We start from the raw sequence: 56766 nt of genomic DNA, 5'->3' as shown, positions 1-56766 counted from the left end.
GGAGCGTCAGGTCGGCGGCGTCGACGCCGAAGAATCGCTGGGCGGCGGCCTGCACCCCGAACGCGCCGGCGCCGAAATAGGCGATGTTGAGGTATCGCTCCAGGATCTCGTCTTTGGTGTACTTCTGCTCCAGCGCCAGCGCGTAGCGCAACTCGGTGATCTTGCGGTGGATGTTCCGTACCCGGGCCAGGGCGCGCTCGTGGGGGGTCTCCGCCTGGGTGACCATGATGTTCTTCACGAGCTGCTGGGTGATCGACGAGCCGCCCTGTCGGATGCCGCCCGCCCTGGTGTTGGCGATGAGCGCCCGCAGCGTGCCCTTGACGTCCAGCCCGCCGTGCTCGTAGAACCGGGAGTCCTCGATGGCCACGATCGCCTGCCGCATGGCCGGAGCGACCCGGTCGAGCGGCACGGACTGCCGGTTCTGGTAGTAGAACTGCGCGATCTGCCTGCCGTTCCGGTCCAGCAGCCGGGTCATCTCGGGCAGACGGTCCTCGCTGGGCGGCGGCGGCAGGCGCGTGAACATGGACGTGGCGTTCCTGGCGGCCAGGCCGGCCCCGCTCACCAGCGGCATGGCCAGACCGGCGACCAGGATTCCCCCGGCCGCGCCTGCCAAGCCCAACGCGGCGACAGCGCCGAGTAGACGAGAGGTCACGGAAATATCAGTGCGACCTCGGGATCAGGTCCAAACGCGATCCGGCGAAAGCTTTACATCGGCCTGCTGATCTTCAACCCGAGTGAGGTGAACTGCTCGAAAGGCCGGTGGTATCCCCGTTCGATGTGGTTCACACCGCGCAAAGTGGAGGTCCCCTCCGCCACCGCCGCGGCCAGCACCGCCGAGAAGCCGGCCCGGATGTCCGGCAGCGTGACGTCGGCCCCGCGCAGCTTCGACACCCCGTGCACCACAGCCGAGTGCTTGGCGTTGGTGTCGTGGTAACGGCAGGCCGGGCCGCCCAGGCACTGTGCGAACACCTCGATCTCGCAGCCCAGCTTCTGCAGGGCCGGCACGTACACGAGCCGGTTCTCGAAGACCGTCTCATGCAGCACCGACATGCCGTCGGCCCGGGTGAACAGCACCATCAGCGGCGTCTGCCAGTCCGTCATGAACCCGGGATGGGTGTCGGTCTGCACGGCGGCCGCACGCAGTCCGTCGGCGGCCGAGGCGCACAGCCACTCGTCGGTGATCTCGAACCGCGCGCCCATCCTGGCGAGTGTGGTGATGGCGGTGACCAGGCGGTCCTGCGGGCAGCCGTGCACCCGCACCTCGCCCCCGGTGACGAGCCCCGCCACCAGGTAAGAGAACGCCTCGATGCGGTCGCCGGCCAACCAGGTGGAGGCCCCGTGCAGCCGCTCCACGCCCTCGATGACGATGCGCCGGTCCGGGCTGAGCTCGATCATCGCGCCCATCCGCTGCAGGAACAGCGCGAGCTCCACCACCTCCGGCTCCATCGCGGCGCCCTTGATGACCGTTTTTCCCTCGGCGAGCACGGCCGACATCAGGATCGTCTCGGTGGCGCCGACGCTGGGATAGGGCAGCGTGATGCGGCTGCCGCGCAGCCGGGTCGCCTTGGCGGCGATCCCGTTGTCGCCGACCTCGATCTCCGCGCCCAGCGACCGCAGCGCCTCGACGTGATAGTTGACCGGCCGCCGCCCGATCGGGTCGCCGCCCACGAGGGGGACGAACGCCTCACCGGCCAGGTGCAGCAGCGGGCCGAGCATCAGGATCGGGATGCGGTTGAGGCCCGTGTACTCCTCCGGGACGCGGGGCCTGATGTCGGTGCCCCGCTCGATGGTGATCTCGCCCGGGGTGATCTCCACGTGGATGCCGAGGGCCTCCAGCATCGCCGCCGTCAGCCCCACCTCGCCGACCTCGGGGGCGTTGTGCAGGGTGCTCGGGCCGGTGCCCAGCATGGCCGCGACCATGTGCTTGGACACCGCGTTCTTCGAGCCGCGGACCTCGACGTCCCCCCGTAGCGGGCCCGACGGGTCGATCTGCCACACCTCTTCCCTGCTGTGCCTGTTGACTCGCTCGCTCTGCTCGCTCACGTTGTCTCCTCGAGTGCGCAGGTGAACCAAGAGTAACCGGCTGGATCGGATCAACAGGTATCAGGTGGGACCTAGGTACTATCTGGACGGTGCGGTATCTGAGGGGCAATTTTCAGGTGGCGGCGCTTACCGTCCTCGTCCTGGCACCGCTCGGCGTGGTGGCCGGATTCATATGGTCGGCGGTGGCGCCGGCCTCACGGTTCGTTGTGACCGACGTGGGCCCGATGCTCGCCGATCCCGTGGCGCAGACGCTGATAGAGGCCGACGGCTGGTTCGCCGTCGTCACCGGCGGGTTCGGCCTGCTCTGCGGCATCGCGGGGTACGTCCTGGCCCGTCGGCGGCCCATCCAGGCCCTGGTGGGCCTCGCGGGCGGCGGCCTGCTCGCCGGTTACCTCGCGCTCCTGGTCGGCGGAACGGCGAAGGGAACGATCCATGCGGCCGCCCCCGGCGGCTTCACCACGACCGCCTCACTCGGCGTGACCGCGCACGGCGTGCTGTTCGCCTGGCCGATCCTGGCCACCGCCGCCTTCTGGATCATCGAGTTCGTGGTCTTCTCGCAGGAGCGCCGCGAGGTACGCGGTAGCTGATCCGGCTCAGGAGCGGGCGGGATGCCTGCGCCAGTGTTCGGTCGCCCGCTCGAAGGCATGCCCGAGCCGCAGCACCTCCACGTCCGCCCACGGCCTGCCGACGATCTGCACGCCGACCGGCAGGCCACCCGAGGTGAACCCGCACGGCACCGACATCGCGGGCGCGTGCAGCACGCTGATCCAGTAGCAGGAGCGCATCCACGCCAGATAGTCGGGCATCGGCTGCCCGGCGACCTCCGTGACGTACGGATCGTCCACCGGGAACGGCGGCACCTGGCTGACCGGCGCCACCAGGAAGTCGTAGTCGTCGAAGAACGCGCGCATCCGGTGGAACAGCCCGGTGCGCAGCCGCTCGGCCCGGGCGAGGTCGGCCCCGATGATCTCACGCCCCCGCTCGACGTTCCACGCCACGTTGGGGCCCACGCCCGGGATTCCGTCGAAGTTGAGCGCGTAGTACCACGCCCGGTAGATCCGGAAGGCGTCCTCGGCGTCCGACAGGTCGAGATCCACCTGCTCGACCTTGGCCCCGAGGCCGGTCAGCACCGCCGCCGCCTCCGCCGTCGCCCTCGCCGTCTCCGGGTCCACCGGCAGCCCGCCGAGGTCCGGGCTGAACGCGATCCGGACCCCTGCGACGTCGCTCCCCAGTGGGGGCGCGAAGGCCGAGCCGTCTTCCCTGATCGAGTACGGCGAAGCCGGGTCGAAACCGGCGATCGCCGACATGAACAGCGCGAGGTCGCCCACCGTCCGGGCCATCGGCCCGGAGACCGGCAGCGTCAACCACGCGGCGGTGGCCGATCTGGACGGCACCCGCCCCGGCGTCGGCCGCAGTCCGGCCACGTTGCAGAACGACGCGGGGTTGCGCAGCGAGCCGCCCATGTCCGAGCCGTCGGCCAGCGGCACCATCCGGGTCGCGAGCGCGGCAGCCGCGCCGCCGCTGCTGCCGCCGGCGCTCCTGGACAGGTCATAGGGGTTGCGGGTCGCGCCGAACACCTCGTTGACCGTGTGCGATCCGGTGCCGAACTCCGGGGTGTTGGTCTTGCCGATCATGATGCCGCCGGCGTCGCGGATCCGCCGTACGAGCGGGTCGTCCTCGGTGGGGACGTGGTCGGCGAACGCCCGCGAGCCGTACGTCGTGCGGACCCCGGCCGTGTCGGCGAGGTCCTTGTGGGCGACGGGCAGCCCGTGCAGCGGGCCGCGCCAGTGGCCGCGTGCCAGGTCGGCGTCGGCCTGCCGGGCCCGGTCGAGCGCCCGGTCGGCCACCAGCGTCACGATGGCGTTGACCTCGCCGTTCACCTCGTCGATCCGCCGCAGGCACGCCTCGGTCAACTCCACCGCGCCCACCTTCCGGGTGCGCAGCAGTTCGGACATCTCGATCGCGGTGAGGTCGTGCAACTCGGTCATCGACAATCCCCCAAGAGAGTGCATCCGGCCTCGGCTCAGGCCAGATCAGGCAGTGCGCGGGCCCTACGGCTGTCACCTTCGAGTCTCCCCGAGCGCTCGCCCGCCCCGCGATGGCAACACTCGCCGATCAACCCCGGCCGGTTTTGCCGATCAACCCTACGCATGCAATCTGCATGCTAATATGCAGGCATGGGAACAATTCAGATTCGCGATGTCCCCGATGTGACTGAGCGGACACTCAAGGCGCGGGCCGAGCGAGAGGGTAAGTCACTGACGGCCTACGTGCGCGACCTGCTGAACGAGGAGGCGGCCACTCCTGCGCTGGACGAGGTGATGGCCAAGATCGCTACTGATGAGCCGGTGCCGTACGACCCCGACTTCGTGCGCGAGACGATGCGTGAGGGCCGCCGGTGACCATGGTCGTCGACGCCTCGATCGTTTTCCGCCTGCTGGCCAACGTGAAAGGCGACGATCTCCTTCGGCGACGGTTGACCCGGAAGCTGCACGCACCGGCGCTGATCGACGTGGAGATCGCGTCCGTGGTGCGTGGGCATGTGATCACCAGTAAACCGGAGGTGCGCATCTCAACGGATCGGGCCACCATCATGCTGGAACGCTACGCGCAGCTTAAGATCGTCCGGCATTCCATGCTGCCCTTGCAGCCACGAGTGCTGGAGCTTCGGAACAATCTCACCGCCTATGACGGCATGTATGTCGCCCTCGCGGAACTACTCGGGGTGCCGCTGCTCACCGACGACGCGAAGTTCGCAGGTTCGACCGGACACCGCGCGGAGATTCACCGCTATCCGCCGCCATGGCAGGCCGATCAGCCGCCCGAGGGCGGTTAGACCGTTCGGCTCGGCAGGCGGCGGACGCCGACGGCTACTCCGGGGCGTAGGCGAGGTTGGGGCGCAGCCAGTGTTCGATCTCGGCCAGGGGGAGGCCGCGCCGTACGGCGTAGTCCTCGGCCTGGTCCCGGTTGATCCGTCCCACCGTGAAGTAGCGCGACGACGGGTGAGCGAAGATCAGTCCGCTGACGGCGGATCCCGGGGTCATCGCGCCGGACTCGGTCAGGCCCATGCCGACCCGCTCGGCGTCGAGCAGGTCGAACAGGATCCGCTTCTCGCTGTGGTCGGGACAGGCGGGGTAGCCGAGCGCCGGGCGGATGCCGCGGTAACGCTCGGCGTGCAGGTCCTCGATGAGCGGGTCGGCGTCGGGCTCGAACCAGGCCCGCCGCGCCTGCAGATGAACGTGCTCGGCGAACGCCTCGGCCAGCCGGTCGGCCAGCGCCTTCACCATGATCGCCCGATAGTCGTCGTGCTCGGCCTCGAACTCGGCGGCGAACTCGTCGGCGCCGTGAATGGCGACGGCGAACCCGCCGAGGTGGTCCCCGGCCGGCGCCAGGTAGTCCGCGAGGCACCGGTTGGGCCGTCCCTCCGGCTTGACGGTCTGCTGCCGCAGCATCGGCAGGCGTACGGCATCGCCCGCGCCGGTCTCGATCACGATGTCGTCACCGTCCGAGCAGGCGGGCCAGAAGCCGTACGCGCCGTGCGCCCGCAGCCGGCCGCCCGCGATGATCTGGTCGAGCAGGGCGTTGGCATCGTCGTAGAGTTCGCGGGCCACCGGCTGGTCGAGAATGGCGGGGAACTTGCCCTTCAGCTCCCAGGCGAGGAACAGGAACTGCCAGTCGATCATCGCGCGCAGCTCCGCGACGTCGGGCTGGACGATGCGGACACCGGTGGAGTCCGGCACGGGCAGGTTCTCGAACTCGACCCGCTCGGGGTTGGCGCGGGCCTGGGCGAGGCTCAGCATGGGCTGGTGCCGCCGGTTCTCGTGCTGCTCACGCAGCCGCTCCTGCTCGGCCAGGTTGCGCGTGACCAGTTCTTCGGCGCGTTCCGGGTCGAGCAGGTCCGACACGACGCCGACCACGCGGGAGGCGTCGAGCACGTGGACCGTCGGGCCGTCGTAGGCAGGGGCGATCCGGACGGCGGTGTGCTGGCGTGAGGTCGTGGCGCCGCCGATCAGCAGCGGCAGTTTCAGCCCGCGGCGGCGCATCTCCTCGGCGACGGTGACCATCTCGTCCAGCGATGGGGTGATCAGCCCCGACAGGCCGACGGCGTCGGCGCCCTCGGCGACCGCGGTGTCGAGGATGACGCTCGCCGGGACCATGACGCCGAGGTCGACGACCTCGTAGTTGTTGCAGCCGAGGACGACGCCCACGATGTTCTTGCCGATGTCGTGCACGTCGCCCTTGACGGTGGCGAGCACGATCTTTCCGCTGCCGCTGCCGCTGCCGCTGCCGCTGTCGGCGCTGACGCCGAGCTTGAGCTGGGCCTGCTCTTTCTCGGCCTCCATGTACGGCTCCAGATAGGCGACCGAGCGCTTCATCACCCGGGCGCTCTTGACCACCTGCGGCAGGAACATCTTCCCGGAGCCGAACAGATCGCCCACGATCTTCATGCCGTCCATGAGCGAGCCCTCGATCACGTCGAGAGGGCGGGCCGCCCGCTGCCGGGCCTCCTCCGTGTCGGCCTCGATGAAGTCGACGATGCCGTGCACGAGCGCGTGCGCCAGTCGCTTCTCCACGGGCGCGTCCCGCCAGGCCAGGTCGACCGTACGGCGGGACGCGGTCCCGCTCACCGTCTCGGCGAACGTGACGAGCCGGTCGGTGGCGTCGGACCGCCGGTCGAAGAGCACGTCCTCGACGAGTTCCAGCAGGTCGGCGGGGATGTCCTGGTAGACGGCGAGCTGCCCGGCGTTGACGATGCCCATGTCCAGGCCGGCCCGCACGGCGTGGAGGAGGAACGCGGAGTGCATCGCCTCCCGCACGGTCTCGTTGCCCCGGAAGGAGAACGACAGGTTGGAGATGCCGCCGCTGGTCCGCGCCCCGGGGCAGCGCTCCTTGATGAGCGGCAGGGCGTCGATGAACGCCTTGGCGTAGCCGTTGTGCTCGGCGATGCCGGTGGCGACCGCGAGCACGTTCGGGTCGAACACGATGTCCTCGGCGGGGAAGTGCGCCTCCCGCGTGAGCAGGTCGTAGGCGCGGCCGCAGATCTCCACCTTGCGTTCGACGGTGTCGGCCTGGCCGCGCTCGTCGAAGGCCATGACCACCACGCCGGCGCCGTAGTCCCGGATCACCCGCGCCTGCTCCAGGAACGGGCCCTCACCCTCCTTGAGGCTGATCGAGTTGACGATGCCCTTGCCCTGCACGCACTTGAGCCCGGCCTCCAGCACGCTCCACCGCGAGCTGTCGATCATGATCGGGATGCGGGCGGCCTCGGGCTCGGTGGCGATCAGGTTCAGGAACGTGGTCATCGCCTGCTCGCTGTCGAGCAGGTCGGCGTCCATGTTGACGTCGAGCACGTTGGCCCCGCCGCGCACCTGGTCCAGTGCGACCTCGACGGCGGCCTGATAGTCGTCTGCCTCGATCAGGCGGCGAAAACGCTTCGACCCGGTGACGTTGGTGCGCTCCCCGATCATCACGAACCCGGTGTCCGCGCCGATCTCGAACGGCTCCAGGCCGCTGAAGCGGGTGGTGGCCGACGGGGCGGGGACCTGACGCGGCGGCAGGCCGGACACCGCGGCCGCGATCCGCTCGATGTGCTCGGGGGTCGTGCCGCAGCAGCCGCCGACGAGGTTGACCATCCCCGCCGCGGCGAACTCGCCGAGCAGCCCGGCCGTCTCGTTCGGCGTCTGGTCGTACCCGCCGAACGCGTTCGGCAGGCCGGCGTTGGGGTGGCAGGCCGTGTAGGTGCCGGCCAGCCGGGACAGCTCCGCGACGTGCGGGCGCATCTCCTCGGCGCCAAGCGAGCAGTTGACCCCGACGACCAGCGGATCGGCGTGCTCGATCGAACGCCAGAACGCCTCGACGGTCTGCCCCGACAACGTGCGCCCGCTCAGGTCGACGATCGTCACCGAGATCCACAGCGGCAGCTGCGGAGCGACGTCGCGCGCCGCCGCGATCGCGGCCTTGGCGTTGAGCGTGTCGAAGATCGTCTCAATCAGCAGCAGGTCGACGCCGCCCTCGGCCAGCGCCTGGATCTGCTCCGCGTACGTCTCACGGACCTGGTCGAAGGTCACCGCCCGGTAGGCGGGGTCCTCCACACGGGGGGAGAGCGAGAGCGTGACGTTGAGCGGCCCGACCGACCCGGCGACGAACCGCCCGCCGGCCTCGTCCGCCGCCTGCCGCGCCAGCTGGGCGCCCCGGAGGTTCATCTCCCGCACCAGCGACTGCAGCCCGTAATCGGCCTGCCCGATGCTGGTCGCGGTGAACGTGTTCGTCGTGGTGATGTCCGCGCCCGCCGCCAGATATCGCCGGTGGACGTCGAGGATGAGGTCCGGCCGCGTCAGGTTCAACAGGTCGGGGTCGCCGGTGACGTCACGCGGGTGGTCTCCGAGCAGCTCCCCGCGGTAGTCGGCCGGGGTGAGCCCGGCGCCTTGGAGCATCGTCCCCCAGGCCCCGTCGAGCACCGCGATCCGCCGATCCAGCAGCTCCCGCAGGGCCCGCGTACGGATGTCGGCTCGGTCGTCGTGCTTGGAACGTGTGTTCACCGGTCGCCTCCCGGTTCTCGGGAGGCGCCCTTGACGAAACGTCGCCCGGCCGAGCGTGGCGGGCGTCAACCCGTTGCAGCGCCTCTCGACCGGGACCTCAACCGTACCGAAAGGTGACCGGAAAAATCTACTCCTTGAATGGGGAATCCGGAACGCGGGGCAGCGGTGCCCTACGCTTCGAAACGTGGGCAAGAACAACAAGAGCAAGGGTGGCCAGGGCACTCCGGCGACGGTGGCGCTGACCAAGGCGGGGGCCGACTTCACCCTCCACCCCTATGAGCACGATCCGAACGCGCAGGCGTACGGCGAGGAGGCCGCCGACGCACTCGGCCTGCCGTACGAGCGAATCTTCAAGACTCTCGTGGCCGAGACCGAGCGCGGGATGGCCGTCGCGGTCGTCCCGGTGGCGGGCAAGCTGGACCTGAAGGCGTTCGCCTCCGCCCTGCACGGCAAGCGCGCGACGATGGCCGAGGCCGGCAAGGTGGAGCGGGTCACCGGCTACGTCGTCGGTGGCATCAGCCCGCTCGGCCAGCGCAAGCAGCTGCCCACGGTCGTCGACGAGTCGGCGCTCGGCTTCGAGACCATCTACTTCTCGGCCGGACGGCGTGGCCTGCAGATCGAGACGGCTCCCGCCACCCTCGTCGACCTCACCGGCGCCTTCGTCGCCTCGATCTCCAGAACCGACTGAGATCCGGATCGACGTCCTCGACACCTTTCCCAAAGGCTGAGCATGAGTTGTTTGATCACGTAGTACGCCCTAGCTCAGGCTCTCCTGGACTCCGAACCAGCGGTCGGCCAAATCGTCGAAGGTAGTGACGTCCGAAGCAGGGATGACGAGGTGCCGATGGAGGAGGTGAGTGAAGTCCCGAAGTTCCCGCGAAAGCAGTCCCTACGCGAGGTCCGCTGGAATGAGCCGGAAGCTGGGAATCTGGCCGTGCAGCGGGCGAATAACCCGAAAGTGACGATGGTCGAGGGTGAGGATGGAATCGGTTCGATAGCGGTCCGCGAGGATGACGTTGATCGCGTCGGTGAGGCCGATGTTGAGGTCGGCGTACTTGGCCAGCAGGGGCCGGGCTGCGAGTAGATCTTCTTCACCGATGGTGGGGATTTCGAAGCCACCGTTGGTGAGGGCGTCGATCGCTTGGAGTGAGCCGGCGGCCCCCAGGCGGCTGGCCAGCATGTAGTCGACCTCGGCCAGGACCAGGGGAGAGACGACGGGTGGCTCGTCGGCTTCAGCCAGTGCGCTGCGCACCTTGTGATGTGCGGGATGCTTGGCGGCCATTCCGGCGAGTAGTCCGGAGGTGTCAGCGATCAGACGTGGCATCGCTGTCCTCTAGATCGCTCCATGAGAAGCCGTCGGCACCGAACCCCGCGGCGAGTTCCTCCTCCACGCGATCAGGCAGTGAGGCGTCCAGGGCGTCGAAGACGGGCAAGGTGGCCGTGGGCCTGGCGGGCTCGTCTGCGAGCAGGCGGTCGATTGCTTCTCGGATCAACTCTGCCTCACTACGGTGGCGACGGCGAGCCGCCTGAGACAGGCGATGCTTCGCGTCAGCGGACAGATAGACGGTAGTGCGCATCATACTCATGACATATATGGTACCAGCGAACTTCAGGCTGAAAAGGTCAGACCAGCGGGAGAAATCCTCTTCCCATCGTTTGACGCTGGGGCGGGGAGACTCGGATACGACAGCGTCTGTTTGGTGGGACCCCCCGACCGGGACCAGGCCGAGGACTATGCCGTACGCCGTCAGGGATCAGGGGGAGAGCACCCGGATGCGGAGGATCTTGGCGAGGAACATGACGCCGGTGACGAACAGTACGGGTCCGATGAGCTGCCCGACCAGGTAGAGGCCTTCGGGCGGAATCGGCGCCACATGGAGTTGCGCCACCCCGATCTGCTTCAGCGTGTTCATACTGATGGAGGCCAGGTTCATGGCGTAAGCGGCTTCCAGGCCCCCGGTTCGCACAGCCAGCCACGCGCCCATGAGGGCGAAGATCGTGACCGACAGCAGATCGACGGCGGCGAAGCCGGGCGTGACCGCCCCCTGTATCAGAACGGAAGCCACGGTGGCGGCCGCGATCCCAGCCCAGGGGGTGGCGGTTCGGATGCCCGGAGCCTGCAGGATGAACCCCATCACGCACGGCCACCAGGCCGCGGCGGGCACGAGCAGGATCATGATGATGATGATCGGATACAGGCTGGCCATGGAAAGGCCGTCGACCCAGTAGTAGAGGGGTCGCACCGTCGAGCCGTCCAACCGGCCCAGAGCGAAAGCGAAGCCGTAGCTGACGATCTCTACTATGACGGCGAGGCCGAGGCACGAGATCAGCAAATCGGCCCGCGGCTTTCCCTCGACGGAGATGAGGCTGCCGAGAGGCCGGCCCTGCACAAGCCGTGGAACGACCAAGAGATACGCGAGGACGAGGGACAGCGCGACGGATGAAGAGATCAGTTCCCATTGGGAGTCGGACACCGTCCGCTGCACGTGCGTCTCGCCATAACCGGCGATGACGGCGACAGCCCCTGCCAGGGCAGCTCCGATCAACCCCACCACGGTGCCGCCCACGAGGCCGGCGACGAGTGCGCCGATCGTGCGGGAGGGACTGTTGAGCGGAGTGCGGGCGAGGAGATGGAACCGCAGGCCGCTCGGGATGGCCGATGTGCTCGGCTTCCATGTCACGCTGCGGGCATAGGAGGCCGGGTCACGGCCGTAGGAGACGGCGCCCGACTGGTACGGCACATGCTGCTGAGTCGTGTGAGTTGGTGCGGGGCTCGGGGCCGCTGCGGCGGCGCCGGGCCGCACCCACCAGGACCAGTACGACGGAGGAGCAGGCCAGGACGGGTCGGGGCCGGCCCAGCCTTCGTTCGGCTCCCAGCCCTCCGGTGTGGGCGGCCATCCCGGTGGGGAATTGAACTTCCAGCCCGGACCCGGGGACGGGGGGATTTTCATCGAAGCTGCCCTTATCTGATGAAGGGGATGGAAATCGGATACCTGTACCAGTCACCCCTGTTGGCGGCCGTCGCGGCCATGGCCCGGAAAATGATCGCCACGATGAAGATGGGAAGCGCGACGAGCAGGACGAGCACTCCGACCACCATCATCGGCACGAGCAGGAGGAGCGACACGACCAGTTCGGTCAGCGCGAAGTTCAGCGCCTCTTTCGCGTGCTGTCGTACGAACGGGTCGCGGCCGCGTTCGGAGTTGTAGATGACCAGGGGCGGAAGCCAGAGCAGCAGCGATGAGATGCCGCAGGTGACGAGCCCGCCGATGTTCAGGAGCAGCGCCCCCAGATGCGCCCACATGGCGGAGTTGCGGGCCTGGGCCGGATCCGGCGGAAAGCCCCCACCCGGGCCCTGGGGGAACGCTGGGCTGTTCCATGCGGAAGGGGCTTGGGGCGGCGGTCCATACGCCTGAGGCGGACTCCATGCGGGCGCGGAAGGGGTCGCTTTCGGGCCCGGCTCCGATGAGGCCTTGATCCACCAACTCCAGTAGGGAGGGACGGGCGGCCAGTGCGACTCGGGGCCCGCCCACGAGTCGTTGGGGACCCAGCCGTCCGGAGGCGTTGGCCACCCAGGAGGTGGATTGAAGACCCACTCACCCTCCGGCCGAGGGGGGATGCGCAAGAGATGTCCCGTCGTTCGGGTTATGTCGGGTTGATTAGCCACATTATGCACAGACCGATATCGGATGTCATGGGTGGAGAATTGGCGTTATCAACCTTTATCTGGCTAATAGTCCGTTTTATGAGGTAACGATCTCATGTCACCACACTGCTCGGGTACAGGACAAGGTGCAGGATGCGAGCGCGTAGGCGGCGGACTGTACGGACGGCTTTGACGGACGGGGGCAGGGTGGGAGCGGAGGAACGGCTCGAACGGGCCAGGGAGCTCTATGAACAGGCCGTTTTCGGTGGTGATGTCGACGCGACCGCGGCGGCCGATCGGGAACTGGACGCGATCGAGGCCGATCTCGCGCTGGCCCGCGGCCGGATCGTCCATGCGCGGTTCCTCCACGAGAGAACCGAGGACCCCCGCGAGTCGGCGCTGTTCCAGCGTGCCGCCGAGCTCTATCAGAGGCTCGGGGACGTGCGCGGCGAAGCCGAGGCACTGTTCTGGATCGGCACCTTCCACCAAGTCGTACGGCACGACAACGAAACGGCGGTTCCCGCCTTTGTGCGGTCGTACGAGCTCGCCACGCAGGCCGGCGACAAGCTGACCATGTCGTACGCGATCCGGCACCTGGGCATCGCCGAGCACGTCGCCGGTCGGCTGGACACGGCACGTGAGCGGCTGGAGGAGTCGGTACAGCTGCGCCGAGAGCTCGGCTTCTCGGCCGGTGTCGCAATGAATCTGATCGGGCTGGCCCATATCGCCGTCGCCGACGGCCGTGCCGACGAGGTGCCGGAGCTGCTGCGGGAGGCGGAGTCGCTCGCGGAGGCGAGCGATGCCCCGGGCGTCCTGCGCTGGGTCGGGGAGGCGCGAGCACGGCTCACACGTTGACCCCTGAAGAGTCATCCTCACCTGAGGCCATGTGCGGCGCGGCTGTCGTGCCAAGCGCCGGCCATCCGGTGGGCGAGACCGGGTGCCCCCGTGGTGGACGGGAAGAAGAACGGGCTGCCGGTTCTCCGTAGACGGTCGAGGTCGCGCAACGATAGTAAAACTGTGTTTTATTCGTCACCCACAGTGATGACTATGCTATAGTTGCATAGTACTATTCATCTATGCGGGAGCCGTCACCCATGCTGCTACCCCTGCTTCGCTCCAGAGCGGTGGGCGAGTTGCTCGCTTGGCTCTATCTCCATCCGGAGAGCGAGTACTCAACCACCGATCTTGCCGCGCGAACGGGGACGTCGCAGTCGACAGTGAGCCGTGAGGTAGACCGGTTCACCGGTGCTGGGCTGACGGTCGAAAGACGGCTTGGCAACCTCCGTCTTATCCGCGCCAACAACGACACGATCGTCGCGAAACCGCTCACGGATCTGTTGGCGGTGACCTTCGGGCCTGCCGCGGTCCTGCCGCCCCTCCTCCAACCGCTCTCGGGCATCGACGAGGCGTACATCTATGGTTCTTGGGCGGCCCGCTACGCGAACCAAGCCGGGCCTCCACCGCGGGACGTCGACGTCCTCATCGTCGGCACCGCGGACGACGACGAGCTTTACGGCGCGGCACGAATAGCCGAGGGCATCCTCGGTCGTGAAGTGAACATCAGCAGAATCTCGCGGGCATCATGGATCGAAGACGTCGACAACCCGTTCGGGAAGTCCCTGCGGAGCAGACCTCTCTATCCCCTCCAGCTTGGGCACCACCGCTCCGGTGGCGGCGGCACGGGATAGGTCCTGTCTCAACGGACCCCGATCAGCCAAGTACGAGTCATCCGGTGGGCGAGACCCGGTGCCCGCATGGTGGACGGGAAGAAGGAGTGGCTGCCGGTTCTCCGTAGACTGTTACGGTGATTTCCCGTATCGACCTGCGCGGCTCCCTTCCCGGGGACCTGCGCGCCGTGCTGCCCCGCGCCGAGCTCGACGTCGAGGCCGCCCTGGAGAAGGTGCGGCCCATCTGCGAGGAGGTGCGCCATCGCGGTGCGGCAGCCGTACGGGAGCTGACCGCGAAATTCGACGGCGTCGAGCTGGAGCGCGCCCGCGTGCCCGCCGCCGAGCTCGACCGGGCACTGACCGCCCTGGACCCGAAGGTGCGCGCCGCGCTGGAGGAGTCGATCAGGCGGGCCCGCCTGGTCCACCGCGACCAGCGCCGCACCGACACCACCACGAACGTCGTGCCCGGCGGCACCGTCACCGAGCGGTGGGTGCCGGTCGGCCGGGTCGGGCTGTACGTGCCGGGCGGCCGGGCCGTCTACCCCTCCAGCGTGGTCATGAACGTGGTCCCCGCCCAGGAGGCGGGGGTGCCTTCGCTCGCCGTCACCTCCCCGGCCCAGGCGGACTTCGGCGGCCTGCCGCACCCCGCGATCCTCGCCGCGTGCGCGCTGCTCGGGGTCGACGAGGTGTACGCCGTGGGCGGCGCGCAGGCCGTGGCGATGTTCGCGTACGGCACCGAGGAGTGCCCGCGCGCCGACATGGTGACCGGGCCGGGCAACATCTGGGTGGCCGCGGCCAAGCGGCTACTCAAGGGTCGTATCGGCATCGACTCCGAGGCCGGGCCCACCGAGATCGCGATCCTCGCCGACGAGACCGCCGACCCCGTGCACGTGGCGGCCGACCTGATCAGCCAGGCCGAGCACGACGTGATCGCCGCCTCCGTGCTGGTCACCACCAGCACCGCGCTGGCCGACGCGATGGAGAAGGAACTGCCCGGCCAGGTGGCCGCGACCCGCCACTCCGAGCGGATCACGCAGGCGCTCGCCGGCCGGCAGTCCGGCATCGTGCTGGTGTCGGACATCGAGGACGGGCTGGAGGTCGTCGACGCCTACGCCGCCGAGCACCTGGAGATCCAGACCGCCGACGCCGCCGCGGTCGCCGCCCGGGTGCGCAACGCCGGGGCGATCTTCGTCGGGCCGTACGCCCCGGTCTCCCTGGGGGACTACATGGCCGGGTCCAACCACGTGCTGCCGACCGGCGGCTGCGCCTGCCACTCCTCGGGGTTGTCGGTGCAGACGTTCCTGCGCGGCATCCACGTCGTCGACTACACCCGCGAAGCGCTCGCCGAGGCCGCGCCGTACGTCTGCGCGCTCGCCGACGCCGAGGACCTGCCCGCACACGGCGCCGCCATCCGCGCCCGGTTCGACTGGAACATCCCCTCATGACCCTTGACGATCTGCCGCTCCGCGACGACCTGCGCGGCAAGCAGCCGTACGGCGCGCCGCAGCTCGACGTGCCCGTCCAGCTCAACACCAACGAGAACCCCTACCCGCCGTCGGCGGCGCTGATCGACGATCTCGCCCGGGCCGTACGGCTCGGCGCCGCCACGCTCAACCGCTATCCCGACCGGGACGCGGTCGAGCTGCGCAAGGACCTCGCCGACTACCTCGGCCACGGCCTGACGGCCCGGCAGGTGTGGGCCGCCAACGGATCGAACGAGATCATCCAGCAGATCCTGCAGGCGTTCGGCGGCCCTGGGCGGTCGGCCATCGGCTTCGAGCCGTCCTACTCCATGCATCCGATCATCGCGGGCGCCACCGGCACCCGCTGGATCGAGGCCGCCCGCGACGAGGGCTTCGCGATCGACCCCGAGGCCGCCGTCGCCGACATCCATCGCCACCGCCCCGACGTGGTCTTCCTGACCTCCCCGAACAACCCGACCGGTACGGCGCTGCCGCTCGACGTGATCGAGCATGTCCTGCGGGCGGCCCCCGGCATGGTGGTGGTCGACGAGGCCTACGCGGAGTTCGCCAGGGAGGGCACGCCGTCGGCGCTCGCCCTGCTGGCGGACCATCCCCGGCTGATCGTCACGCGGACCATGTCGAAGGCGTTCGCCATGGCCGGGACCCGCCTGGGCTACCTGGCCGCCGACCCGGCCGTCATCGAAGGGCTGTTGCTGGTCCGCCTGCCGTACCATCTGTCGACCCTGACGCAGGCGGCCGCGCGGGTCGCGCTCGCGCACCGCGCCGAACTGCTCGGCACGGTCGACGCGCTGCGCGCCGAGCGCGACGCCACGGTGGACTGGCTGCGCGGGCTCGGCCTGACCGTCGCCGACTCGGACGCGAACTTCGTGCTGTTCGGGCGGTTCCCCGACCGGCACGCCGTCTGGGAGGCGCTGCTGGAACGCGGGGTGCTGATCAGGGAGACCGGCCCGCAGGGCTGGCTCAGGGTGTCGATCGGCACACCGGAGGAGATGGCGGCCTTCCGCGCCGCCCTGGAAGGGGTCATCAAATGAGTGTCGAGCGTCGGGGCCGGGTCGAGCGCAGCACCAAGGAGACGTCCGTGCTGGTCGAGGTGGGGCTCGACGGCACCGGCATCGTCGACGTCTCCACCGGCGTGGGGTTCTTCGACCACATGCTGGCCCAGATCGGCAAGCACGGGCTGTTCGACCTGACCGTGAAGACCGAGGGTGACCTCCACATCGACTCACACCACACGATCGAGGACACCGCCCTCGCGCTGGGCGCCGCGTTCCGCGAGGCCCTGGGCGACAAGTCGGGCATCCGGCGGTTCGGCACCGCGTCCTGCCCGCTGGACGAGGCGCTCGCCCAGGTCACCGTGGACCTGTCCGGCCGGCCGTACCTGGTGCACACCGAGCCCGAGGGCATGGCCCCAATGATCGGGCCGGACTACGACACGACGATGACGCGGCACATCCTGGAGTCGTTCACGGCCCAGGCGGCCGTCTGCCTGCACGTGCACGTGCCGTACGGGCGCAACGCCCACCACATCGTGGAGGCGCAGTTCAAGGCCCTGGCGCGGGCCCTGCGCGAGGCCTCGGAGCGGGATCCGCGGGCGAGCGGCGTCCCCAGCACCAAGGGCGTGCTCTGATGACCTTCGCCTCGGTCGGAATGATCTTCGTCGGCCTCTTCCTGGTCGGCGGGGTCATCTCCGGGCTGCGGCAGGGAATCAAGCCGCTGGCGGTGCTGTCCGGTGTGGGAGCCGTGCTGGCGATCACCGCGGGGGTGATGTGGTGGGAGTGAGAAAGCGCGTGGTCGTGCTCGACTACGGCTCGGGCAACCTCCGCTCGGCCGAGCGGGCGCTGGCGCGGGCGGGCGCCGACGTGACGGTGACCGCCGACTTCGACGCGGCGCTCGACGCCGACGGCCTCGTGGTCCCCGGCGTCGGCGCGTTCTCCGCGTGCATGGAGGGGCTGCGGCGGGTGCGCGGCGAGCAGATCATCGGGCGTCGCCTGGCCGGCGGACGTCCCGTGCTCGGCATCTGCGTCGGCATGCAGATCCTGTTCGAGAAGGGCGTCGAGCACGGCGTCCACACTCCCGGCTGCGGCGAGTGGCCCGGGGTCGTCGAGCGGCTCGACGCCCCCGTGCTCCCCCACATGGGCTGGAACACGGTGGCGGCTCCCGCCGGATGCACGCTGTTCCGCGGCCTGGACGCCGGTACCCGGTTCTACTTCGTGCACTCCTATGGGGTGCGGGAGTGGCGCCTGGAGGCGGGCCCCGGCTTCGCCGAGCCCCTCGTCGCCTGGACCGAGCACGGGGGGCCGTTCGTGGCCGCCGTCGAGAACGGGCCGCTCACGGCGACCCAGTTCCACCCGGAGAAGTCCGGCGACGCGGGAGCCGTACTTCTGTCCAACTGGCTCGGCAAGCTGTGACCCCTGTTTCCTGAACCCGTGCTGTGAACCTGTACCTGGCGGAGCCCGTCCTAATCGTAGGGTCCGCTCGTCTCTGACCGGAGGTCGTGTTCCAATGTCGCTCGTATTGCTCCCAGCCGTGGACGTCGCGGACGGCCAGGCCGTCCGCCTGGTGCAGGGGGAGGCGGGGACGGAGACCTCGTACGGGGATCCGCTGGTCGCCGCGCTCGCCTGGCAGGAGGCCGGCGCGGAGTGGATCCATCTGGTCGACCTGGACGCGGCGTTCGGCCGGGGCGGCAACCGTGAGCTGCTCGCCTCGGTGGTCGGGCGGCTGGACGTGGACGTCGAGCTGTCCGGCGGCATCCGCGACGACGAGTCGCTGGCCGCCGCGCTGGCCACCGGCTGCCGCCGGGTCAACATCGGCACCGCCGCGCTGGAGGATCCGGCCTGGTGCGCCAAGATCATCGCGGAGTACGGCGACCGCGTCGCGGTGGGGCTGGACGTCCGGGGGACCACCCTGGCCGCCCGCGGCTGGACGCAGGAGGGCGGCGACCTGTGGGAGGTGCTCGACCGGCTGGAGTCCGAGGGCTGCCCGCGCTACGTGGTCACCGACGTCACCAAGGACGGTACGCTTCGCGGCCCGAACATCGACCTGCTCCGGCAGGTCTGCGCCAGGACCGAGCGGCCGGTGATCGCGAGTGGCGGCGTGTCGTCGCTGGACGACCTGCGCGCGCTCGCGACGCTCGTACCGGAGGGCATCGAGGGCGCGATCGTCGGCAAGGCGCTGTACGCCCAGGCGTTCACGATGGAAGAGGCGCTGGCGGCGGTGAGCGCCCGATGAGCGGTGAAACCGATGCGCACGGCCGCATCTTCTCGGGAGGCCCCTGGGAGGACCGGTACGGCTACGCCCGCGCCGTCGTCGCCGGGCCGTACGTGATGGTGTCGGGCTGCACGGCCACCGTCGGAGGCGAGGTCCAGCACGTGGGCGACGCCTTCAACCAGACCCTCACCGCCATCTCCATCGCGCTCGACGCGGTCGAGAAGGCGGGCGTCTCGATCGACGACGTCGTCCGCACCCGGATGTTCGTGGTGAACGCCGCCGACTTCGACGAGGTCGGGCGGGCGCACGGCCAGGTGTTCGGCGCCGTACGGCCCGCCTGCACGAGCGTGCAGGTCGCCGGGCTGGTCGACCCCCGGATGCTGGTCGAGGTGGAGGTCGAGGCATATCGGGTCGATCGAGGAGAGGAAACGCGATGACGGTCGCCGTTCGGGTCATTCCCTGTCTCGACGTCGACGGAGGCCGGGTCGTCAAAGGGGTCAACTTCGAGAACCTCCGCGACGCCGGTGACCCGGTCGAACTCGCCCGGCGCTACGACGCCGAGGGGGCCGACGAGCTGACGTTCCTGGACATCACCGCTTCGTCCGGGGAACGGGAGACCATGCTGGAGGCGGTCCGCCGTACCGCCGAGCAGGTCTTCATCCCGCTGACGGTCGGCGGGGGCGTGCGCACGGTCGAGGACGTGGACCGGCTGCTGCGCGCCGGGGCCGACAAGGTCGGGATCAACACGGCCGCCATCGTCCGGCCCGAGCTGCTGACCGAGGCGTCCCGCCGGTTCGGGGCCCAGTGCATCGTGCTGTCCGTGGACGCCCGCAGGGTCGTCGACGGGCCGCCCACCCCGTCGGGGTTCGAGGTGACGACCCACGGAGGCCGCCGGGGCACGGGCATCGACGCGGTCGAGTGGGCGGCGCGGGCCGAGGAGCTCGGAGTGGGGGAGATCCTGCTCAACTCGATGGACGGCGACGGCACGAAGTCGGGATACGACCTGGAGATGATCCGGGCCGTCCGCGCCGCCGTCTCCGTGCCGGTGATCGCCTCCGGCGGCGCCGGCAGCCTGGCGGACTTCCCGCCCGCGATCGAGGCCGGCGCCGACGCCGTGCTGGCGGCATCGGTGTTCCACTTCGGCCAGCTCAAGATCCAAGAGGTCAAGGACGCGCTGCGGTCCGCCGGCCACCCCGTCCGCTGACCCCTCCGCACACCCCTTGCCGTGATCTTGCGAATACTCGCACATGGGTGCCATGAGCAGGTATTTCTCGTTCGGTGATCTTGCAGTTTCTCGCAGGCATATCCGCTGAGCTGCGAAAACGCCGTTCGTGATCTTGCAGTCGTGAGTGCAAGATCACGAAACGCATAAACGCAGCTCAGGTAGCTCATCTGCGAGAAACTGCAAGATCACGGGATGGATCTGCGCACGTCACGAGGCCGCGTTGCGAGAATTCGCAAGATCACGGGGTGGTGGGGTGGGCGGGGATGGAGGGATGACGGAGCCGGACGCGGAACCTGCTGACATCTCATAGAGTCTGAGATGATCACCGAATCGCCATCTCAGGAGACTCTCGAATGTCCGAACCCCTGGCGCAACCGGCCTCGCTCGAAGAGGTCCGCAGCCGGATCGACGAGATCGACGCGCGGCTGACCACCCTGCTGGCGGACCGTCAGCTGCTGGTCCGGGCGGCGGCGGCCTTCAAGCGGGACGAGCGGGCCGTCCGCGCACCCGACCGGGTCGAGCGCGTGGTGGCGGCCGCGCGTGAGCGGGCCGCCCGCGGCGGACTTTCCCCCGATGTCGCGGAGGCGATATGGCGGGCGATGATCGGCGCCTTCATCGATTACGAACTCGCCGAGCACCGCGGTCGCCCTGATCAGGACGGCGGGCCGGCCGACATCATCCCAGCACCGAGGTGAAGAACGTCGCCAATCGCGACGCTCCGGTGTTGACGGTCTCGAAGACGCCCTTCACGGCCGCCGCGGCCGCGTGGGGCTGGTTGTAGAGGTAGAAGACCACGAACGCGATGGCCGCGTACGTTAAAACCTTCTTGACTTGCATTGGGGAGCCTCCTGCAGTCAGTTTCCCGGCTGTTTGTACCCGGCGACTGAAATGATCATAACTAGCCGCGAGGACATGAGGCTCTACCGCCCCTCATTTCGCAACGAGGGAGGTGAAGAACGCCCCGAGGCGCTCGGCTCCCGTGGTGATGCCGCCGAACACGCCCTTCACTGCCGCGGCGGCATTGGCCGGCTGGGTGAACAGATAGAAGATCACAAAGGCGACGGCCAGGTAGGTCAGCACTTTCTTGGTGTTCATCCGGGGCTCCAACCATGATGCGTTGACCACATGCTGCCCCATGGAGCCGAGGCGATGTAGCTGTTTCGCCTACCCGTGCGCGCGTGTCGGGTGAGTCGTCACATACTGAAACGGGTCCGCCGCAGGCGGTCCACCGCGGCGGCGTCGCCCGAGTAGGAGACCTCGGCATGCTCGCCGCGCCCGAAGGCGAACAGCGTGAGCTCGGCCGGCTCCCCGCTGACGACCACGGCGGGCTCGGCCCGCCTGCCCGCCGTCTTCTCCCCGTTGGTCCGGCCATCACTCGTCCGGTGGAGCACGACGCCGACGGGGGAGCGGCGCAGCAGCAGACGGGCGCCGGAGCGCAGCCGCTTCCACAGCAGGTCCTGCAGGTCCGCCGGGAGCGTGCGTGGCGCCCATCCGGGCTGGGCGCGGCGGACGTCCTCGTGGTGGATGAACAGCTCCACCGTGCCGATCAGCTCGTCGAGGCCGGGCAACCTGTACGGGGACCACACCGGAGGCCCCTGCCGTACGAGATCGACGAGCTCGGAGTAGGGGTGCCGGGACGCGAGCCGTTCCTGTACGGACCGGGTGTAACCGGACAGAAGCGGGATCGCGATGCCCGGAGCGGCGTCGAGACGGCGCTCGCGGAGCGCGAGATGGGCGGCGAGGTCCTCGGTGGTCCAGCCCTCGCACAACGTAGGGGCGCCGGGGCCGAGCCGGTCCAGCAGTTCGCAGAGCGCGGCGCGCTCCCGTCGGGCATGCGTCACGCGGTCAGCCTAACTCTCCGCCGGAATAACCGATTGATCGCCGCGATTGGGAGTGACTAGGACCAAGGGCTGGGCGCCTGTCCGGCTGAGGGCCGATCCGCACACCGTCCCCGCGTGTGTAACGTCCCCTCCGTGGGCGCGTGAGCGCCCGGGTCTTTCCCCCGATCGAGAGGAAGCACGCCGCGTGACCGCAGAGTCCACAGAGTCCGAGGAGCCGAGAGCGCCGGCCCGCTCTGTCATGCTCCAGGGCCTTCGGGTGATCTGGGTGGCCGTCAGGGCGGAGCCGGGCGTGTTCACCGGCGCGGTTCTCGCCAGCGCGCTGTACGGTGCGATGACCGTGGCCTCCTCCTGGGCGCTGGGCTGGGCGACCGACCACGCCGTGCTGCCCGCGTTCGGCGGGGACGGCGGTGACGGCGGCGACGGCGGAGGGGCGGCCACGGGAGCGCTGCTTCTCGCCGCACTGTTCATCGTCGGCGTGGCCGTGTTCAAGGCGGCCGGAGTCATGGGACGGCGCATCCTCGCCGGGATCATGCAGTACCGCATGCAGGCGCGTTCCAGGCGTGAGGTGACCCGGCAGTACCTGCGGCTGCCGCTCGCCTGGCACCACAGGCATCCCACCGGTCAGCTCCTGTCCAACGCCAACTCCGACGTGGAGGCGGCCTGGGGCCCGCTGGCGCCGCTGCCCATGGCCGTCGGAGTGATCGTGATGCTCGTGACGGCCGCCGTGGCGATTGTGTTCGTCGACCCCGTCCTCGCGCTCGTCGGATTCCTGATCTTCCCTGCGGTCGCCCTGCTCAACCTGGTCTACCAGCGCAGGCTGTCCCCGCTGGCGATGCGGGCCCAGCAGCTCAGGGCCGAGGTGAGCGAGGTCGCGCACGAGAGCTTCGACGGGGCGCTGGTGGTCAAGACGCTCGGCCGGGAGGACGCCGAGACCACGCGCTTCCAGGCGCGGGCCGACGAGTTGCGCGACGCGAACATCGCCGTCGGGCGGGTGCGTGGACTGTTCGACCCGCTGCTGGAGGCGCTGCCCACGCTCGGCGTGCTCGCCGTGCTGCTCGTCGGCGCGGCCCGCCTGGAGGCCGGCAGCGTGGCCACCGGCGACCTGGTCCAGGTGGCCTACCTCTTCACGCTGCTCGCCTGGCCGATCCGCGCGCTCGGCTGGGTGCTGGCCGAGCTGCCGCGTAGCGTCGTCGGCTGGAGCCGGGTGCGCGAGGTGCTCGACGCCACCGGTTCCATGACGTACGGCACCGCCGCGCTCGACGGCGCCGGTCCCGCACGGGTGACGGCCGAGAACGTGCGGTACGGCTACGACCCCGCCTCGCCCGTGCTGAAGGGCGTGTCCTTCCGGATCGAGCCGGGGCGGACGACAGCCGTCGTCGGGCAGACCGGTTCGGGCAAGTCCACGCTCACCCAGCTCCTGGCCCGCCTGATCGACCCCGACCACGGCGCGATGCGGATCGACGGGACCGACCTGCGCGAGGTGGCCAAGGGCGGGGTGAGCGGCGCGGTGGCGCTGGTCCCCCAGCAGACGTTCCTCTTCGACGACACCGTGCGCGGCAACATCACGCTGGGCCTCGACGTGCCGGACGAGAAGATCTGGGCGGCGCTGCGGCTGGCCCAGGCCGAGGGGTTCGTCAGCGCGTTGCCGTCCGGGCTGGACACCCGTGTCGGCGAGCGCGGCGCGACGCTCTCCGGCGGCCAGCGGCAGCGTCTCGCGCTGGCCCGGGCGCTCGTACGGGAGCCGCGGCTGCTCATCCTCGACGACGCCACCTCCAGCGTGGACCCTCAGGTCGAGAAGCGGATCCTGCACGGCCTGCGGGAGGAGTCGGCCGAGTCGACCGTGGTCGTGGTCGCGTACCGGATGGCGACGATCGCGCTGGCCGACGAGGTCGCCTACCTGGAACACGGCACGGTGGCCGATCACGGGCCGCACGATGAACTGCTGGCACGATGCGAGGGCTACCGCGCGCTGGTGACCGCCTACCAGCGCGAGGAGGCCGAACGGTCCGCGCTCGACGAAGCCGTCGCTGAGGCCGTCGACGAGGCCGTCGCTGAGGCCGTCGACGAGGCCGTCGACACTGACGAGGAGGTCGTGGCGTGACCGCCGTGGATGAGACCGGAGGGGAGACCCTGCGTGCGGCCGAACGGACCGCGGTGGAGACCATCCGCCATGGCCTGCGCCTGTCGCCCGAGCTCCGGCGCGGGCTGGCCGGGACCCTGGCGCTGGCCGTGCTGGCCACGCTCGGGAAGATCATCGTGCCGGTCGCGGTCCAGCAGGTGATCGACCGGGGGCTGCGCGGCGGAACGCCCGACGTGCCGTTCATCAGGAACGCCGTCCTCCTGTGCGCGCTGGCCGTACTGCTGACCGCGCTGTGCGGCTACCTGATGAACGTCAGGCTCTACCGATCCACCGAGTCGGGGCTGGCCACGCTGCGCGGCAAGGGTTTCCGCCACGTGCACGACCTTTCCGTGCTGACGCAGAACACCGAGCGGCGCGGGGCCCTGGTGTCGCGGGTGACCGGTGACGTCGACCAGATCAGCACGTTCATGCAGTGGGGCGGCCTGACAGTCATCATCGCGCTCGGGCAGCTCGTCGTCGCGACCGTGCTGATGGCCGTCTACTCCTGGCAGCTCACGCTGCTGGTCTGGGCGTGCTTCCTGCCGGTGATGTTCGCACTGCCCAGGTTCCAGCGCATGGTCTCCCGGGCGTACACGAAGGTGCGTGAGCGGGCCGGCGACGTCCTGGCCGCCGTGAGCGAGTCGGTCGTCGGCAGCGCCGTCATCCGGGCGTACGGTTCGGAGGATCGTACGGCCGAGCGGATCGACAGGGCGGTGAACGGCCAGCGCAAGGCGCAGACCCGGGCTCAGATGATCATCGGGTTCACGTTCCCGACCACGGAACTGGTCGCGGCCGTCGCCATCGCCGCGGTGATCATCCTCGGCGTCCACCTGGGCGTGGCCGGTTCGATCACACAGGGGCGGCTCATCGCGTTCCTGTTCCTGATCACGCTGTTCATCAGCCCGCTGCAGACCGCGACCGAGGTGCTGAACGAGGCGCAGAACGCGATCGCGGGATGGCGGCGGGTCCTGGGCGTGCTCGACACGCCGGCCGACGTGGCCGACCCCGCCGACGGCGTGACGCTGCCGCGCGGCCCGATCTCGGTCGCCTTCGAGCGCGTCGGTTTCGCCTATCCCGGCGGACCGCCCGTGCTGCACGACGTCTCGGTGGAGCTCACGCCGGGTACGCGGATGGCGGTCGTCGGGGAGACCGGCTCAGGCAAGACGACGTTCGCCAAACTGCTCACCCGGCTCATGGACCCCGCGTCGGGCCGCATCCTCGTCGACGGCGTCGACCTGCGCGAGGTCAGGTTCTCCTCACTGCGGGAGCGGATCGTCATGGTGCCGCAGGACGGCTTCCTGTTCGACGCGTCGCTGGCCGAAAACATCCGGTTCGGCCGGCCGTCGGCGTCGGACGAGGAGATCAGGCTCGCCCTGACCGAACTCGGCCTGGCCGACTGGCTCGACGGCCTCCCGGCCGGTCTGGACACCCCGGTGGGGCAGCGCGGCGAGTCGCTGTCGGCGGGGGAGCGGCAGCTCGTCGCGCTCGCCCGCGCCTATCTCGCCGATCCCGACCTGCTGCTGCTCGACGAGGCGACCTCGGCCGTGGACCCCGCCACAGAGGTACGGCTCGCGCGGGCGCTCGACGGCGTCACCCGGGGCCGGACCGCCGTGTCGATCGCGCACCGGCTGTCCACCGCAGAGGCAGCCGACGAGGTCCTGGTGTTCCAGCACGGCCGGATCGTTCAACGCGGCCCGCATGCCGAGCTGGTCGAGCAGGACGGCGTCTACGCCGACCTCCACGCCTCCTGGTCCTCCGCCATCGGCTCCTGATCCCCGTACGCGCTGTCCCCCGGCGTGGCGGGACGGTCGGCCGACTGCGGCAGAATTGGCCCATGGCCCTCGACCCGAAGATCGCCGAACGGCTCAAGCGCACGCCCGACGGGCTGGTGCCCGCCATCGTCCAGCAGCACGACACCGGCGAGGTGCTCATGCTCGCCTGGATGGACGACGAGGCGCTGCACCGTACGCTCACGACGGGCCGGGCGACCTACTGGTCGCGCAGCCGGGCCGAATACTGGGTGAAGGGCGACACCTCAGGGCACGTCCAGTGGGTCAGGCATGTGGCGCTCGACTGCGACGGCGACACGATCCTGCTCAAGGTCGATCAGGTGGGGGCCGCCTGCCATACCGGCGACCGCACATGCTTCGATGCCGATGTGCTCGAGTCGACCATGCCCGCGGTGAACGCTCCCGGCCCGGACCCGAGCACGTGACGGGTCCCGACACGGCGGCCCGTACGGCCCGGCGCTCACTGGTGATCTGGCTCGCCGTCTGTACGGCGGGCGCCGGCCTCGTGCTGCTGGCGGCCGGCCGCACCTGGGTCACGGCCGTGTTCGGCTCGGAACTCGGCCAGATCGGTTCGGGCAGGGTCGACCTCACCGGAGGCGATCTCGTGGCCTGGCTCACGCCCGCCGCGCCGGCGGCGCTCGCGGCCACGGTGGCCGTGCTCGCGACCCGCGGCCTCGCCCGGCGGGTGATCGGCGTGACGATCGCCCTCTTCGGTGTCGCGATCGCCGCCGCCGCCTGGGACGGGACCCGGGAGCAGACGATCGCCGACGCGGCCCGTGAGCACATCACGACGGCCCTGGTGTCCACCGGCTCCTACGCCACCGAGGGGCAGGCATGGCCGGCGGTCGCGGCGGCGGGCGGGCTCATCCTGGTGGCCGGGGGAGTGGCGACGGCGCTCAGAGGCGGGCGCTGGCCCGGAATGTCCGGTCGGTACGACCGTCCCGGAGGCGGGAGCCGTACCGCCGCGGGCGGCGGGGGGAAGACCGGCGAGCGGGCGATGTGGGACGCCCTCGACGAGGGCATCGACCCCACGTCTTCGTGAGCCTCTGACTTTCTGTGACTTTTTGACTTACAGACGGGCCGTGATGTCGTATAACCGAAAAAAGCAGCCCAGCAGTACCGTCTGGAAGTTTATGCGGGACCGGCTTTTGAGCCGTCTCAACATTTAGGTCACAAATCGCCCACAAAATGCGGTTTTATTCACGATTGTGGCTTGGTGTCGCTAAACTTCCGGCCGTCCTCAATGATCGCACAGGAGCCGGCCATGGGTAACGAATATCTGCCGAGCGGCACCGGAGACCTCGGTGTCCGGCCGCCCGGCGGCCAGTCTTCAGGCGGTTTCGCGGGCTAGCCCCGACCCGGGTTTCACCCGATCACCCCCCTTAGAACAGGAGCTCAGCAATGGCATATGACAACAACCCGGGCTACCCCCCGCCTCCGCCCGGTGCCTTCCCTCCGCCTCCGCCCGGCGGTCCCTTCGGCCCGACGCCGCCCAACAACCACCTGGTCATGGCGATCGTCACCACGGTCCTGTGCTGCCTGCCGCTGGGTGTCGTGTCCATCGTCTACGCGACCCAGGTGAACTCGAAGTGGGCCGCCGGCGACTACCAGGGCGCCATGGCCGCCTCCGAGTCGGCCAAGAAGTGGTGGTTGGCCTCGCTGCTCACCGCGCTCGTGCTGTTCGTGCTCTACATCATCTTCGTGGTCGTACTCGGCGCGATCAGCTTCAGCACCTCCGCCTCGCTGGACTGATGACATCGAACGTCTACGCGCGGCGCGGCATGGACCGGGTGCGGTCCGTGCTCGCGCCGTTCGGCGTGGCGGCGGTCACCGCGGCGGCGTTCGTCTACGTCGCATCCGTGGATCCGAACCACCCCGGGCACTATCCCACCTGTCCATTCCTTTTCCTCACCGGGCTCTACTGCCCGGGCTGCGGCACGCTGCGCGCGATGCACGCGCTGGGACACGCCGACGTGATCGCCGCGATCGGGTTGAATCCGCTCGCCGTCGCCACGGCGCCGTTCCTCGCTTTCTGGTGGGCCCGCTGGACGCTGCGATCATGGCAGGGACGGCCGGCGCGGACGAGCCTCGCGCATCCCGCTTACCTGTGGGCGTTCCTCGTCGCCGTGATCGTGTTCTGGATCGTGCGGAACCTGCCCTTCGGGCGCTTCCTCGCCCCCTGAGAGCCCCCTGAGAGCCCCCTGAGGACCACCGGAGAGCCCCTTGAGAGCCATCCAAGGACCCCTTGGGGCTTCTTGAAGGGCCCCGGAACGACCCGGTGGCCGAGCGGTGGGCCGCAGACCGATACCATCGCAGGGCAGGACAGAGCAGTCGACCGGAGGGACCCTTACGCCGTGAGCGTTCTCGAGGACATCATCCTGGGCGTCCGGGAGGATCTCGAAGACCGGCAGAAGATCGTGCCGCTCGACGAGCTCAAGGAGCGAGCGGCGCGTGCCCCGCAGCCCCGGGACGCCTACGCCGCGCTCGGCGGTGACCGGGTCTCGGTGATCGCCGAGGTGAAGCGATCGAGCCCGTCGAAGGGCGCGCTGGCCGCGATCGCCGACCCGGCGGCGCTGGCGGCCGACTACGAGGCGGGCGGCGCCCACGTCATCAGCGTGCTGACCGAACGGCGCAGGTTCGCGGGCACGCTGAGCGACCTCGCGGCCGTGCGTGCCGTCGTCGACGTGCCGATTCTGCGCAAAGACTTCATCGTCACCTCCTACCAGCTCTGGGAGGCCCGCGTACACGGCGCGGACCTCGCCCTGCTGATCGTGGCGGCACTCGAACAGCCCGCACTGGTCTCGCTGATCGAGCGGGCCGAGTCGATCGGCCTGGCCCCGCTGGTGGAGGTGCACACCGAGGAGGAACTGGACCGGGCGGTCGACGCCGGGGCGAAGATCATCGGTGTCAACGCGCGGAACCTCAAGACGCTCGAGGTGGACCGCGAGGTGTTCGCCAAGCTCGCACCCAAGATCCCGGAGGGCGTCATCAAGATCGCCGAGTCGGGGGTGCGTGGCCCGCACGACCTGCTGGCCTACGCGCGCGCCGGGGCCGACGCGGTGCTCGTCGGCGAGAGCCTGGTCACCGGCAGGGACCCCAGGGCGGCGGTCAACGACCTGGTGACCGCCGGCGCCCATCCGGCCTCCCGCCAGGACAGCGGACACTAAAAGGGACACCAGACGCAGGCGTAACGACAGCGCCGCTCCGCCGTACGGCACGGGGCGGAGCGGCCGCGTCAGGCGGAAGACGCACAGGCAAGGAGGCCATGTGACCGCGACGGAAGACACCCTGCGCACGTCCGCCAGTCCGGCGGAGGGGCGAACTTCCGCCGATTCGGCGGCGGGCGGGGCCCGCGGTGATGATCCGGACGCCCGCGGCAAGTTCGGCGTCTTCGGCGGCCGATTCGTGCCGGAGGCGCTCATCCCGGCATTGGACGAGGTGGCCGCCGAGTACGAGAAGGCCAGGAACGACCCCGCCTTCATCGGCGAGTTCGACCATCTGCTGCGGACCTACGCCGGCCGGCCGACCACGCTGACCGAGGTCCCGCGGTTCGCCGAGCACGCCGGCGGCGCGCGGATCGTGCTCAAGCGCGAGGACCTGACGCACACCGGCGCCCACAAGATCAACAATGTGCTCGGCCAGGCGCTGCTCACCAAGCGCCTCGGCAAGACCCGGGTGGTCGCGGAGACCGGCGCCGGCCAGCACGGGGTGGCCACCGCCACCGCCGCCGCCCTCATGGGCCTGGAGTGCGTCATCTACATGGGCGCCGTCGACTGCGAGCGGCAGGCGCTCAACGTTGCCAGGATGAAGCTGCTGGGCGCCACCGTCGTCCCGGTCACCAACGGCAGCCAGACCCTCAAGGACGCCATCAACGAGGCGTTCCGCGACTGGGTCACCAACGTCGACCGCACGCACTACCTGTTCGGCACGGTCGCCGGTCCGCACCCGTTCCCCGAGATCGTCCGAGACTTCGCCCGGATCATCGGCGTCGAGGCGCGCCGCCAGATCCAGGAGCTCACCGGCCGGCTGCCCGACGCGGTCGCCGCGGCGGTGGGCGGCGGCTCCAACGCCATCGGCATCTTCCACGCCTTCGTCGAGGACGAGGGCGTCCAACTCCACGGGTACGAGGCCGGCGGACGCGGGGCGGACACCGACGAGCACGCCCTGACCCTGACCACGGGCAGCATCGGCGTGCTGCACGGCTCGCGCACGTACGTCCTGCAGGACGACGAGGGCCAGACGATCGAGTCGCACTCGATCTCGGCGGGGCTTGACTACCCCGGCGTGGGTCCCGAGCACGCGTGGCTGAAGGACTCCGGACGGGCCACCTACCACGGCGTGACCGACGACGAGGCGATGGAGGCGTTCGCGCTGCTCGCCCGCACCGAGGGCATCATCCCCGCCCTGGAGTCGTCGCACGCGCTCGCGGGCGCGCTGCGGCTCGGCCGCGAGCTCGGCCCGGAGGCGACCATCCTGGTCAACCTCTCCGGCCGCGGCGACAAGGACATGGGCACCGCGATGAAGTACTTCAACCTCTGAGCGATCAGAACCGACAAAGGCGTTTGCGATGACGACTCTCCAAGCGGTGTTCGAGAAGGCGCGGGCCGAGGACCGGGCGGCACTGGTCGGCTACCTGCCGGCCGGGTTCCCCACCAAGGACGGCGCGATCGCCGCCGCGACCGCGATGGTCGAGGCGGGCTGCGACGTGATCGAGATCGGCCTGCCGTACTCCGATCCCCTGATGGACGGCCCGACCATCCAGGACGCGGTTCACCGGTCGCTGGCCAACGGCACCCGCATCGCGGACGTGCTGCGCACGGTCGAGGGTGTGGCCGGGACGGGCGCGGCGACCCTCGTCATGACGTACTGGAACCCGGTCGACCGCTACGGCGCCGAGCGTTTCGCGCGCGACCTGGCCTCGGCCGGCGGGGTGGGCACGATCACCCCCGACCTCACGCCGGAGGAGGCCGGGCCGTGGATCGAGTCGAGCGAGGAGGCCGGGATCGACACGGTCTTCCTGGTCGCGCCCAGCTCGACGGATGAGCGGATCGCCCGGGTCGCCGACTGCTGCACCGGGTTCGTCTACGCCGCCTCGCTGATGGGCGTGACCGGTGCCAGAGAGTCGGTCGGCGCCGCCGCGGAAGGTCTGGTGAAGCGGACCCGCTCGCACACCTCGCTGCCCGTCTGCGTCGGTCTCGGCGTCGGCAGCGGCGCCCAGGCGGCCGAGGTCGCGGCCTACGCCGACGGCGTGATCGTGGGCTCCGCCTTCATCCGCCGCCTCCTTGACGCGCCGGACGAGGCGGCCGGCCTCGCCGCGGTGCGCGAGTTCGGCCGCGAGCTCGCCGAAGGCGTACGGCGCTGAGCCGACGACGTTGAGCCGACGACGTTGAGCCGACGACGCTGAGCCCGGTCACGCCGGCCGGGCCGTCGTCCCAGATCGGGTACGACTTTCGCCTCCAGGTAAAGCCCCCGCTTACCACGTGCTTATCCGGCACATGGTGAGCTGGGCCCCGGTACTGTTCAGTGGGTGTTTGCCTAACGGGGCGAGGAGACCATGGTTCAGTTGGCGTCCGACGCACACGCGTCTGATCGGTTGCCGTCCGCACAGGGACCGCTGCAGTGGGTGACGACCGCGGCCCGGCTGGTGCTGGGCGTCGTGCTGATCGTCGCCGGGGCGCTCAAGGTCGGTGCGCCCGCCACATCGGTGCAGGCGGTCCGTGCCTATGAGCTGCTGCCCGAGAGCCTCGTCCAGATCGTGGGCCACGGGCTGCCGGCGGTCGAGATCGTCATCGGGGCGCTGCTGGTCCTCGGACTGCTCACCCGGGTGGTCGGGGTGATCTCCGGACTGGTGATGGCCGCGTTCGTCGTCGGCATCGCCTCGGCCTGGGCGCGCGGACTGCGGATCGACTGCGGCTGCTTCGGCGGCGGCGGGCAGCTCGCCGACGGGCAGGACCCGAACTACTTCTGGGATCTTCTGCGGGACTTCGGGCTACTGGCATGCGCCGCCTGGATCGTGGCGAAGCCTCCGGGCCGGCTCGCGTTGGACTCCGCGCTCGGCCTGACGGGCTCGCCGGCGCCGGACGACGACGCGGACGACGGTTCCGCCGACGCGGACGATTCCAGCAGTGAGCACGGCAGGCAGGGAGAGATTTCGTGAGCAAGCGGACGAGCGAGGCGGCCAGGGCGCGCATCGCGGCACAGCGTGAGGCCTACCGCAAGCAGGAGCGGCGCAGGCGGCTCACCATGGTCGTGACGGTGGGCGTGGTCGCCGTGGTCGCCGTCGGAATCGGTTGGTGGTCCATCGCGCAGAGCAAGTCGGAGGAGGTCGCCGGGAACCTGTCACCGATCGGCGTGCAGTCGGACGGCACGGTCGTGATGGCCAAGCCCGGGGTCACGAGTCCGGTGGTCGACGTCTACGAGGACTTCCAGTGCCCGGCCTGCCGGCAGATGGAGGAGACCAGTGGCCCGACGCTGAAGAACCTCGCGACGGAGGGCAAGGCCAAGGTCGTCTATCACATGATCACGATCTTCGGTCAGGAGCCGGCCAAGTCCAACTCACTGCGCGCGTCCTCGGCCGCCCGGTGCGTCGTCGACGGCGACAAGTGGCTGGCCTTCCATGAGAAGCTCTACAAGAACCAGCCGTCCGAGACCGCGACCGGTTTCACCCTTGATCAGCTCGTGAAGTGGGGCAAGGAGGTCGGCGTCACCGACTCCGGGTTCGAGAGCTGTGTGCGGGAGCAGCGGAACGTCGCCGCGCACCAGGAGTTCAGCAACAAGATCCTGGGTGCGAAGAAGATCCAGGGAACGCCCACCGTGATGGTCAACGGCAAGCCGCTGGACTCCAACACCTCGTTCGTGCCGAGCGCCCTGCGGGACGCCGTCGTCAACGCGGCCAAGGGCTGATCCGCATGAGTGCCGCGGTACGCCACGAAGCCGCTGCCTCTTACGGTAACGTCACCTGACATGCCCCTCCTCGCCTCGATTCCCAGCCCTTCGCAGGGGGTATGGAATCTCGGACCCATACCGATCCGGGCCTACGCGCTGTGCATCGTGCTCGGCGTCATCGTCGCCGTCTGGATTGGAGAACGCCGGTGGCGCGCCCGCGGTGGCGCGCCCGGCGCCATCACCGACCTCGCCGTGTGGGCGGTGCCGTTCGGTCTCGTCGGCGGACGTCTCTACCACGTCATCACCGACTGGCAGATCTACTTCGGATCCGAAGCGCCCAAGCGGCCGATCGACGCCCTGTTCATCTGGGAGGGCGGCCTCGGCGTCTGGGGCGCGATCGCCCTCGGCGGACTCGGTGTGTGGATCGCCTGCCGCCGCCGCGGCATCTCGTTCTCCGCCGTCGCCGACGCCGCGGCCCCCGGCATCGCCGTCGCCCAGGGCATCGGCCGGTTGGGCAACTACTTCAACCAGGAACTGTTCGGCGGACCGACCGACCTGCCGTGGGGGTTGGAGATCGATCCGGGCCGTCCCGGAACGGTGCCCGGCGTGGCCACCTATCACCCCGCGTTCCTCTACGAGTTGCTGTGGGACCTCGCGCTCGCGGGTGTGCTGGTGCTGGTGGGCCGGCGGTTCGCCCTGCGGTATGGCCGCCTGTTCGCGCTGTACGTCGCCGGCTACACGCTGGGCAGGTTCTGGATCGAGGGACTGCGGGTGGACCCCGCGCACGAGATCCTCGGCCTGCGGCTGAACCAGTGGACCTCGGTGGTCATCTTCGTCGCGGCCATCGCGTACTTCTGGCTGGCCCGGCACCGGAGTGGCGAGGAGCCTCTGGGGGTGACCGAGACCGCCGATGGGCCGGCGGACGGGTCGGCCGTAGACCCCCCCGCCGACATTCCTGTCGACCCCTCCGCTGAGGTCGGAGACTCCGGTGACCAGAACGCCGCCGGCACGGCGGGAAGCGATGCCCAACCGGACAGCCCGGAGCCGGGGGACGGCGCGGGCGGCCGGGTGTCCACGACTGCGGATGGCGAGGCCGGTAAGCGATGATGACCGAAGCCGGCGTGGGGGCGCGGGCCGAGGTGCACCACCAGCACCGTGACGTGACCGGAGGCTGGTTACGTCCCGCGGTCTTCGGTGCGATGGACGGCCTGGTCTCCAACTTCGCCCTCATCGCGGGTGTGGCCGGCGGCACCGCCGACGCCAAGATCATCGCGTTGGCCGGTGTGGCCGGACTGGCCGCGGGGGCGTTTTCCATGGCCGGCGGCGAATACGTGTCGGTGGCCAGCCAGCGGGAGCTGGCTCTGGCCGAGCTGGACGTCGAACGCCGGGAGCTGGAGCGGCATCCCGAGGCCGAGGAGGACGAGCTCGCGCTGCACTACCAGGCGCGCGGCGTGGACCCGGAGACGGCCAGGGAGGTCGCCAGGCAGATCTCCCGTGACCCGGAGCAGGCGCTGGCGGTGCACGCCCGGGCCGAGCTGGGCATCGACCCGCACGATCTGCCCTCACCGGTCCTCGCCGCCGTCTCCTCGTTCCTCGCGTTCGCCGGGGGCGCGCTGATCCCGCTCCTGCCGTACCTGCTGGGTGTCCACGGCCTGTGGATCCCGGCCGTCGTCTCGATGGCGGCGCTGTTCGGCGCCGGGGTGCTGGTCTCCCGCGTGACCGCGCGGAGCTGGTGGTTCAGCGGACTGCGCCAGCTCGTCGTCGGCGGCGTCGCGGCAGCCCTCACCTGGGGGCTCGGTACGCTCATCGGGGCCGCCGCCCTATGACGAAGCGTAAGCGCCGGTCGTCCGCGCCGGCGGAGCGGTGGGGCCTCCTCGCGGAGCTGGGGCTCACCGCCGGACAGCAGCGGATGGTGCTCTGGGGTGGTTCCGTCGTGGGCGTGCTGCTCGCGGCGCTGCTGCTCACCCTGATGATCGACAAAGTGGCCGGCGGTGAGAGGATGCCGGCCCGGGGAGCGGGAAGCCTCCTGGGCGAGGGGCGGCCGGAGAGCTACCAGGCATGGCCGTCTCCCAAGGAGTTCCGGCCGATCGCGGACCGGCGGGCCGACACCGCGCCGCTCACCACAAAAGAGGTCTTCGGCGCGCGTACGCTCACGGCCGGCAAGGTCACCCTGAAGAGGGTGGCGAGCCAGGCGGACCCCGGCTGCTCGGGCACGGTCTGGGGGGGCGGCCTGACCGATCTGCTGGCCACGTCCGAGTGCAGGCAGGCCGTCCGCGGTCTCTATCGGAGCGCTGACGGCGCCTACGTGGCCCAGTACACACTGCTCGATCTGGCCGACGTCCGTGCGGCCAACGGAGTGGTCGACGAACTGAAGTCGATGCATCTGGGCGGCTGGACGCTGCCGCTGGAGCAGGGCCGACAGGCCTTCCAGGGACACAGCGAGGCGAGCGGCCACGCGATGGGGCACTACGCGGGTCTGGTGTGGGTCGCCAGAGCCGACGGAGCCGAGCCGGGGGAACGAGACGACTTCGTCGCGCTCGGCCTGGCCGTACGGGGCGTGGAGAAGGCGCTCTATCGACGGATCGTCGCCGTCGCCGGGCTGCCCTCGGAGGCGCCGGACCCGGGATCGGCGCACGACACCGCCCAGCCGTCCGAGCCCGCCCCCACCGACCCGCCCCCCCAATAGCCCCCGTGATCTTGCGATTTCTCGCAGCGTATCCGGCTGACCTGCCCCGACGCCTTCCGTGATCTTGCAGAAACTCGCAGAGGGTGGGTTCTGCCTGCGGCTCAGCCATGCGTGATCTTGCAGGAGTGGAGCGGTTCGCCGTTCCCGGCCGCGTCAGTGCGCCGGGCGCAGTGAGTCGCCGATGTACATGGCGGCGAGCATGGTGAACAGAAACGCCTGGAGAAACTGGATGAACATCTCCAGCCCGGTCATCACGACCGCTGTGATCACCCCGGCGATGCCGAGCGGGGCTCCGAGAGCGGTGGGGTGGGTGACGAGGAACCAGAACCCCACCGCGCTGAAGAAGGCCAGCAGGAGGTGGCCGGCGAACATGTTCGCGAAGAGCCGTACGGCGTGGGTGAAGGGCGCCGTGACGAAGACGTAGACGATCTCGAGTGGCGCGTACAGCACGAGGGCCAGGGGCCTGGGGAGGCCCGGGGGGAACGCCATGTTCCTGAAGTAGCCGGCCAGGCCCTGATGACGGAAGCCGAGGTAGATCTTCAGCGCGTAGACGAGGAACGCCGACACGATCGGATAGGCGATGTGCGAGTTGACGGGGAACTGGATCAGGGGAAAGACCCCCATGAAGTTCCACACCAGGTTGACAGTGAACAGGCTGAGCAGCAACGGCATCCACCGGTCGGTGTCCCCGCCCAGGAACGGCCGGGCGATCTGGTCGCGCACGAACTCGTAGCCGTACTCGCCCAGGTTCTGCAGTCCGCGCGGGACCAGCCGGGGACGGGCGAAGGCGGCCCAGGCAAGCGAGCAGACCACCACGACGCCTAGCAGGGTGATCGCCACCGGCTTCGTCAGCCAGAAGGGCGCGCCGTCCCACAGGGGCGGGAAGTCGAACAGTTCGACCCCAGGTGCCCGGAATTCACCATCATGCATGCTCGCACGACCTCCATGAACATAAATTGAGTACGCCGTACTCGATTAAATCTAACTAACTAGGTACGGCGTACGCAATGCGGGGACGGCACTATTGGTGAGGTGGGTGCGGAAGAGGACGGCAGGCAGGCCCGGCAGAACGTGTGGATGCGGCCCGAGCGGGCGAGCCGGGGGCCGCGGCCCGGTTTCAGCCGGGCGCAGATGACGGAGGTCGCGATCCGGGTCGCCGACGCCGAGGGCCTGGAGGCGATCAGCATGCGCCGCATCGCCGCCGAGATCGGTTCGGGCACGATGTCGCTCTACCGATACATCTCCGGCAAGGACGATCTCATCGACCTGATGGTGGACGCAGTCGCCGTCGAGTACGTCCCGTCGGAGGAGTCCCTGACCGGCGGCTGGCGGACCGACCTGCGTGGCCTGGCCGTACACACCCGTGCCGCCATGCTGCGCCATCCGTGGACGGCGCCGCTGAGCGTGGCCAGACACAACTCCGGTCCCAATGGCATCGCGTCAATGGAGAAGGCGCTGCGGATGGTCGACGGCCTCGGCCTGAGCATCGACGGGATGATGACCGTCATCGGGGCGGTCGCCGCCTATGTCAGCGGCTTCGTGCAGGCCGAGCTCGCCCAGGCGGAGGCGCTGCGCCGTAGCGGTCTCACGCTGGCGGAGTGGATGGCCGGGCAGCTTCCGTTCATCCAGTCGGTGATCGCCGGTGGTGACTACCCGCTGTTCACGCGCATGATCAGTGAGGGGGGCCAGGACCTCGTCGACTCCGAGGACCGCTTCGCCTACGGCCTCGACCGCCTCCTGGACGGCATCGCCGCCCGTCTCCCCGCCTCCGGCGGGCCGCCTTCCGGCCTCGCTTGAGCCTGCCTACCCCAGCTGAGTGGCGGCCCCCAGCGTGCGGGCGACGGCGGCGGGGAGGGTGGCGACGCGGTGCAGGGGCACCTCCAGGAGGGTGAGGTCGGCGGCCCAGGGGGCGGCCTCCTCGATCACGGTCCTGGCCTGCCTCTTGGTGAGCGAGGCGGCACCCGTCAGCGCCTCCCGCCACACGTTGGCGATCTTGCCGTGCGCGCTGTCCATGATCCGCCGGACGACCGCGTCGGCGCCGCCCGCCGCAGGCGCGAGCCGTACGGCGTCGAGCACGTGCGCGTCGCCGCTGAGGCGTCGGGTGGTGAGGACGTAGACGGGGGCGAGCAGCGCGGCGAGTGCGGGCAGGTCGTCCGGCGCGTGGGCGAGCAGCACCCGCGCACACCGTGCCCTGGTCGCGAGCAGCAGGCGGGGCAGCGCCGCCTCCAGCCCGGCCGGTACGGCGATCGCCACCCGCTCGGGATCGGCGGTGTACGGCTTGGCCAGCAGCGTGGCGAGCCTCGTCCGGGGCATCGCGAGGTCGCGCGGCCAGGCCCCGGCGAGCAGGCCCGGCTCGAACCCGTCCAGTGCCGCGGCGGCTCGCTCCGCGTCGTCCAGTTGTCCCGGCGCCGACTCGACGGCCTGCGGCCCCTGAGTGTAGATCGCGGTGGCTGTGTGATCCGCGGCCCGGTCGGTCAGCGCGGCGACGGCGGGCCAGGTCTTGGTGGTGGGCCGCAGGACGTAGAGATCCGCGGCGCTGCCGATGGCCTCCGCCCCGTAATACCGGTTGAAATCCGGAAATATGGCCTCGTTTAGTAAATTTAGGGCAAGCAATGCTTTCTGCACTTTGAGTGCGAGCATGGGCGTCCGCTCGGACGCGCCGTACGCCACCAGGATCCTGCCCTGCTCGCGATCGCGCAGCCCCTCGGCGGCTCGCGCGGTGAACAGCCCGATGCCCTCGGGCGTGTACGGCGGGTCGGTGATCGCCAGGTCGGCCCAGCCGCGCAGTGACGGCGGCAGGCCGAGTCGCAGGTCGGCCCACCGGGTGCGGACGCCGAGAGCCTGCTCGTCGAGGTAGCCGAGGATCCGGTCGTCGATGTCGGCCACCGCGACCTCCACCTCGGGGTGGAGCATCCGTACGGCCAGAGAGGTCAGGTCGTGGTCGCCGACGCAGAGCACGCGGGCCCCGGGCAGCCAGAACCGCTCGCCGAGCAGGAGCGCGCGGCGCAGCACGGTCTCGGCGGTCGCGGGGACGTGGTCGAGCACGTGCCGTCCCCGGGGGGCCTTGGCGATCAACGTTTCCAGGCGTTCCAGGATGTCGCCATATCGTTCTCTTAGGATCTCTATAGGCCAATAGTCTGAAATGTCGCTAGATATGACTGTATGATGTTCTTTAAGCCAATTCGCCGGATTGATGCGGAAACGGTCGCCGCTGTGCTCAAGGGGGAGCGCACGCAGCAGCGCCTCGACCGTACGCCGCGACGTCGCGGTCTCCCTGACCAGGTCGGCCAGGGTCCACCAGCGTCCGCCGGCCAGAAGCGCGACCGCCCCGCGGAGGCGGCGGCTGTCCACACCCGCCTTTGTCATCAGGTCGTCCAGCGCCTCGAATCCCGCCATACGGCAACTGTATCCGGGACGCCGCGAGTCGAAGTTTCGCGAGCCGGACTGAAAGGAATCTTCAAGTCACCGACCCTTGAGGTGGCCGCCGGAAAACCGTGCGGTAGCCTCCACGCACTTTCACCACCGCAGCAGGGCCAACGTCGTCCCTCTGTTCCAGCAGAAGCAGACGACGGGAGTGACAACATGCCTGCCGCACGCCTCGGCTTCCCGAAGCCGCAGGGGCTCTACGACCCGGCCAACGAGCATGACGCCTGTGGCGTCGCCATGGTGGCCGACGTGGCCGGCCGCCGCAGCCACGACATCGTCGCCAAGGCACTGACCGCACTGCGCAACCTCGACCACCGCGGAGCCAGCGGCAGTGAGCCCGACACCGGCGACGGTGCGGGCATCCTCACCCAGATCCCCGACGCGTTCTTCCGCGAGGTCCTCGCCGATCTGGGGTGGCACGGCGAACTGCCGCCCGAAGGCGCCTACGCCGCCGGCACGGCGTTCCTGCCGGCGGACGAGCCGGCACGCGAGGCGGCGGTCCGACTGATCGAGGAGATCGCGGCCGAAGAGGGCGTCACCGTCCTCGGCTGGCGCGACCTCCCGGTCGACGCCGCGCTCCCCGGCGCCGGGGCCCGCGCGGTCATGCCGTTCTTCCGCCAGTTGTTCGTCACCTCGCCGGGCGGCGAGACCGGCCGCGATCTGGACCGTGCCGTCTACCCCTTCCGCAAGCGGGCCGAGCACGAGGCCGGCGTCTACTTCGCCTCGCTGTCGAGCCGGACCGTCGTCTACAAGGGGATGCTGACCTCTCCTCAGGTCGAGCGGTTCTTCCCCGACCTGTCCGACCCGCGGTACGTCAGCGCGATCGCCCTCGTGCACTCGCGCTTCTCCACCAACACCTTCCCGTCATGGCCGCTCGCCCATCCCTACCGGTACGTCGCGCACAACGGCGAGATCAACACCGTCAGGGGCAACCGCAACCGGATGCGCGCCAGGGAGGCCATGCTCGCCACCGGCCTCATCCCCGGCGATCTGCGGCGGCTGTTCCCGATCTGCGACCCCGACGGCTCAGACACCGCGTCGTTCGACGCGGTGCTGGAGCTGCTCCACCTGGGTGGCAGGTCGCTGCCGCACGCCGTGCTGATGATGATCCCCGAGGCGTGGGAGAACCACACCGAGATCGACTCCGCGCGGCGGGCGTTCTACGAGTTCCACGCCGCCCTCATGGAGCCCTGGGACGGCCCGGTGTCGATCACCTTCTCCGACGGCACGCTGGCCGGCGCGGTGCTCGACCGCAACGGCCTGCGGCCCGGCCGGTTCTGGGTGACCGAGGACGGCCTGGTCGTGCTCGCCTCCGAGGCCGGTGTGCTCCCGGACATCCCCCCGGAGACGGTGGTCCGCAAGGGGCGCCTCCAGCCGGGCCGGATGTTCCTCGTCGACACCGCACGCGGCCGGATCGTCGAGGACGACGAGATCAAGGCCGAGCTCGCGACGGCCGAGCCGTACGGCGACTGGCTGCACGCCGGCCTGGTCCGCTTCGAGGAGCTGCCCGAGCGCGAGCACGCGAACCCCGCTCGTGAGGCACTGGTCGAGCGGCAGCAGACCTTCGGCTACACGGAGGAGGAGCTGCGGGTCCTGCTGTCCCCGATGGCGAGGACCGGCGCCGAGCCGATCGGCTCGATGGGCGCCGACACCCCCGTAGCCGTGCTCAGCGAGCGGCCCAGACTGCTGTTCGACTACTTCAGCCAGCTCTTCGCGCAGGTCACCAACCCGCCGCTGGACGCGATCCGCGAGGAGCTCGTCACCTCGCTGCAGTCCACCATGGGTCCCGAGGGCAACCTGCTGGAGCCCGGCCCGGCCTCCTGCCGCCGCCTGGTGCTCCCGTATCCGGTGATCGACAACGACGAGCTCGCGAAGATCGTTCACATCAACGACGAGGGCTCGCTGCCCGGCTTCCGGCCGTACACCGTGTCCGGCCTGTTCGATGCCGGGCAGGCCCTGGCCGACAGGCTGGCGGAGATCCGCGCCGAGGTCTCCCGGGCGATCGCGGGCGGCGCGCGGATCATCGTGCTGTCCGACCGCGGGTCCTCCCGTGAGCGGGCGCCGATCCCGTCGCTGCTGCTCACCGGGGCGGTGCACCACCACCTCGTCCGGGAGAAGACGCGTACCCGGGTCGGCCTGGTCGTCGAGACCGGTGAGGCGCGCGAGTGCCACCACATGGCCCTGCTCATCGGGTACGGCGCGAGCGCGGTCAACCCCTATCTCGCCATCGAGACCGTCGAGGACATGATCGCCGCCGGCGCGCTCGGCCTGGACCCGCGCCGGGCCGTCCGCAACCTGATGAAGGCGTACGGCAAGGGCGTGTTGAAGATCATGTCCAAGATGGGGGTGTCCACGGTCGCCTCCTACACCGGGGCGCAGCTCTTCGAGGCGCTCGGCCTGGGCGCCGAGGTGATCGGCGAGTGCTTCACCGGCACCGCCTCCCGGCTCGGCGGCGTCGGCTTCGACGTCCTCGCGCGGGAGGCGCTGGAGCGGCACGCCCGGGCCTACCCGCGCACGGCGAACGCGGCGAACGCGCGCCGGCGGCTGGAGGTCGGCGGCGAGTACCAGTGGCGGCGCGAGGGCGAGCCGCACCTGTTCAACCCCGAGACGGTCTTCAAGCTGCAGCACTCCACCCGGACCAGGCAGTACGAGATCTTCAAGGAGTACACCTCGCTCATCGACGGGCGGTCCGAGCGGCTGATGACGTTGCGCGGCCTGTTCAGGCTGCGCCCGGCCGGCGAACCCGTGCCGATCGAGGAGGTCGAGCCGGTCGAGTCGATCGTGAAGCGGTTCTCCACCGGCGCCATGTCGTACGGCTCGATCTCACGGGAGGCGCACGAGACCCTGGCCGTCGCCATGAACCGGCTCGGCGCCAGGTCGAACACCGGCGAGGGCGGTGAGGAGCCCGAGCGGCTGTACGACCCCGAGCGCAGGTCGGCGATCAAGCAGGTGGCCTCCGGTCGGTTCGGCGTGACCAGCGAATATCTGGTGAACGCCGACGACCTGCAGATCAAGATGGCGCAGGGGGCCAAGCCCGGCGAGGGCGGCCAGTTGCCCGGCCACAAGGTGTACCCGTGGATCGCCAGGACGCGGCACTCCACACCCGGCGTCGGCCTCATCTCGCCGCCGCCGCACCATGACATCTACTCGATCGAGGACCTGGCCCAGCTGATCCACGATCTCAAGAACGCCAACCCGCGCGCCCGCGTCCACGTGAAACTGGTCGCCGAGGTCGGGGTCGGGACCGTCGCCGCCGGGGTCAGCAAGGCGCACGCCGACGTCGTGCTGATCTCCGGCCACGACGGCGGCACCGGCGCCTCACCGTTGACCTCGATCAAGCACGCGGGCGCCCCCTGGGAGCTCGGCCTGGCCGAGACCCAGCAGACCCTGCTGCTGGGCGGCCTGCGCGACCGCATTGTGGTGCAGGCCGACGGCCAGCTCAAGACCGGCCGCGACGTGATCATCGCGGCGCTGCTCGGCGCCGAGGAGTACGGCTTCGCCACCGCGCCGCTGGTCGTCTCCGGCTGCGTGATGATGCGGGTCTGCCACCTCGACACCTGCCCGGTCGGGGTCGCCACGCAGAACCCCGAGCTGCGCGAGCGGTTCAGCGGAAAGCCCGAGTTCGTGGTGAACTTCTTCGAGTTCATCGCGCAGGAGGTGCGCGAATACCTCGCCCGGCTCGGCCACCGGTCGCTGGAGGAGATCATCGGCCGAGCCGACCTGATCGACACCGCGGCGGCCGTCGACCACTGGAAGGCGGCGGGCCTGGACCTGTCGCCGATCCTGCACCGGCCCGAGCTCGCGGAAGGCACCCCGCTGTGCCGGGTCGCCGAGCAGGACCACGGCCTGGACAAGGCGCTGGACAACACACTGATCCAGCTCGCAGAGGGCGCTTTGGCCGGCGGCGATCGGGTCAGGCTGGAGCTGCCCGTCCGCAACGTCAACCGCACGGTCGGCACCATGCTCGGCCACGAGGTGACCAGGCGGTACGGCGGCGCCGGGCTGCCCGACGACACGATCGACGTGACGTTCACCGGGTCGGCGGGCAACTCGTTCGGCGCGTTCGTGCCCCGCGGCGTCACGCTGCGGCTCGTCGGCGACGCCAACGACTACCTCGGCAAGGGCCTGTCGGGCGGACGCCTGACCGTCCGGCCGCACCCCGGCGCGCCGTTCGCCGCCGAGACGCAGGTCATCGCCGGGAACGTCGGCCTGTACGGCGCCACCTCCGGCGAGGTGTTCGTCCACGGCCTGATGGGCGAGCGGTTCTGCGTGCGCAACTCCGGCGCCACCGCGGTGGTGGAGGGCGTGGGCGACCACGGCTGCGAGTACATGACCGGCGGCCGGGCCGTCGTCCTCGGCCCGACCGGCCGCAACTTCGCGGCCGGCATGTCGGGCGGCATGGCGTACGTCCTCGACCTGCGGCCCGAGCGGGTCAACCGCGAGATGGTCGAGCTGGAGACGCCGGACGAGAGCGACGCCGAGTTCCTGCGGCAGATCGTCGAGAAGCACTTCGCGGAGACCGGTTCGACGGTCGCCGAGATGCTGCTCGCCGACTGGGACGCCGCCCTCGGCAGGTTCGCGAAGGTGATGCCGTCGGACTACAGACGGGTCCTGCTCGCGCGGGCCGCCGCCGAGGCCGAGGGCCGGGACATCGACCAGGCCGTCATGGCCGCCGCACACGGATAAGGGGGGAACACACCGATGGCCGACCCGAAGGGTTTCCTGACACACGGGCGCGAGCTGCCGGCCCGCCGCCCGGTCGACGTCCGCATCCGCGACTGGCGTGAGGTCTACGAGGACTTTCCCGCGGCCGCGCTGACCGCGCAGGCGTCCCGCTGCATGGACTGCGGCATCCCGTTCTGCCACCACGGCTGCCCGCTGGGGAACCTCATCCCCGAGTGGAACGATCTCGTCTACCGCGACGACTGGCGCGAGGCGGCCGAGCGGCTGCACGCCACCAACAACTTCCCGGAGTTCACCGGCCGTCTGTGCCCGGCTCCGTGCGAGGCGGCGTGCGTCCTCGGCATCGACTCCGAACCGGTCACGATCAAGCGGGTCGAGGTCGAGATCATCGACCGGGCCTTCGCCGAGGGCTGGGTCACCCCGCGGCCGCCGGCCGTGAAGACCGGCCGCCGGGTGGCCGTGGTGGGCTCGGGCCCGGCCGGTCTGGCCGCCGCCCAGCAGCTCACCCGCGCCGGGCACGACGTGGTGGTGTTCGAGCGGGCCGACCGCGCCGGCGGCCTGCTCCGCTACGGCATCCCCGAGTTCAAGCTGGAAAAGCGCCACCTCGACCGCCGTCTCACGCAGATGGCGGCCGAGGGCACCCGGTTCCGCACCTCGGCCGACGTGGGAGTGGACGTCACCGCCGCGCGGCTCCGGGAGGAGTACGACGCCGTCGTGCTCGCGGGCGGCGCCACGGCCTGGCGTGACCTGCCGGTGCCCGGGCGCGAGCTCGGGGGGATCCACCAGGCGATGGAGTACCTCCCGCCGGCCAACCGCGATCTGGACGCCTCGCCGATCTCCGCGCGCGGCAAGCACGTCGTGGTGATCGGAGGCGGCGACACCGGGGCCGACTGCGTCGGCACGGCGATCCGCCAGGGAGCCGCCTCGGTCACCCAGCTGGAGATCATGCCGATGCCTCCGGCGTCCCGTACCGCCGGGCAGCCGTGGCCGACCTTCCCCATACTGTTCAAGATGGAGAGCGCGCACGAGGAGTTGGCAGCCGGCGGTGGCGAGCGGGTCTACGCCGTGTCCACCACCGAGTTCGTCGGCGACGCCGAAGGAGACGTCAGGGCGGTGCGCCTGGTCGACGTCGAGGGCCCGGCCGCCGGGTTCCGGCCGATCCCCGGCACCGAGCGGGAGATCCCGGCCGGGCTGGTCACGCTCGCCCTGGGCTTCCTGGGCCCGGAGAAAGGGCCGCTGCTCACCGATCTGGCGGCGCACGCGCCGCTGTCATCCGGGAGAGATTTCTTCGACGCGCGGGGTAACGTGGCCAGGGACGCCTTGTACGAGACGGCCGTCGAGGGCGTCTTCGTGGCGGGCGACATGGGCCGGGGGCAGTCGTTGATCGTCTGGGCGATCGCGGAGGGCCGGTCGGCCGCCGCGGCCGTGGATCGGCGGCTCAGCGGCGGGACTGTGCTGTCCGCCCCGATCCCGCCAACGGCCCGTCCATTGGTTTAGCCCTAGAAAATGGGACATATTCAGGATCAGGCAGTTGGTGGGGTCCGGCTGCCTGAAGGGTGCCGGAGCCGAAACGGGGGGAATCGGTGAACGCGCGCAGACGCCTCGGTGGGATGGCCGTCTCGTTGACGCTGGTGGGCGCCGTCGGCGCGGCGGCCTGCGCTCCGTCTGACCAGGCGGATCGCATGGCGGGCGCGGCCCAGCCCTCCGCCGGTCCATCAAGCACGTCCAGCGCGTCGGAGTCCGGCCCGGCCACCCAGGCCCGCCGATACCTGGTGTTCTACGCGGGCGGCGGCAAGGACGCCGCGACCCGCGCCGTGACGGCCGCCGGAGGCACCGTCGAGGGCCAGGACGACCGGCTCGGCTATCTGGTGGTGCGCACCGGTTCACCGGAGCGGATCGGAGCCGAACCGGCGGTCGTCGGCGTCTCACTCGACCGGCCCATAGGCAGGGTCTCCGACGTTCCGGCGGCGGCGCCGCACGCGCGTTCCGCCGCACGCCGGACGGGCACGGGGGAGCCGCTGGCGGGCCGCCAGTGGGACATGAAGATGATCGGCGCCACCGCCGACGGGTCGTACGGCAAGGCCAAGGGCAGCCACAAGGTGCTGGTGGGCATCATCGACACCGGCGTCGACGGCAACCACCCCGACATCGCCCCGAACTTCAACCGCGAGCTCAGCCGCAACTTCGTCGTCGACGAGCCGAACGACCCGAACGGCAAGAAGCTTGACGGCCCGTGCGAACATCAGGGCTGTAAGGACCCGGCAGACGTGGACGACGACGGACACGGCACGCACGTCGCCAGCACCATCGGCTCGCCGCTCAACGGCATCGGCATCGGCGGGGTCGCCCCCGACGTGTCACTGGTCAACCTGAGGGCGGGCACCGACTCGGGCTTCTTCTTCCTCAAGCCGACCATGGACGCCCTGGCGTACGCCGGGGACGTGGGCGTCGACGTCGTCAACATGAGCTTCTACGTCGACCCGTGGGCGTTCAACTGCGCGAACAATCCGCAGGACTCGCCGGCTGAGCGCCTGGACCAGAAGGGCATCATCGAGGGCATGCGCCGGGCGGTCGCCTACGCTCGTTCGCGAAATGTGACGCTGATCACCGCGATCGGCAACAGCGGCACCGACCTCGGCAAGCCGCAGACGGACACGGGCAGCCCCAACTACCCCCTGGACAAGCAGCGCAACCGCAAGGTCGACAACACCTGCCTCAATGTCCCGGCAGAGCTCGACGGCGTCATCTCGGTCACGGCGGTCGGGCCGAGCGGCCGCAAGTCCGCCTTCTCCGACTACGGCGTCGAGCAGGCCGACATCGCCGCACCCGGCGGCGACCTGTTCGACGGCGACACCGAGCTCAAGGGCGCGCGACGGGAGATCCTGGCCGCCGCCCCCGAAAGCGCGTTGCGGGCCAAGGGCTCGATCGGCAAGGACGGCCGGCCGAAGGACGCGTCCGTGATCCGCGACTGCCAGGGCGGCAAGTGCGCCTACTACCAGTACCTGGAGGGCACCTCGATGGCCGCCCCGCACGCCACCGGAGTGGCCGCGATCATCATCGGCCGGTTCGGCAAGCCGGGCAAGGGCGGGCTCCAAATGGACCCGGCGCAGGTCGAGAGGCTGCTGTACGCCTCGGCCGTACAGAAGGCATGCCCGTCACCCCGGACCTACAAGTACGGTCCGGACGACACGCAGGTCTGCGAGGGCGACACCGCCAAGAACGGGTTCTTCGGCCACGGCGTGGTCAACGCCGCCCGCGCCGCCACCATCACCCAATGACAGTCCCCCCGTGCGTGATCTTGCGAATTCTCGCAGCGGGGCAGGCTGAGCTGCGCGAATCACTGCGGTGATCTTGCAGAAACTCGCAGGAGGGCCGTCCTGCCAGGGGCGATGTGCTTCGTGATCTTGCACTGGGCCTTCGACTGCAAGATCACGGATGAGGTTTTGGCAGGTCAGGTGGGATGCTAGCGAGTTTCTGCAAGATCACGAATGTGATATCGGCTGGTCGGAAAGGATTCGTGCGAGCAAATGCAAGATCACGGGGGGGTGGGGGTGGTGGGAGTGGGGAAAGTCCGGTAGAGGAGGGCGGGGAGGAGTAGCGTGGTCATTGCAAGATGTGATGACGCCGCGCCGCCATCGGGCCGCCATTGGGCCGCCGCCGGGCCGCCATCGGGCCGGATGGGTGAACTCCCTGGTGAAAGACCGTGAATACTCGGCGACGCCTGTGCCTGCTGTCACATGAAGTGGTCTGTACCAATTAGGGTAGTGCTTGTGAGTCGTCGAGCTAAGATCGTCTGTACCCTGGGCCCCGCATCCTCATCTCCCGAACGCCTGCGCGAACTCATCCTCGCCGGCATGAACGTGGCCCGCTTCAACCTCTCACACGGCAGCCACGAGCTGCACAAGGAGGTTTTCGACCGGGTCAGGGCCGCTGCCGAGGAACTGGGACGCCCCGTCGGAGTCCTCGCCGACCTGCAGGGCCCCAAGATCCGCGTCGGCCGCTTCGCCTCCGGTCCGGTACGGCTCGGCTTCGGCGACGTCTTCACGATCACGACCGAGAGCGTGCCGGGGGACCGCGACATCGTCTCCACGACGTACGAGGGACTGCCCGGCGACGTCAGGCCCGGTGACACGGTGCTCGTCGACGACGGCCGCCTCAACCTGGAGGTGACCGCCGTGGACGGGCCGCGCGTGGTCACCCGCGTGATCATCGGTGGCATGATCTCCGACAACAAGGGCCTCAACCTTCCCGGGGTCGCCGTCAGCGCGCCCGCGCTCACCGAGAAGGACGAGACGGACCTGCGCTGGGCGCTGCGAACCGGGTTCGACCTGATCGCCCTGTCGTTCGTCCGGTCGCCGGACGACGCCCTGCTGGTCCAGAAGATCATGGATGAGGAGGGCGTCCGCCTGCCTCTCCTCGCCAAGATCGAGAAGCCGCAGGCCGTCGAGCACCTCGAGGAGATCGTCGACGCCTTCGACGGCGTCATGGTCGCGCGCGGCGACCTCGGCGTGGAGCTTCCGCTGGAGCAGGTCCCGATCGTCCAGCGCCGGATCATCGAGCTGTGCCGTGAGAAGGCCCACCCGGTCATCGTGGCCACCCAGATGCTCGACTCGATGATGAACGCCCCGCGCCCGACCCGCGCCGAGGCCTCCGACGTCGCCTACGCCGTCATGGACGGCGCCGACGCGGTGATGCTGTCGGGTGAGACGTCGGTCGGCAACTACCCGGTCGACTCGGTCGCCACCATGCACCGCATCGCCATCGCCGCGGAGGGCACGACGCTGGAGGCCAAGCACACGCTGGAGCGCCTGCCGGAGACCACCGGCGGCGCGATCGCCCGCGCGGCCGCCGAGGTCGGCGCGATCGTCAAGGCCAAGGCCCTCGTGGCGTTCACCATGTCCGGTGAGACCGCCCGTCGCCTGGCCCGCTACCGCTCGCCGATCCCACTGCTCGCGTTCACCTCCAACCCGCAGGTGTGCGGCCAGCTCGCACTGACGTGGGGCGTGGAGACCTTCGAGGTCCCGTTCGTGCACCACACCGACGACATGGTCCGCCAGGTCGAGGCGTCGCTGCTGTCGCTCGGCCGCTGCGAGAAGGGCGACAAGGTGGTGATCGTCGCCGGCTCCCCGCCCGGCACGCACGGATCCACCAACGCCCTGCGGGTCCACACCATCGGCTCGGCGGTCGCTCACCCCAGGTGAACACCATCGGGTAACTCCCAGGTAAACACCTGGTACACCGGGAGGCGGGGGAAAACCTCTTGATGGTCGTCGTCTCCTGATAAAGCATGGCAGTGCCGGTTGTCCGATCCTGTCCATGCATTCGGGGGGACGCTACGGGACGATGCGCGAACAGCCCGGATCCAGACCCGACGCTCGCCGCCTCTCGTGGCGCTCACTGTGGCGGTTACGGTCCTATCTGCGACCGTACGCCCGAATCCTGACCGTCTCGTGGATGGCCGCGTTCCTCGGCATCGCCGCCGGGACGGTCATCCCGCTGGTCGGCAAGGAGATCATCGACGGCCCGGTGGCGCATGGGGACCGCGGCGCGCTGCTCCCGCTCGGGCTGCTCGCGCTCGGCCTCGGCGTCGCCGAGGCCGTGCTCACCTTCGTACGCAGGTGGTCGCAGGCCGGGCCGGTGCTCGGCCTGGAGGCGGCGATCCGTGACGATCTCTACCGCCATCTGCAGCGCCTGCCGATGAGCTTCCACGACGAGTGGCAGTCCGGGCAGCTCCTGTCGCGCGCGACGACGGACCTGTCCACCATCCGTCGCTTCCTGGGCTTCGGAGTGCTGTTCCTGATCATGAACATCCTCCAGCTCACCGCGGTCGTCATCGTGCTCCTTCGGACGTACTGGCCGCTCGGCCTGCTCGTCACGGCGTCGGCCGTGCCGGTCGTGGCGCTGTCGCTGCGGTTCGAGAAGCGGTATATCCGCGTCTCCCGCCAGGTGCAGGACCAGCAGGGCGATCTGGCCACCCTGGTCGAGGAGGCGGCCGTCGGCATCCGCACGATCAAGGCGTTCGGCCGGCGCCGCCACCTGTACGGCGTGTTCGACGAGGCCGCGAGCGAGCTGCGCCGTACGGCACTGGGCAAGGTCCGGCTGTCATCACGATTCTTCACGTTCCTCGAGGTGATCCCCAACCTCACGCTGGCCATGGTGCTGCTGTTCGGCGCGGTGGCAGTGGGCGCCGGCGCCCTGACGCTCGGCACCCTCGTCGCGTTCACGACCTTCGTGCTGCAGCTCGTCTGGCCGGTCGCCTCGCTGGGCTACATCCTCGCGATGGGGCAGGAGGCGATGACCGCGGCGGACCGGGTGACCGAGGTGCTGGACACCACTCCCGAAATCACCGACCCAGCGATCACCGACACCCGCGTCGCGGGCGGGCCGTACGTCATCGAGCGGCAGGAGAAGCGGCGACGGCGACGATCTCGGGGGCGGGGACACCTGCGGTTCGAGGGGGTGGAGTTCCGGTTCCCCGGCGCCGACCGGCCCGTGCTGCGCGATGTCCGGCTCGAGGTGCGGCCGGGGGAGACCGTCGCCGTCGTCGGGGCCACCGGCTCGGGCAAGACCACGCTGACGTCCCTGGTGCCCAGGCTCCGCGACGTGACCGGCGGCCGGGTCACCATCGACGGGCGGGACGTGCGGGATCTGACCCTCCCGTCGCTGCGTGCGATGGTCGCCACCGCTTTCGAGGAGCCCACGCTGTTCTCGATGAGCGTGCGGGAGAACGTCACGCTGGGCCGCGCCGAAGCCACCGACCGGGAGATCCGGGAGGCCCTGGAGATCACCCAGGCGACCTTCGTCCACGACCTGCCGTGGGGGCTCGACACCCGGATCGGCGAGCAGGGCATGTCGCTGTCGGGAGGCCAGCGACAACGCCTGGCCCTGGCCCGGGCGATCCTCGCCGGGCCACGCGTCCTCGTGCTCGACGACACTCTGTCCGCGCTCGACGTGGAGACCGAGGCGCTGGTGGAGGAGGCGCTGCGGCGGGTCCTCGCCGACGCGACCGGCCTCATCGTCGCCCACCGGGCCTCGACCGTGCTGCTCGCCGACCGGGTGGCACTGCTCAGCGAGGGCTCCATCACCAGCGTGGGCCGGCACGCCGACCTGCTGTCGGCGGTGCCGGAGTATCGCGCGCTGCTGGCGCAGGACGCCGATCTCGACCCCGAACGGGCCCTGCGATGAGCGACTCCTGGCGGGGCGTGGCCGCCGAAGATCAGGACCAGGTGTCCGACAGCGTGTCGCTGCTGCTGCGCACGCGGTCGCGGCGGCTGCTCGCCGACCTGCTGCGGCCGCATCGGAAGCGGATCGCGCTGCTGACCGCCGTGATCGTGCTGTCCAGCGCGGCCGGCCTGGCCCTGCCGTACCTGGTGAAGGCGGGCATCGACGACGGCATCCCCCCGATGCTGGCCGGCCGCGGTCCGGGAACGCTGCTGACGATCATCGCACTCGTCGTCGGGGCAGCGCTCGTCCAGGCGCTCACCCGGAAGGCGTTCCTCCAGATGTCCGGCCACATCGGGCAGGACATCCTCCGGCAACTGCGCCGACGGGTCTTCGACCACTTCCAGCGGCTGTCGCTGTCGTTCCATGAGAAATACACCTCGGGCCGGGTGATCTCCCGGCTCACCTCGGATGTCGAGGCGATCGGCGAGTTGCTCGACTCGGGCTTCGACGGCCTCGTCACCGCCGTGCTCACCCTGTGCGGCACCGCCGTCATGCTGCTCGTGCTCGATGTCCGCCTCGGTCTGGTGGCGCTGCTGCCGCTGCCGGTCCTGCTGCTGTTCACCCGGTGGTTCCGGCGGCAGTCGAGCGTCGCCTATCGCAGGACCCGCCAGGCCGTGGCGCTGGTCATCGTCCACTTCGTCGAGTCGATGACCGGCATCCGCGCCGTACAGGCGTTCCGCAGGGAGCCGCGCAACCAGGAGATCTTCGAACGGCTCAACGCCGACTACCGCGACGCCAACACGCGCAGCGCCCGCCTGGTCGCCGTGTTCATGCCGGGCATCAAGCTCATCGGCAACGTCACGGTGGCGGCCGTGCTGCTGTACGGCGGATGGCTCGCTGTGAACGGCACGGTGACGGTCGGGGTGCTCGCCGCGTTCCTGCTCTACCTCCGGCAGTTCTACGAGCCGATGCAGGAGATCAGTCAGTTCTACAACGCGCTGCAGTCGGCCGGCGCCGCGCTGGAGAAGCTGTCCGGTGTGTTGGAGGAGCGGCCCGAGGTCGCCGAGCCGCCGGTGCCGTTGCCGGTGCCGCTCGGCGGCGCTCAAGGTGGGATCCGCGGCGGAGCCCGGGGCGGCCTGCGGTTCGACGCCGTCGAGTTCGGCTACGACGGCGGCCGGGCCGTACTGCCCCGGCTGGATCTGGAGATCCCCGCCGGGCAGACCGTCGCCGTGGTCGGCACGACCGGCGCGGGTAAGACCACGCTGGCCAAGCTCATCGCCAGGTTCTATGATCCCGTGGCCGGGCGGATCCTGCTCGACGGCGTGGACCTGCGTGATCTCGACGAGGCCGAGCTGCGCCGCCACGTCGTCATGGTGACCCAGGAGAACTTCCTGTTCACCGGCACGGTCGCCGACAACATCAGGTTCGGGCGGCCGGACGCATCGGCGGCGGCGGTCGTCGAGGCGGCCGAGGCCATCGGCGCGCACGCCTTCGTCTCCGCGCTTCCCGAGGGGTACGGCACGCAGGTCGGCAAGCGCGGCGGCCGGATGTCGGCGGGGCAGCGGCAACTGGTCGCGTTCGCCCGGGCGTTTCTCGCCGATCCGGCGGTGCTGATCCTCGACGAGGCCACCTCAAGCCTCGACGTGCCCAGTGAACGGCTCGTGCAGCGGGCGCTGCGCACGGTGCTGGCCGATCGCACGGCGCTGATCATCGCGCATCGGCTGTCGACGGTGGAGATCGCCGACCGGGTGCTCGTGATGGACGCCGGCCGGATCGTCGAGGACGGGTCGCCGGAGCGTCTCATCGCCCGCTCCGGTAGGTTCGCCCGGCTCCACCAGGCGTGGCTCGACAGCCTCGCCTGATCACCGCCGCGACTGATCGTGGTGAAAAGTGCCCCGGGTGGGACTCGAACCCACACTGTACGGGTTTTGAATCCGCTCCCTCATGCCAATTGGGGTACCGGGGCTTCAATCCAGACTTTATATGGTCATCCGGATCCCGTCGCTTCGGAGCATAGCGGATCGTTGATCGTCCGCACGACCCCTCGCGTGGTCCTAATCTAGCGGACATCGGTAACCTCTTGTGCGTGAGTACGCAGCGACGAGTGGTGATCGCGGAAGATGAGGCGCTGATCCGCCTCGACCTGAAGGAGATGCTCGAAGAGGACGGCTACGCCGTGGTGGGCGAGGCCGGTGACGGGGAGACCGCGGTCAAGCTGGCCACCGAGCTGCGCCCCGACCTGGTGGTCCTGGACGTGAAGATGCCGGTCCTCGACGGCATCTCGGCCGCCGAGCGGATCGTCGCCGAGCGGATCGCGCCGTGTCTCATCCTGACCGCGTTCTCCCAGCGCGACCTGGTGGAGCGGGCCAGGGACGCGGGGGCGATGGCGTACCTGGTGAAGCCCTTCACCAAGGGGGACCTGGTTCCGGCGATCGAGATGGCGATCAGCCGCCATGAGGAGATCACGGCGCTGGAGAAGGAGGTCTCCACCCTTTCGGGCCGGCTGGAGACCAGGAAGCTCGTGGACCGGGCGAAGGGCCTGCTGATGGCCCAGCACGGGTGGACCGAGCCGCAGGCGTTCCGGTGGATCCAGAAGGCGTCCATGGATCGCCGAGTCGGTATGCGGCAGGTGGCGCAGATCGTGATCGCCGAGGCCGTGCCGCAGAATCCCCAGCCCACATCGGAGAGCCCGCAGAGCTGATCACCCCATCAGGGCGAAAAGACATGATAAGCCGATGCGTGGGGCCAGCGACCAGGGCTAAAGGAATTTTTTCTATTTCCGTTACATGTTGATTACTATACGAAGAGGACGGACATAACAAAGCCATAACCGTGATGGCCTCTGTACCGACCTGTGACTTCCTGTGGCTGTACTACCGTCACGACCCCTCGGCTGACCGCTGGATGGGGCGGATGCGTATCCGATCCCCGGAAGGGGATCCAGCGAAAGGAAGGCAACCTTGCGATCCAAGATCGCTCGCCTTGGCGGCATTGTCGCGGTCGGTACAGCGCTGACCCTCGGTCTCGCGGCGTGTGGTAGCGGCTCCGGCGACACCTCTGCGTCCGATGGCCAGGGCGGTGGCGACGGCGCCACCACCCTCAAGATCGGTTTCATGGGCGACCTGACCGGTGAGAACTCGGCGCTCATGATCCCGCCGTCTCAGGGCGCGCAGCTCGCGGTGGACGAGTTCAACGCGAAGTCGACCGACGTCAAGGTCGAATTGGTGAAGTACGACAGCCAGGGCAACCCCGACCAGGCTGTCCCGCTGGCCCAGAAGGCCGTCACCGAAGACAAGATTGTGGCCATGGTGGGCCCGGGCTTCTCCGGCGAGTCGCGCAACGTGGGCCCGATCCTGGAGGAGGGAAAGATCCCGAGCGTCACGGGCTCGGCGACCAACCCAGCACTGGCCGACAACGGCTGGAAGTTCTGGCACCGGGTGGTCGCCAACGACGCCATCCAGGGCCCCGCCATCGCCGACTTCCTGGTCAAGGCCAAGTCGGCGAAGAAGGCATTCGTCGTCGACGACGCGCAGGAGTACGGCGCCGGCCTCGCCGACGCGGTGGCCAAGGAGTTCGAGACCCAGGGCGTCGCGGTCGAGCGTGACAAGATCGACCCGAACGGCTCGGACTACTCCTCCACCGTCACCAAGGTGAAGGCCAACTCTCCCGACGTCATCTACTACGGCGGCTACTACGCCCAGCTCGGCCGGCTGCTCAAGCAGCTCCGTGACGGCGGCGTGACCGCGACCGTGGTCTCCGGCGACGGCGCGGTGGACAAGGAGCTCGTCAACGCCGCAGGCAAGGAGGCCGCGGAGGGCGCGGTGCTCGGCTGCCCCTGCCTCATCCCGTTCGGCTCCGACGTGCCGGAGCTGAAGGAGTTCAGCGAGAAGTACAAGGCGAAGTTCGGCGGCGACCCGCTGATCTACGCCACCGAGGGCTACGACGCGGCCACGGCCATCCTGAAGGCGATCGAGGCCGGCAACACCACCCCGGAGAAGATCAACGACTTCCTCGCGACGGTCGACTTCAAGGGCGTCTCGAAGCAGATCAAGTTCGGCCCGAACGGTGACATCGCGGCGAACGTCATCCACGTCTACCAGATCAAGGACAGCAACCTCGACTGGCTGGGCGACACCTCGCAGGCGCAGCTCCAGTAACGCGTCCGGTTCGATCTGCGAACGCTGAGGAGCGGGAGCATACCGCTGCTCCCGCTCCTTACCGCCCGGCGACTACCGTCGCCCCGGTTCGAAAGCGACCCCCGTGCTCAACGACTTCATCAATCAGGTCGGCCCCTCCACCGTGGGAGGCCTGGCCAGTGGTGCCATCTACGCGCTGATCGCCCTCGGTTACACGATGGTGTACGGCGTGCTGCGCCTCATCAACTTCGCACACTCCGAGATCTTCATGATCGGCGCCTTCGCCGCGCTGTTCGTGGTCCTGCACCTCGGAGTGACCACCCCCCTCACCGGGGTGGCGTTGGTCGGTGTGCTGCTCCTGCTGATGCTGGTGGCCATGGCCGCCTCGGGCGGCGCCGCCGTCGTGCTGGAACGGGTGGCCTACCGGCCGCTGCGCAGGCACGGCGCCGGTCGGCTCGCGGCGCTCATCTCCGCGATCGGCGCCTCCATCTTCCTCCAGGAGCTGTTCGCCCTCGTGGTCATCCCCGAGGTGTTCGACCGCCCCTCTCAGGGACGCATTCAGGTCCCGGTGCCGCGGCTCCTCGATCGTGAGACGGTCTTCACGATCGGGAACACCGATATCCGGAACGATCACCTGATCATCGTCGGCGCCGCAGTGATCATGATGATCCTGCTCGACGTCTTCGTGAGCCGCACCAGGATCGGCCGCGGCATCCGAGCCACATCCCAGGACCCCGAGACCGCCACGCTCATGGGCGTGGACATCAACAAGGTGATCCGCACCACCTTCTTCGTGGGTGGTGCGATGGCGGGGGTGGCGGCCCTGCTGTACGCCATGGAGTTCGAGAACCTCCGCTACAACGTCGGCTTCCTGCTCGGCGTCAAGGCGTTCACCGCCGCGGTGCTCGGCGGCATCGGCAACCTCCGCGGCGCGCTCCTCGGCGGACTCGCGCTCGGACTGATCGAGAACTGGGGCTCGATCTTCTTCGGCTCAGAATGGAAGGACGTCATCGCCTTCACCGTCCTCGTCCTCGTCCTCCTGTTCCGTCCCACCGGCATCCTCGGTGAATCCCTCCAGCGAGCGCGCGCATGAACGCAAACTCCAACATTCGCAGCGGCAATCCGCTGACGTCGCTCCGGCGCGCGGTCGGCGGTTTCAGCGACGGGGCGCGCGACTGGTGGGCGGCGGCGCCCCGCTGGACGCGCTGGACCATCTACGGCCTGCTGATCGCCCTGGTGATCGTCGCCCCGCACCCGGCCATCGGGTCGTTCATGTCCCCGTACTCGCACTGGCCGTCGCTGCTGTTCAGCCCGATCGGCACGTTCGTGCTGCTGGCCGTGGGCCTGAACGTGGTGGTCGGTCAGGCGGGCCTGCTCGACCTCGGCTTCGTCGCCTTCTACGCCATCGGCGCCTACACCATGGCGGTCTTCGCCACCAAGTTCGGCTGGAACTTCTGGGGAATCCTGGTAATCGCGATCTTCATGACCGCGGTGTCCGGCATCGTCCTGGGCTCGCCGACGCTGCGGCTGCGCGGAGACTACCTGGCGATCGTCACGCTGGGGTTCGGAGAGATCGTCCGGATCACCGCGCAGAACACCGACTACATCGGCGGCGCGCGCGGCATCACGAACATCCCCCACCCGCCGACGATCTTCGGGGTGGACTTCGCGCTCGATCCGCTGCCGTACTACTACCTGCTGGTGGCGGCCATCGTGCTGGTCGTGATCTTCGCCAAACGTCTGGAGCGGAGCCGGGTCGGCCGAGCTTGGGAGGCCATCCGGGAGGATGAGGACGCCGCCGAACTGATGGGCGTGCCCACCTTCCGCTTCAAGCTGCTGGCCTTCTTCGTGGGCGCCATGATCGGCGGTCTGACCGGGGCCCTCTGGGCCAGCAAGGTCATCGCGATCCAGCACAACAACTTCCCGTTCATCCTGTCGGCCACCATCCTGGCGGCCGTGGTGCTGGGCGGCTCTGGCAACCTGCCCGGCGTCATCATCGGGGCATTCCTGATCGCCTGGCTTCCCGAGCGGTTCCGCGGCTTCCAGGACTACCGCATCCTCATCTTCGGCGGTGCGCTCGTGCTGATGATGGCGCTGCGTCCGGAGGGGCTGCTGCCCGCGCGCCGGCGCCGTGCCGTCTCCGGCAACGGCGGCGAATCGGGTGACACGGATCCGGGCGCCACGGAGGCTGGCGGTCAAGCGGCAGAGGAGGTGGCCAAGTGAGC

At 69.7% G+C, this 56766-nt stretch carries 54 protein-coding genes, 1 tRNA gene and 1 riboswitch (2 of these 56 running past the window's edge); of the genes, 41 read left to right on the top strand and 14 right to left on the bottom strand.

Going from position 1 to position 56766, the window contains the following annotated elements; translation table 11 throughout:
- On the bottom strand, positions 1-652 hold the 5' end (the start) of the coding sequence (locus ACFHYQ_RS01000; protein ID WP_394299124.1) for a transglycosylase domain-containing protein. It extends 1997 nt beyond the left edge of the window; 652 of the gene's 2649 nt are visible here — the first part of the coding sequence; the start codon lies at positions 650-652; its stop codon lies beyond the left edge, outside the window.
- Positions 653-705: 53 nt separating this feature from the next.
- Complete coding sequence (gene murA / locus ACFHYQ_RS00995) at positions 706-2043, bottom strand: UDP-N-acetylglucosamine 1-carboxyvinyltransferase (RefSeq protein ID WP_394299123.1); 1338 nt, start codon at positions 2041-2043, stop codon at positions 706-708.
- A gap of 89 nt (positions 2044-2132) precedes the next feature.
- On the opposite strand from murA, the gene ACFHYQ_RS00990 reads away from it, so the two are divergent.
- Positions 2133-2630: a hypothetical protein gene (locus ACFHYQ_RS00990; protein ID WP_394299122.1), complete on the top strand. Its 498-nt coding sequence runs from the start codon at positions 2133-2135 to the stop codon at positions 2628-2630.
- A gap of 6 nt (positions 2631-2636) precedes the next feature.
- Here ACFHYQ_RS00990 and ACFHYQ_RS00985 read toward each other — a convergent pair whose 3' ends face one another.
- On the bottom strand, positions 2637-4031 hold the full coding sequence (locus tag ACFHYQ_RS00985; protein ID WP_394299121.1) for an amidase: 1395 nt from the start codon (positions 4029-4031) through the stop codon (positions 2637-2639).
- A gap of 189 nt (positions 4032-4220) precedes the next feature.
- Here ACFHYQ_RS00985 and ACFHYQ_RS00980 point away from each other — a divergent pair, with 189 nt between their 5' ends.
- Entirely contained in the window at positions 4221-4445 is a 225-nt protein-coding gene (locus ACFHYQ_RS00980; RefSeq protein ID WP_239089278.1) for a FitA-like ribbon-helix-helix domain-containing protein, read from the top strand.
- Positions 4446-4447: 2 nt separating this feature from the next.
- On the top strand, positions 4448-4879 hold the full coding sequence (locus tag ACFHYQ_RS00975) for a type II toxin-antitoxin system VapC family toxin (protein WP_394299626.1): 432 nt from the start codon (positions 4448-4450) through the stop codon (positions 4877-4879).
- Between the two features lie 34 nt (positions 4880-4913).
- Here the strand turns inward: ACFHYQ_RS00975 and metH are convergent, their stop codons facing one another.
- Entirely contained in the window at positions 4914-8582 is a 3669-nt protein-coding gene (gene metH / locus ACFHYQ_RS00970; RefSeq protein ID WP_394299120.1) for a methionine synthase, read from the bottom strand.
- Between the two features lie 15 nt (positions 8583-8597).
- Positions 8598-8675, bottom strand: a riboswitch (S-adenosyl-L-homocysteine riboswitch).
- A gap of 91 nt (positions 8676-8766) precedes the next feature.
- On the opposite strand from metH, the gene ybaK reads away from it, so the two are divergent.
- Entirely contained in the window at positions 8767-9270 is a 504-nt protein-coding gene (ybaK, locus tag ACFHYQ_RS00965; RefSeq protein ID WP_394299119.1) for a Cys-tRNA(Pro) deacylase, read from the top strand.
- Positions 9271-9471: 201 nt separating this feature from the next.
- On the opposite strand, the gene ACFHYQ_RS00960 is transcribed toward ybaK, so the two are convergent.
- From ACFHYQ_RS00960 to ACFHYQ_RS29405, 4 genes are all read right to left on the bottom strand, one after another.
- Positions 9472-9864, bottom strand: coding sequence for a PIN domain-containing protein (locus ACFHYQ_RS00960; protein ID WP_394299118.1), 393 nt, complete (start codon positions 9862-9864; stop codon positions 9472-9474).
- A gap of 22 nt (positions 9865-9886) precedes the next feature.
- Complete coding sequence (locus tag ACFHYQ_RS00955; protein WP_394299625.1) at positions 9887-10159, bottom strand: ribbon-helix-helix domain-containing protein; 273 nt, start codon at positions 10157-10159, stop codon at positions 9887-9889.
- A 177-nt stretch (positions 10160-10336) separates the two neighbouring features.
- Positions 10337-11533 carry a hypothetical protein gene (locus ACFHYQ_RS00950; RefSeq protein WP_394299117.1) on the bottom strand — a complete coding sequence of 399 codons (1197 nt, stop codon included), beginning with the start codon at positions 11531-11533 and terminating at the stop codon, positions 10337-10339.
- Positions 11534-11544: 11 nt separating this feature from the next.
- Entirely contained in the window at positions 11545-12249 is a 705-nt protein-coding gene (locus tag ACFHYQ_RS29405; protein WP_512701458.1) for a DUF4870 domain-containing protein, read from the bottom strand.
- A 186-nt stretch (positions 12250-12435) separates the two neighbouring features.
- Here ACFHYQ_RS29405 and ACFHYQ_RS00940 point away from each other — a divergent pair, with 186 nt between their 5' ends.
- From ACFHYQ_RS00940 to ACFHYQ_RS00890, 11 genes are all read left to right on the top strand, one after another.
- Entirely contained in the window at positions 12436-13083 is a 648-nt protein-coding gene (locus ACFHYQ_RS00940) for a hypothetical protein (RefSeq protein ID WP_394299115.1), read from the top strand.
- 269 nt (positions 13084-13352) lie between these two features.
- Positions 13353-13916, top strand: coding sequence for a hypothetical protein (locus ACFHYQ_RS00935; RefSeq protein WP_394299114.1), 564 nt, complete (start codon positions 13353-13355; stop codon positions 13914-13916).
- 116 nt (positions 13917-14032) lie between these two features.
- Positions 14033-15340: a histidinol dehydrogenase gene (hisD, locus tag ACFHYQ_RS00930; RefSeq protein ID WP_394299113.1), complete on the top strand. Its 1308-nt coding sequence runs from the start codon at positions 14033-14035 to the stop codon at positions 15338-15340.
- Positions 15337-16410 (top strand): histidinol-phosphate transaminase, encoded by a 1074-nt coding sequence (locus tag ACFHYQ_RS00925; RefSeq protein WP_394299112.1) that lies wholly within the window; start codon positions 15337-15339, stop codon positions 16408-16410. The genes hisD and ACFHYQ_RS00925 overlap by 4 nt, the downstream gene beginning before the upstream one ends.
- Positions 16407-17006: an imidazoleglycerol-phosphate dehydratase HisB gene (hisB, locus tag ACFHYQ_RS00920; RefSeq protein ID WP_394299111.1), complete on the top strand. Its 600-nt coding sequence runs from the start codon at positions 16407-16409 to the stop codon at positions 17004-17006. The genes ACFHYQ_RS00925 and hisB overlap by 4 nt, the downstream gene beginning before the upstream one ends.
- On the top strand, positions 17006-17158 hold the full coding sequence (locus tag ACFHYQ_RS00915; protein WP_204010514.1) for a CG2302 family histidine operon protein: 153 nt from the start codon (positions 17006-17008) through the stop codon (positions 17156-17158). The genes hisB and ACFHYQ_RS00915 overlap by 1 nt, the downstream gene beginning before the upstream one ends.
- Positions 17155-17787 carry an imidazole glycerol phosphate synthase subunit HisH gene (gene hisH / locus ACFHYQ_RS00910; protein WP_394299110.1) on the top strand — a complete coding sequence of 211 codons (633 nt, stop codon included), beginning with the start codon at positions 17155-17157 and terminating at the stop codon, positions 17785-17787. Before ACFHYQ_RS00915 ends, hisH begins: the two co-directional genes overlap by 4 nt.
- Before the next feature lie 94 nt (positions 17788-17881).
- Positions 17882-18607, top strand: a complete 726-nt coding sequence (gene priA / locus ACFHYQ_RS00905; RefSeq protein ID WP_394299109.1) for a bifunctional 1-(5-phosphoribosyl)-5-((5-phosphoribosylamino)methylideneamino)imidazole-4-carboxamide isomerase/phosphoribosylanthranilate isomerase PriA — start codon at positions 17882-17884, stop codon at positions 18605-18607.
- Positions 18604-19023, top strand: coding sequence for a RidA family protein (locus tag ACFHYQ_RS00900; protein WP_394299108.1), 420 nt, complete (start codon positions 18604-18606; stop codon positions 19021-19023). The genes priA and ACFHYQ_RS00900 overlap by 4 nt, the downstream gene beginning before the upstream one ends.
- Positions 19020-19790, top strand: a complete 771-nt coding sequence (gene hisF, locus ACFHYQ_RS00895; protein WP_394299107.1) for an imidazole glycerol phosphate synthase subunit HisF — start codon at positions 19020-19022, stop codon at positions 19788-19790. The genes ACFHYQ_RS00900 and hisF overlap by 4 nt, the downstream gene beginning before the upstream one ends.
- A 374-nt stretch (positions 19791-20164) precedes the next feature.
- Positions 20165-20506: a chorismate mutase gene (locus ACFHYQ_RS00890; protein WP_394299106.1), complete on the top strand. Its 342-nt coding sequence runs from the start codon at positions 20165-20167 to the stop codon at positions 20504-20506.
- On the opposite strand, the gene ACFHYQ_RS00885 is transcribed toward ACFHYQ_RS00890, so the two are convergent.
- The 3 genes from ACFHYQ_RS00885 to ACFHYQ_RS00875 all read right to left on the bottom strand — a co-directional run bounded on the left by ACFHYQ_RS00885 (position 20487) and on the right by ACFHYQ_RS00875 (position 21652).
- Positions 20487-20648, bottom strand: a complete 162-nt coding sequence (locus ACFHYQ_RS00885; RefSeq protein ID WP_162842226.1) for a hypothetical protein — start codon at positions 20646-20648, stop codon at positions 20487-20489. The two genes, ACFHYQ_RS00890 and ACFHYQ_RS00885, sit on opposite strands and share 20 nt — an antisense overlap.
- Before the next feature lie 93 nt (positions 20649-20741).
- On the bottom strand, positions 20742-20906 hold the full coding sequence (locus ACFHYQ_RS00880) for a hypothetical protein (protein WP_204010526.1): 165 nt from the start codon (positions 20904-20906) through the stop codon (positions 20742-20744).
- 98 nt (positions 20907-21004) lie between these two features.
- Positions 21005-21652 carry a TIGR03085 family metal-binding protein gene (locus ACFHYQ_RS00875; protein WP_394299105.1) on the bottom strand — a complete coding sequence of 216 codons (648 nt, stop codon included), beginning with the start codon at positions 21650-21652 and terminating at the stop codon, positions 21005-21007.
- A gap of 238 nt (positions 21653-21890) precedes the next feature.
- Between ACFHYQ_RS00875 and ACFHYQ_RS00870 the strand changes: the two genes are divergently transcribed.
- The 14 genes from ACFHYQ_RS00870 to ACFHYQ_RS00805 all read left to right on the top strand — a co-directional run bounded on the left by ACFHYQ_RS00870 (position 21891) and on the right by ACFHYQ_RS00805 (position 35132).
- Positions 21891-23753, top strand: a complete 1863-nt coding sequence (locus ACFHYQ_RS00870; protein ID WP_394299624.1) for an ABC transporter ATP-binding protein — start codon at positions 21891-21893, stop codon at positions 23751-23753.
- Positions 23750-25543: an ABC transporter ATP-binding protein gene (locus ACFHYQ_RS00865; RefSeq protein WP_394299104.1), complete on the top strand. Its 1794-nt coding sequence runs from the start codon at positions 23750-23752 to the stop codon at positions 25541-25543. The genes ACFHYQ_RS00870 and ACFHYQ_RS00865 overlap by 4 nt, the downstream gene beginning before the upstream one ends.
- Positions 25544-25605: 62 nt before the next feature.
- Positions 25606-25986: a phosphoribosyl-AMP cyclohydrolase gene (hisI, locus tag ACFHYQ_RS00860; protein WP_394299103.1), complete on the top strand. Its 381-nt coding sequence runs from the start codon at positions 25606-25608 to the stop codon at positions 25984-25986.
- On the top strand, positions 25983-26603 hold the full coding sequence (locus tag ACFHYQ_RS00855) for a TIGR02234 family membrane protein (protein WP_394299102.1): 621 nt from the start codon (positions 25983-25985) through the stop codon (positions 26601-26603). Before hisI ends, ACFHYQ_RS00855 begins: the two co-directional genes overlap by 4 nt.
- A gap of 359 nt (positions 26604-26962) precedes the next feature.
- Entirely contained in the window at positions 26963-27313 is a 351-nt protein-coding gene (locus tag ACFHYQ_RS00850) for a CD225/dispanin family protein (protein ID WP_204010539.1), read from the top strand.
- Complete coding sequence (locus ACFHYQ_RS00845) at positions 27313-27744, top strand: DUF2752 domain-containing protein (RefSeq protein ID WP_394299101.1); 432 nt, start codon at positions 27313-27315, stop codon at positions 27742-27744. Before ACFHYQ_RS00850 ends, ACFHYQ_RS00845 begins: the two co-directional genes overlap by 1 nt.
- Before the next feature lie 171 nt (positions 27745-27915).
- The gene (trpC, locus tag ACFHYQ_RS00840) at positions 27916-28728 is read left to right on the top strand and encodes an indole-3-glycerol phosphate synthase TrpC (RefSeq protein ID WP_394299100.1); all 813 of its coding nucleotides are present in this window, start codon (positions 27916-27918) and stop codon (positions 28726-28728) included.
- 100 nt (positions 28729-28828) lie between these two features.
- Positions 28829-30100 (top strand): tryptophan synthase subunit beta, encoded by a 1272-nt coding sequence (gene trpB, locus ACFHYQ_RS00835; RefSeq protein ID WP_394299099.1) that lies wholly within the window; start codon positions 28829-28831, stop codon positions 30098-30100.
- Positions 30101-30128: 28 nt separating this feature from the next.
- Positions 30129-30923, top strand: a complete 795-nt coding sequence (trpA, locus tag ACFHYQ_RS00830; RefSeq protein WP_394299098.1) for a tryptophan synthase subunit alpha — start codon at positions 30129-30131, stop codon at positions 30921-30923.
- 192 nt (positions 30924-31115) lie between these two features.
- Positions 31116-31718 carry a DoxX family protein gene (locus tag ACFHYQ_RS00825; RefSeq protein WP_394299097.1) on the top strand — a complete coding sequence of 201 codons (603 nt, stop codon included), beginning with the start codon at positions 31116-31118 and terminating at the stop codon, positions 31716-31718.
- Complete coding sequence (locus tag ACFHYQ_RS00820; RefSeq protein WP_394299096.1) at positions 31715-32464, top strand: DsbA family protein; 750 nt, start codon at positions 31715-31717, stop codon at positions 32462-32464. The genes ACFHYQ_RS00825 and ACFHYQ_RS00820 overlap by 4 nt, the downstream gene beginning before the upstream one ends.
- Before the next feature lie 60 nt (positions 32465-32524).
- Positions 32525-33553 (top strand): prolipoprotein diacylglyceryl transferase, encoded by a 1029-nt coding sequence (gene lgt / locus ACFHYQ_RS00815; RefSeq protein ID WP_394299095.1) that lies wholly within the window; start codon positions 32525-32527, stop codon positions 33551-33553.
- Entirely contained in the window at positions 33550-34272 is a 723-nt protein-coding gene (locus ACFHYQ_RS00810; RefSeq protein WP_394299094.1) for a VIT1/CCC1 transporter family protein, read from the top strand. Before lgt ends, ACFHYQ_RS00810 begins: the two co-directional genes overlap by 4 nt.
- Positions 34269-35132, top strand: a complete 864-nt coding sequence (locus ACFHYQ_RS00805; protein WP_394299093.1) for a hypothetical protein — start codon at positions 34269-34271, stop codon at positions 35130-35132. The genes ACFHYQ_RS00810 and ACFHYQ_RS00805 overlap by 4 nt, the downstream gene beginning before the upstream one ends.
- 153 nt (positions 35133-35285) lie before the next feature.
- On the opposite strand, the gene atpB is transcribed toward ACFHYQ_RS00805, so the two are convergent.
- Positions 35286-36062, bottom strand: coding sequence for a F0F1 ATP synthase subunit A (atpB, locus tag ACFHYQ_RS00800; protein ID WP_394299092.1), 777 nt, complete (start codon positions 36060-36062; stop codon positions 35286-35288).
- 102 nt (positions 36063-36164) lie between these two features.
- On the opposite strand from atpB, the gene ACFHYQ_RS00795 reads away from it, so the two are divergent.
- Positions 36165-36929: a TetR/AcrR family transcriptional regulator gene (locus tag ACFHYQ_RS00795; protein WP_394299091.1), complete on the top strand. Its 765-nt coding sequence runs from the start codon at positions 36165-36167 to the stop codon at positions 36927-36929.
- Positions 36930-36935: 6 nt separating this feature from the next.
- Here the strand turns inward: ACFHYQ_RS00795 and ACFHYQ_RS00790 are convergent, their stop codons facing one another.
- On the bottom strand, positions 36936-38528 hold the full coding sequence (locus ACFHYQ_RS00790; protein ID WP_394299090.1) for a bis-aminopropyl spermidine synthase family protein: 1593 nt from the start codon (positions 38526-38528) through the stop codon (positions 36936-36938).
- A 186-nt stretch (positions 38529-38714) separates the two neighbouring features.
- On the opposite strand from ACFHYQ_RS00790, the gene gltB reads away from it, so the two are divergent.
- The 6 genes from gltB (at position 38715) to ACFHYQ_RS00760 (ending at position 52267) form a co-directional block, all read left to right on the top strand.
- Positions 38715-43244, top strand: a complete 4530-nt coding sequence (gene gltB / locus ACFHYQ_RS00785; protein WP_394299089.1) for a glutamate synthase large subunit — start codon at positions 38715-38717, stop codon at positions 43242-43244.
- Positions 43245-43259: 15 nt separating this feature from the next.
- Positions 43260-44738 (top strand): glutamate synthase subunit beta, encoded by a 1479-nt coding sequence (locus ACFHYQ_RS00780; protein WP_394299088.1) that lies wholly within the window; start codon positions 43260-43262, stop codon positions 44736-44738.
- Positions 44739-44824: 86 nt separating this feature from the next.
- The gene (locus ACFHYQ_RS00775; protein ID WP_394299087.1) at positions 44825-46519 is read left to right on the top strand and encodes a S8 family serine peptidase; all 1695 of its coding nucleotides are present in this window, start codon (positions 44825-44827) and stop codon (positions 46517-46519) included.
- A gap of 492 nt (positions 46520-47011) precedes the next feature.
- Positions 47012-48442, top strand: a complete 1431-nt coding sequence (pyk, locus tag ACFHYQ_RS00770; protein ID WP_204010560.1) for a pyruvate kinase — start codon at positions 47012-47014, stop codon at positions 48440-48442.
- 253 nt (positions 48443-48695) lie between these two features.
- Positions 48696-50426: an ABC transporter ATP-binding protein gene (locus ACFHYQ_RS00765; protein ID WP_394299086.1), complete on the top strand. Its 1731-nt coding sequence runs from the start codon at positions 48696-48698 to the stop codon at positions 50424-50426.
- Positions 50423-52267 carry an ABC transporter ATP-binding protein gene (locus ACFHYQ_RS00760; protein ID WP_394299085.1) on the top strand — a complete coding sequence of 615 codons (1845 nt, stop codon included), beginning with the start codon at positions 50423-50425 and terminating at the stop codon, positions 52265-52267. The genes ACFHYQ_RS00765 and ACFHYQ_RS00760 overlap by 4 nt, the downstream gene beginning before the upstream one ends.
- A gap of 29 nt (positions 52268-52296) precedes the next feature.
- Here the strand turns inward: ACFHYQ_RS00760 and ACFHYQ_RS00755 are convergent.
- Positions 52297-52371: transfer RNA gene (locus tag ACFHYQ_RS00755), tRNA-Leu, on the bottom strand.
- 120 nt (positions 52372-52491) lie between these two features.
- Here ACFHYQ_RS00755 and ACFHYQ_RS00750 point away from each other — a divergent pair.
- The 5 genes from ACFHYQ_RS00750 to ACFHYQ_RS00730 form a co-directional block, all read left to right on the top strand.
- Complete coding sequence (locus tag ACFHYQ_RS00750; RefSeq protein WP_394299084.1) at positions 52492-53106, top strand: ANTAR domain-containing response regulator; 615 nt, start codon at positions 52492-52494, stop codon at positions 53104-53106.
- Between the two features lie 259 nt (positions 53107-53365).
- A complete protein-coding gene (locus tag ACFHYQ_RS00745; RefSeq protein WP_394299083.1) occupies positions 53366-54562 on the top strand; it encodes a branched-chain amino acid ABC transporter substrate-binding protein in 1197 nt (398 codons plus the stop codon).
- Positions 54563-54665: 103 nt separating this feature from the next.
- Entirely contained in the window at positions 54666-55634 is a 969-nt protein-coding gene (locus tag ACFHYQ_RS00740) for a branched-chain amino acid ABC transporter permease (RefSeq protein WP_394299082.1), read from the top strand.
- On the top strand, positions 55631-56764 hold the full coding sequence (locus ACFHYQ_RS00735; RefSeq protein WP_394299081.1) for a branched-chain amino acid ABC transporter permease: 1134 nt from the start codon (positions 55631-55633) through the stop codon (positions 56762-56764). The genes ACFHYQ_RS00740 and ACFHYQ_RS00735 overlap by 4 nt, the downstream gene beginning before the upstream one ends.
- Positions 56761-56766, top strand: partial view of an ABC transporter ATP-binding protein gene (locus ACFHYQ_RS00730; RefSeq protein ID WP_446746286.1) — the start only. Its footprint extends 777 nt past the window's final position; only the first 6 of its 783 coding nucleotides appear in the window; the start codon lies at positions 56761-56763; its stop codon lies beyond the right edge, outside the window. The genes ACFHYQ_RS00735 and ACFHYQ_RS00730 overlap by 4 nt, the downstream gene beginning before the upstream one ends.

This window comes from Sphaerimonospora cavernae, assembly GCF_042435035.1.
In the GTDB taxonomy this organism is placed as follows: Bacteria; Actinomycetota; Actinomycetes; order Streptosporangiales; family Streptosporangiaceae; genus Sphaerimonospora; species Sphaerimonospora cavernae.
Note: the sequence above shows the minus strand (reverse complement) of the source record. Positions and strands in the feature narration are given on the sequence as shown.

What these genes read in the sequence shown, in the direction of transcription:
- ACFHYQ_RS00955 (WP_394299625.1), bottom strand. Translation starts at nt 10,159, where the DNA reads ATGCGCACTACCGTCTATCTGTCCGCTGACGCGAAGCATCGCCTGTCT.
- ACFHYQ_RS00845 (WP_394299101.1), top strand. Translation starts at nt 27,313, where the DNA reads ATGACATCGAACGTCTACGCGCGGCGCGGCATGGACCGGGTGCGGTCC.
- hisI (WP_394299103.1), top strand. Translation starts at nt 25,606, where the DNA reads ATGGCCCTCGACCCGAAGATCGCCGAACGGCTCAAGCGCACGCCCGAC.
- ACFHYQ_RS00900 (WP_394299108.1), top strand. Translation starts at nt 18,604, where the DNA reads ATGAGCGGTGAAACCGATGCGCACGGCCGCATCTTCTCGGGAGGCCCC.
- lgt (WP_394299095.1), top strand. Translation starts at nt 32,525, where the DNA reads ATGCCCCTCCTCGCCTCGATTCCCAGCCCTTCGCAGGGGGTATGGAAT.
- ACFHYQ_RS00780 (WP_394299088.1), top strand. Translation starts at nt 43,260, where the DNA reads ATGGCCGACCCGAAGGGTTTCCTGACACACGGGCGCGAGCTGCCGGCC.
- trpA (WP_394299098.1), top strand. Translation starts at nt 30,129, where the DNA reads ATGACGACTCTCCAAGCGGTGTTCGAGAAGGCGCGGGCCGAGGACCGG.
- ACFHYQ_RS00880 (WP_204010526.1), bottom strand. Translation starts at nt 20,906, where the DNA reads ATGAACACCAAGAAAGTGCTGACCTACCTGGCCGTCGCCTTTGTGATC.
- ACFHYQ_RS00805 (WP_394299093.1), top strand. Translation starts at nt 34,269, where the DNA reads ATGACGAAGCGTAAGCGCCGGTCGTCCGCGCCGGCGGAGCGGTGGGGC.
- ACFHYQ_RS00870 (WP_394299624.1), top strand. Translation starts at nt 21,891, where the DNA reads ATGCTCCAGGGCCTTCGGGTGATCTGGGTGGCCGTCAGGGCGGAGCCG.
- ACFHYQ_RS00735 (WP_394299081.1), top strand. Translation starts at nt 55,631, where the DNA reads ATGAACGCAAACTCCAACATTCGCAGCGGCAATCCGCTGACGTCGCTC.
- ACFHYQ_RS00790 (WP_394299090.1), bottom strand. Translation starts at nt 38,528, where the DNA reads ATGGCGGGATTCGAGGCGCTGGACGACCTGATGACAAAGGCGGGTGTG.
- ACFHYQ_RS00960 (WP_394299118.1), bottom strand. Translation starts at nt 9,864, where the DNA reads ATGGCCGCCAAGCATCCCGCACATCACAAGGTGCGCAGCGCACTGGCT.
- hisF (WP_394299107.1), top strand. Translation starts at nt 19,020, where the DNA reads ATGACGGTCGCCGTTCGGGTCATTCCCTGTCTCGACGTCGACGGAGGC.
- hisB (WP_394299111.1), top strand. Translation starts at nt 16,407, where the DNA reads ATGAGTGTCGAGCGTCGGGGCCGGGTCGAGCGCAGCACCAAGGAGACG.
- priA (WP_394299109.1), top strand. Translation starts at nt 17,882, where the DNA reads ATGTCGCTCGTATTGCTCCCAGCCGTGGACGTCGCGGACGGCCAGGCC.
- ACFHYQ_RS00950 (WP_394299117.1), bottom strand. Translation starts at nt 11,533, where the DNA reads ATGAAAATCCCCCCGTCCCCGGGTCCGGGCTGGAAGTTCAATTCCCCA.
- ACFHYQ_RS00980 (WP_239089278.1), top strand. Translation starts at nt 4,221, where the DNA reads ATGGGAACAATTCAGATTCGCGATGTCCCCGATGTGACTGAGCGGACA.
- atpB (WP_394299092.1), bottom strand. Translation starts at nt 36,062, where the DNA reads ATGCATGATGGTGAATTCCGGGCACCTGGGGTCGAACTGTTCGACTTC.
- ACFHYQ_RS00915 (WP_204010514.1), top strand. Translation starts at nt 17,006, where the DNA reads ATGACCTTCGCCTCGGTCGGAATGATCTTCGTCGGCCTCTTCCTGGTC.
- ACFHYQ_RS00850 (WP_204010539.1), top strand. Translation starts at nt 26,963, where the DNA reads ATGGCATATGACAACAACCCGGGCTACCCCCCGCCTCCGCCCGGTGCC.
- ACFHYQ_RS00985 (WP_394299121.1), bottom strand. Translation starts at nt 4,031, where the DNA reads ATGACCGAGTTGCACGACCTCACCGCGATCGAGATGTCCGAACTGCTG.
- ACFHYQ_RS00890 (WP_394299106.1), top strand. Translation starts at nt 20,165, where the DNA reads ATGTCCGAACCCCTGGCGCAACCGGCCTCGCTCGAAGAGGTCCGCAGC.
- ACFHYQ_RS00765 (WP_394299086.1), top strand. Translation starts at nt 48,696, where the DNA reads ATGGCCGCGTTCCTCGGCATCGCCGCCGGGACGGTCATCCCGCTGGTC.
- ACFHYQ_RS00885 (WP_162842226.1), bottom strand. Translation starts at nt 20,648, where the DNA reads ATGCAAGTCAAGAAGGTTTTAACGTACGCGGCCATCGCGTTCGTGGTC.
- ACFHYQ_RS00760 (WP_394299085.1), top strand. Translation starts at nt 50,423, where the DNA reads ATGAGCGACTCCTGGCGGGGCGTGGCCGCCGAAGATCAGGACCAGGTG.
- ACFHYQ_RS00825 (WP_394299097.1), top strand. Translation starts at nt 31,116, where the DNA reads ATGGTTCAGTTGGCGTCCGACGCACACGCGTCTGATCGGTTGCCGTCC.
- ACFHYQ_RS00810 (WP_394299094.1), top strand. Translation starts at nt 33,550, where the DNA reads ATGATGACCGAAGCCGGCGTGGGGGCGCGGGCCGAGGTGCACCACCAG.
- ACFHYQ_RS00925 (WP_394299112.1), top strand. Translation starts at nt 15,337, where the DNA reads ATGACCCTTGACGATCTGCCGCTCCGCGACGACCTGCGCGGCAAGCAG.
- ACFHYQ_RS00975 (WP_394299626.1), top strand. Translation starts at nt 4,448, where the DNA reads ATGGTCGTCGACGCCTCGATCGTTTTCCGCCTGCTGGCCAACGTGAAA.
- gltB (WP_394299089.1), top strand. Translation starts at nt 38,715, where the DNA reads ATGCCTGCCGCACGCCTCGGCTTCCCGAAGCCGCAGGGGCTCTACGAC.